Raw genomic sequence first — 56,815 nt, 5'->3', positions numbered from 1 at the left:
GCCGGCTACCTTCCCGAGGTCGATCAGGTCGAGAGCGTGGAAGTGTCGTACAACGGCTCGCCGAGCTACCTGACGCAGGGCTTCTCGGGCGTGGCCGGCGGCGCATCCTATTACTACACGTCGATGCGCACCTACGCGCAACCGTCGTCCATCGACATCGTGCGCTCGCTGCACGGCCAGCTCATCGCCTCGGCGCGCGACGCGCAGGAGACGGACTACACCGACTTCCAGAGCACGGTGGTGCCCTACGACGTGGTGCTGCGCTACCGCATGAAGGACGGTGCCGAGGTGGTGCGCTACTACAGCCAGGCGACCGTCGGCGAGCTGTCCGCCATGCTGGCGCTCGACAACGACGCGCATACCCACGAGCTGGAGAACGCCGTGATCACGGGCGACACGTCGGGGCTGTCCGACGACGAGCGGGCCGCGCTGACGGAATCCCCCTCGTACAACGCCTACCGCACCGGTTCGGTGTACGTGGCCGACGGGGCGCTCAACCGCATCGCGGCCGTGGAATGCACCGACGAGGAGCGCGCGAGCCTGCTGGAGGCGCTGGCCGCCGACCTGTCGAACATGAACGCGAACGAGCGCTACCTGCCGTCGAAGCCGGCGCGCGCGGCGCTCATGTTCACGCTGTCGCTCGAGCTGGACGTGTCGTCGTTCGGCTACTCGTTCAGCAACGCGGTGACCTACGTCACCGACGACTGGACGAACACCATGGCGTGGCTCGAGGGTAAGGGGCTGATCGAAGCGCTGGGCGGCACGCTCGACGCGCGCGTGATCGAGCAGCTGACGTTCCAGCTCGACGACCCGTACGCGTCCATCAACAAGGTGACGCAGCCCGTGAGCCGCTACTTCATGGCGTACCGCTCCCAGACGGCGGGCCAGTACTGGATCACCCAGGATTTCGGCGCGCTCAAGGTGATCGACGAGCAGGACCAGATCGCCGAGGTCGTCCCGAACCTGCGCATGGGCTGTTACATGACGGGCGGCTACCTCGTGCAGGCGAAGCTGCGCGGCATCGAGGCGTACGTGTACTTCTACCTTCCGGCCGAGCTCGCGCCGTCGTATCTGTAAAGGAGGCGTTCCCATGATCGAAGTATCAGGCGTGTCGAAGCGCTTCGGCGCCTTCACGGCGCTCGAGGACGTCACGCTCACCGTCGAGGACGGCATGGTGTACGGCCTCGTGGGCTACAACGGCGCGGGCAAGACGACGCTGCTGAAGATCATCGCGGGCGTGTACAAGCCCGACGCGGGCGCGGTGCGCATCGACGGCGTGCCCATGCACGACGACCGGGTGAGCCACGATTCGCTGTTCATCGTGGCCGACGAGCCGTACTTCCTGCCGCAGGCCACCCCGGAGACCATGCGGTCGTTCTACCGCGGGTACTACCCGCACTGGTCAGACGACGTGTACGAGCGGATGCTGGCGCTGTTCAACCTCGACCCCACGGCGAAGGTGGCCGGCTTCTCGAAGGGCATGCAGCGCCAGCTGGGCATCCTGCTGGGGTTCGCCACCGGGGTGAAGACCATGCTGCTGGACGAGAGCTTCGATGGGCTGGACCTGGGCAAGCGCAACCTGTTGAAGCGCCTGCTGGGCCAGTACGCCCATGAGTTGGGCGCGTCGGTCATCCTGAGCTCGCACAACCTGCGTGAGCTGGAGGACGCGGCCGACCATCTGGGCATGATCAAGGGCTGCCGCCTCACGTTCGACGACAGCGTGGCCGCCGTGCACGAGCAGTACCCGGGGTCGTCGCTCGAGGAGATATTCCTCTCCGAGGGCGGCAACGTGACGGAAGACATCCCCGGTGTGTTCGCGTAGCGATCGGGCGGCGCGCCCGGCGCGCGGGACGGCGGCCGCGCTGGCGCTTGCCGTCGCGCTGGCGCTGGCGGCTCTCGCGGGCGCATGCGCCGGCGCGGGCCCGGCCTGGGGCATCGCGTCGCTCGAGGACCGCGCGGTGGAGCCGGTGGCCATCGAGCGCGTGGCGGCGGCCGCGTTCGGCGTCGAGTCGGCGGCGGAGGTTGCGGACGGGGGCGGCTCCGGCGCGCTCGCGGTGCCCCGCTTCTGCCCGACGGCGCTGTCCGCCGCGTGCGACCCCGCCTCCATCGAGGCGGGCGTCGATTGCGGCATGGACTGGATGTGCGGCATCGAGCCGTGCTTGTGCGGCTCGGCCGACGCGTGGGGCGGCTGCTCGTGCAACGGCCTCGAGACGCGCACGCCCGAGCTGGCGTTCTCGTCCTCCGACGAGGGCGTGGTGCGCGTCGTGGAGGCGCTGGGGCGCACCTGGCTCGTGCCGACGGGCGCGGGCACGACGACGCTCACCTGCACGGCGTCGCTCGCGTACCACGACGATGCGGTAGCGGACGTGACCGTGACGGTGGACGGCCCGCAGCTGGCGGATGCGCTGCTCGCGGGGACGGCCGTGCTCGCCGTCGGGCTTGCGGCGGCGGCACTGTTCGGGGTTCGCGCGCTCGTGCGCGCGATGAGGAGGGGCGGCGCGGACGACGCCGCAAGAGAGGACGTGCGATGATCAAGCGGGGGAGCGGGCGCTGGGGCGCTCGGAAACGAGGCGCGCGGCGCGCGGCGCTGGCGCTGGCGGTCTGCGCGCTGGCGGCGTGCGCGCTCGCGTGCGTGGGATGCGCCCAGGCGACGGTCGACGACGATTCGCCGCGCGTCGTTGACGTGCAGTTGCTCAGCAGGAGCGACGGCACCGAAGCGTCGCAGAGCGCGGAGGTCAAGCTGGTGTTCGATCGGCCCATCTCCGCATCGGGCGACGTGGCGGGCGACTTCAAGGTGCTGCTGAACGGCGCGGAGCTGGACGGGGGCGCCGTGGCCCTCGACGTGCGCGCGAGCGCCGACGCTGTGACGTTCTCGCTGCATCCGTCGTCGGGGGCCACGGCGGGCGGGGCGTCGGGGTCGTTCTTCGCGCTCTACCAGTCCGGGTTCTCCATCGCCTCCGCGCGCGACGACGGCGCGCTGCCGTCCATCGTCGGGGCCTCCGGGTCGTGCGCGGTGCTCGACGCGCCCGTGACGGGCACGCTGCCGAGCGGGCTCGCGCTGGAGACGCTCGACGCGCGCGCGGGCTCGACGGCCGACAACGCGCCCGCGCAGGCGACGGTGCGGGTGACGTCGCCCGCCCTCGTGCGCGCCATCACGTGGTTCTCTCCCGACGGCGGCGATACGATCCTGCTCAAGCACAACCACACGTTCGCCGACGCCGACGCCGCCGCGTGCGCCGCCGACCTGGCGAAGGTGGTGAACGAGGCGGCGGGCCTCGGCCTCGCCGCGCGCGCCGTGGGCGACGAGCTGACGATCACGGCGACGACGGTGGAGGACGGCCAGGTCGTCGAGCCGATCGTCGTGGAGGGCGTGGGCGTGGAAGGCGGCGCGTACGATGCGTCGCAGAGCATGGGAGGCGAGGGCTGATGGACGGATCGATCGCCGCTGAGGACGAGCGTGCGGCTTCGGCCCCCGCGGCGCCTGCGGCATCCGCGGTCCTTTCGGCCTCGACCGGCGCCGGGGCGGCGCGGCGGCGCAAGGCCGTCGTGCTGACAGCGCTCACCGCGGCCGTGGTCGCCGTGCTCGCGTTCTCGTTGACGCTCGGGCGCTACGACATGGACTTCGGCCAGCTGCTGGCCCTGCTCGCCGCGCCGTTCGCGGGCGGGGATGCCCTGCAGACTGCCGATGCCAACGTATTCTTCACCATTCGGCTGCCCCGCGTGCTCGCGGCGCTCATCGTGGGCGCGGCGCTCTCGGGCGCGGGCTGCGCGTTCCAGGGCATCTTCAAGAACCCCATGGTGTCGCCCGACCTGCTGGGCGCGTCGGCGGGCGCGTGCTTCGGCGCGGCTGCGGGCATCCTGCTGTCGTTCGGCAGCCTCGGGATCGAGATCGCCGCGTTCGCCATGGGCATTACGGCCGTGTTCGTCAGCTACGCGCTGTCGAGCGTCATCGGGCGCCGCATGGGCGGCGTGCTGGTGCTCGTGCTCTCGGGCCTCGTGGTGGGCAACCTCTTCCAGGCGTTCACCTCGGCGGTCAAGTTCCTCGCCGACCCGAACTCCCAGCTGCCCGAGATCACGTTTTGGCTCATGGGCGGCTTGTCGAGCGTGCGCGAGGGCGACCTGCTGGGCCTCGCGGCGGCGTTCGCCGTGGGCACCGTGGGGCTCATGGTGCTGCGGTGGCGCATCAACGTGATGGCGCTCGGCGACGACGAGGCGCGCTCGCTGGGCGTGGACGTGAAGCGCACGCGGCTCGCCGTCATCGGCTTCGCGACGTTGCTCACCTCCGCGTCGGTGGCGGTGGCCGGTATGGTGGGCTGGGTGGGCCTCATCGTGCCGCATCTGGCGCGCTTCCTCGTAGGATCGGACCATCGCGCGCTCGTGCCGGCGTCCATGCTGCTGGGCGGCGCGTTCCTCATGCTTGTCGACGACGTGTGCCGCAGCGTCTACACCACCGAGATACCGCTGTCCATCCTCACGGCCATCCTGGGCGCGCCGCTGTTCGTGTACCTCATCTGCCGTCAGAGGAGGTCGTCGTGAACGCGCTCGAGGTGCGCAACCTCGCGTGCGGGTATCTCGGGCGCGCCGTGCTCGACGACGTGTCGTTCGCGCTGGAGCCGGGCAGCGCCGTCGTGCTGCTGGGCCCGAACGGCGTGGGGAAGACCACGCTGTTCAAGACGATGCTCGGTTTCCTGCCGAGCCTGTCCGGCACGGTGCTCGTGGAGGGCGAGGACGTGCGCGACTGGACGCGCAGGCGCTACGCGCAGTCGGTTGCCTACGTGCCCCAGAGCCACGATGCCGCGTTCGGCTTCACCGTGCGCGAGATGGTGCTGATGGGGCGCACGCCCGCGCTCGGCGGCTTCGCGGCGCCCACGCGCGAGGACGAGCGCATCGCGTGCGCGGTCATCGACGAGCTGGGGCTGGGCGCGTTGGCGGATCGGGATTGCACGACGCTGTCCGGCGGCGAGCGGCAGATGGTGCTCGTGGCCCGCGCGCTCGCGCAGCAGCCGCGCCTGCTGGTCATGGACGAGCCCTGCGCGAACCTCGACCTGGGCAACCAGGTGGTGGTGCTGCGCCGCGTGCGCGAGCTGGTGGCGAAGGGCTTGGCGGTGGTCATCACCTCGCACGATCCGAACCACGCGTTCCTCCTGGACGGCGGCGTGGTGTGCATCCGCCGCGGCGAAGGCGTGGAGAGCGGGCCGGCGCGCGAGGTGCTCACGGCCGATGCGCTCGCCGCGCTGTACGGCGTCGACGTGGGCGTGGGGGTCGTGGAGGGGCCGCAAGGGCAAGCGGGCTGGGCCTGCGTGCCGTTTCTCGAGAACGAAAGGACGGCGTGATATGCGCATCGAACGGAGCATGACCAGAAGGGGCTTCGCGCACCTCGCCGCGTGCGCCGCCGCCTCCGCGGCGCTCGGCGGCATCCTCTCCGGGTGCTCGGAGAACGGGTTCGCGCAGGGGAACCTTCGCACGGTCGAGGACATGGGCGGGCGCAGCGTGATGGTGCCGGAGCAGATCGACCGTGTGTTCTGCACGAATCCCATCGGCACGGTGGATCTGTTCGCCCTCGCGCCCGAGAAGCTTGCCGGATGGAACTTCCGGCCGGCCGGCGACAACAAGAAGTACATCCCCGACGAGTACTTCGCGCTGCCGTCGTTGGGCGTGTGGATGGGCGCGGGATCGGTGCCGAACGCCGAGGAGATCGCGGCGCAGGACCCCGACGTGCTGCTGTGCTACTGGACCGCCGACGAGGTGGGCGGCGCGATGGCCGACGACATCCGCGACCAGACGGGGCTGCCCGTCGTGCTGGTGGACTACGACGTGCGCAGCGCGCCGGCGATGTTCCGCTACGTGGGCGAGCTCGTCGGATGCTCGGAGCGCGGCGAGGAGCTGGCGGCGTTCTGCGAGGAGAAGCTCGCCGTCATCGAGCGCATCGCGAACAGCATCCCCGAGGCCGAGCGGAAATCCATCTTCCTGGCGCAGGGCAACGACGGCCTGACCACCGACCCGGTGGGGTCGATGCACGTCACCGATGCGCTCGACCTCATCAACACGGGCAACGTGGCCGACATGCCGGGCACGGAAGGGCAGGGCATGGGCATGCCCAGCGTCAACCTCGAGCAGGTCATCACGTGGAACCCCGACGCGGTGTTGGTCGCCGAGTTCAGCATGAGCGACTCCGAGAGCTCCGACATCTACGGCGCCATCAAGACGGACGCGCACTGGAACAACGTGCCGTGCGTCAAGGCGGGGGAGATCTACCGCATTCCGCAGTCGCCGTTCTCGTGGTTCGGCCGCCCGCCGTCGGCCGCCCGCATCCTCGGCTGCCTGTGGGTGCTCAAGGTGCTCTACCCCGCGTACGCCGCCGACGTCAACATGCGCGACGAGACGATCGGGTTCTATCGGACGTTCTATCGCTACGAGGGCTTCGACGACTACACCCTCGACCAGCTGCTGGGGGCCGCCGGCATCGACAGCGAGACCGGCGAGAAGCGCTAGACGTTTGCGAGGAAGATGCGGCGACGCTTTCTGCTTGCCATTGCGGTCCTTTCGGCTGCGAAGGCCTGCGGGCTCCTCAGCTCAGGACAGCGCTATCGGTCAATGGCGGTTTGGCAGCGGATCGAGTGCTTTTTGCACAAAAACCCTCGACGTGCGAAACCATCCTGGAGCACCTCTCCTTCAACCTTGAGTCGTCGGACCGAAAATGCCAGATCGCGGGAGCGGGTCCGCCCGAGACGCGGCTGTGTTCGTCCACTTAGGGGCCTCTGAGGGCCTCAAAGTCTCGCACGTCGCAAGTTTTTGTGCGCTGGAGCGCGAATTGCGTGCGGTGCGTCCTCCTGGATGTGGGGGCTTCCGGATGGTCGGGATTGCCGGCACGAATCGACGCTGTTGGCGAGCGCGCTCGGGGTCGGTTCGGATAGTGCTCCACGCCCGCCGTGCGCTGATCCACTGCGAGACAAGGTGCCGAACGCGAAAGAAATCAGAAACGGGTGTAACCTTTTCGCCGTCGGGTGCGTCTAATGAGCAACCGACCTTGAAGGGGGCGTGTGCGTGGACGATCTGATACAGCGAGCTCGAAAGGGCGACGGCGAAGCGTTCGCCACGTTGTTCGAGCACAGCAAGCAGCCGCTGTGGCGCGCTGCGATGGCGGTGCTCGGCAACGTGGACGATGCGTCCGACGCGCTGCAGGAGACGGCGATCAAAGCGTGGCGCGCCATGCCGCGCTTCGGCGGCCGCAGCGCCGTGGGCACGTGGTTCATGCGCATCCTGCTGCGGACGTGCTACGACTTCCGACGGACGCGCAAGCGCGAGACGCCGTGCGCGATGGGGGTCTTCGACATCGACGTGGAGGGCTCGGACGTGTCGTGGGAGCCGTCGGCCGGCCAGATGCTGGCGGGCGGCGTCGCGGCGCGCGATCCCGACCGGGAGGAAGCGCTCGACGTGCGCGACGCCTTGGGTCGCCTCACGGCCGACGACCGGCTCGTGCTCGTGCTGTTCTACGTGAACGATTTCCCCGTGCGCCAGATTTCCCAGATCATGAACGTGTCGGAGGGTGCGGTGCGCACCCGCCTGTCGCGGGCGCGCGATCGGTTCAAGGTTGCCTACACAGACGGATCGAGCGAGGAAGCCGAGGTGGCACGATGAGTTGGAAGAGCATCGACAACGAGGACGACCTGCGGCGGGCGGTGGCCGACGAGCTGGATGCGGGCCCGCTGCCGCGCGAGGCGCAGGCCAAGCTCGACGGCGTGTACGCGTCGTTGGGGTCCATCCCTCAGGATCGTCCGTCGTCGGCAAGCGCGACGGCCTCGCAGCGCCGCGAGCCGCCGCGCCGCCGCACGGGCGTCCGCGCGGCGCACGACAAGGCGGCGACGGGCGGCCGCGTCGTGCGTCGCGGCGCGCTGGTGGCCGCGGCGGCCGTGACCGTTGCGCTGCTGAGCGGGGCCGCGTTCGCGGCGACCGCGCTGCTGCAGATGCAACCGGGCGACGCGCCGTTCTTCGCCGGCGGCAAGAACCTGCCCATCTACGGGAGCCTGGAGGAAGGCGTGTCCAGCTTGAACGCCGAGGTGGGGGAAACCGTCGAGGTCGAGGGGGTGCAGGTGACGCTCGACTCCGTGTCGTGCGACCGCAACATCGTCAACCTGTTCTTCACGCTGGAGAAGGAGGGCGGCTTCGACCTGGCCGACCAGGCAAGCTACGAGAGCTCGCAGGAGAGCGAGTGGACGCGCCTGGAGAACCTCTCCCCGCGCTTCACCTACAAGCTCGAGAGTAACGGCGAGCCCCTTGGGGGCGACTCCGTCTTCCGGCTGGACGCGTACCAGGAGGACGGCAAGGTGAAGGTCATGCAGCGCATCGTGCCGGAGACGACGCTGCCCGACCAGGTGGACATCGCGCTGGAAGGATGGGCGACCTGGGGAACCTCCGAAGGGGGCGCCGAGCCCTTCACGTTCGACGTGGGCCTCGACCTGAGCACGGTGGCGCAACCGCGCGAGCTGGGCGCGCAGGATCTCACGTTCGCCACCACCGACGGCGACAAGACCATGGGCATCCAGCGTTTCACGGCTTCCGAGCTGGGCACCGTGATGGTGGTGCGCAACGACGAGGAGGAAACCGTCGAGGAGAGCGGTCGCCCCGTCTACAACGTGGCCGAGGGTTCCATCACGCCGTCCATGCTGAAGATCACCGACGACCGGGGCAACGTGCTGACCCCGGTGGGTGCGGGCGACGGAACGGGGGTCGATCCGGCCGGCGCATACGTGGTGGAGTTGGCGGGCTTGTCGCCCGACGCGTCCAGCGTCACGTTCACGCCGATGCTGTACGCGGCCGATTGGGAGTCGATGACGGAGGACGAGCGCGCGGCGCTCTACGAGCAGGACGACCGGACGGTAGACGTCTCGCAGATCGGAGCCAAGCTGGAGACGAGCGAGTACGGCGGCTACGAGCTGACGGGGTGGGACGTGGCCGACGGCACGGTGAGCATCTCGCTCAAGCCTTACGGGTGGCAGACGCCGTTCGGCGGCACGGGAGGCATGCGGCCCACGCAGCAGCCGACGCCGCTGTACGAAGAGTGGTACGACGAAGAGACCGGGGAGAAGTACTGGGGCTACCACACCTCGGTCGTGCACGAGAAGTACGATTACCAGACCGGCGAGCTGCTGGTGATCCACTCCTACTACGCCGCCGGCGACGACGAGTTGCGCGGGTTGACGGAGTACGAGTACCGCGCGTCGTTCGGCGAGTACCGCGAAGAGGCGGACGCGGCGCAGACGCTTTCCTTCTAGCGGCAACGCATGAAAAACGGGCCCCTCGACGAGGGGCCCGTTTCGGTTGCACGCGTTCGGCTCGGCTATTTGCCGAGCACCTTCTTGATGCCGTTTGCGGCCACGACGGCGCCGCCGCCGATGGCCAGCAAGCCGGGGCCGGGCAGGATGAGCATTGGCACGCCCACGAGCATGATGGCGCCGCCGACGGCCGTCTGCACGGCGCCGCCGATGCGGCTGGGCTTCTTCTTCGCGGAAGAGGGGCCGCCGTCGATGATGGTGGCGTTGACGGCGGCGGCCTGCGCGGCGTCCTTCCCGTACGACGGCGCGCGGAACGTGTCGCCGCCTGACGGGCGTCCGCTTCGCGCGGCGTCGCTCGCGCTGGCGACGGGGTTGACGTCGATGATGGGGCTCTGGTCGCTCATGGTCTCCTCGCTTATGGTGGGTGGCGGCTCCAGCCGCTTGGTGCCTCCGATTATACGGGCCTCGGGCGGCGCGCGCCGTGGGGCGAGGCTCCGGCTACGGGTTCGTCACCGTTCGGTAACGTGTTGTTCGCGGGTTCTTCAAAGGTGGGCGGGGGCGGCGTCGAAGGCGATGTCGAAGGCGATGTCGAAGGCGATGTCGGAGCGGCGTCGAAGCGAGGTCGAATTCCGGCGTTGTGGACGCCGAAAGCGGCCATTTGCGATACACTATGGGTCAAGGTTTCAGGTACGCGTTTGAAGTTCGTTTCTGGTAAGGCCCGGTTGGTTCGCGCCTTGACGACAACACGACAACGGCGTGGACCACGCAACAGGAAAGTTGGTGGTCAACATGGCAGCTCCTGCTACCGAACACGTGCGAAACATTGTGCTGGTGGGCCAAGACGGCGCCGGCAAGACATCGCTCGCCGAAGCGATGCTGCACGTCTCCGGCCGTACGCCCCGCATGGGCACGACGCACGACGGGAAATCCTACCTCGACTACGACGATGAGGAGATCCGGCGCAAATTCACCATCGGCACCTCCATTGCCCCCGTTCCGTACAAGGACTACAAGATCAACCTGCTGGACACGTCCGGCCACCCCGACTTCATCGGCGACACGCTGGCCACCATGCAGGCGGCCGAGATGGCGCTGTTCGTGGTCGACGCCGTGGCGGGCCCGCAGGTCATGACCACCAAGCTGTGGCGCGAGGCCGAGGACATGCGCCTGTCGCGCGCCGTGTTCATCAACCACATCGACCGCGAGAACGCCGATTTCGACACCGCCATGGCGCTGCTGCACGCGCGCTTCGGCTCGCGTCTGGGCTCCGTGACCATCCCCATCGGCGTCGACAAGGACTTCAAGGGCGTCATCGACATCATCCGCATGAAGGCGCGCTACTTCGATCCCGGCAGCGAGCAGGAGCGCATCGAGGAGATTCCGGCCGAGTACGCCGACGCCGCCCAGGCCGCGCGCGACAAGCTGTGCGACCTCGTGGCCGAGGCCGACGACGACCTCATGATGAAGTACCTCGACGGCGAAGAGCAGCTCACGCAGGACGAGCTCGAGCAGCTGCTGGACAAGGCCATCGCCCAGGAGCTGTTCATCCCCGTGTTCGTGGGCTCCACGATCATCGAGCAGGGCATCCAAGGCGTCATGGAAGACATCGCCACCTACTTCCCGCACCCGCGCCATCACGGCCGCTTCCGCCTGGCCAACGGCGAGGAGACCGTCGTCGACGAAACGGGCGAGCCCGCAGCGTTCATCTTCAAGACGGTGTCCGACCCGTTCGTCGGCCGCCTGAGCTTCCTTAAGGTCATCTCGGGCGTGCTGGAGCCGGGCATGGAGCTGATCAACGCGCGCACGGGCAAGAAGGACCGACTCGGCCACCTCTACGTGATGATGGGCAAGGAGGCCAACGATGTGAAGAGCGCGAAGGCCGGCGACATCATCGTGGTGCCGAAGCTCACCGACACGCGCGCCGGCGACACGATGTCGAAGTCGGGCGACGTGGCCATCGACCCGCTGCCGCTGCCCGTTCCGCAGTACCCGGTGGCCATCGAGGCCGTCAACAAGAAGGACGAGGACAAGCTGGGCACGTTCCTGGCGCGCGCCGCCGAGAACGATCCCACGCTCGTCATCAGCCGCAGCGAGGAGACGCACCAGACCGTGATCACGGCCATGGGCGAGGCACAGATCGAGACGCTCATCGCGAAGCTCAAGGAGCAAACCGGCGTCGAGGCGAAGCTCATTCCCGTGCGCATCCCGTATCGCGAGACCATCCGCAAGATAGCCGAGGCGCAGGGCCGCCACAAGAAGCAGACGGGCGGCGCGGGCCAGTTCGGCGACTGCTGGCTGCGCATCGAGCCGAATCCGGGCGCGGGTTACGAGTTCGTCGACGAGATCGTGGGCGGCAAGATCCCGCGCGGCTACCTGCCGGCCATCGACAAGGGCGTGCAGGACGCCATGCGCGAGGGCTTCCTGGCGGGCTATCCCATGGAGGACATCAAGTGCGCCGTGTACGACGGCTCGTACCATGCCGTCGATTCCAACGAGATGGCGTTCAAGACGGCCGCGCGCATCGGCTTCCGCGCCGCATGCGAGAAGGCCGAGCCCATCCTGCTCGAGCCGATGGCGAACCTCGACGTGACGGTGGGCGAGGAGTACGCCGGCGCGGTGATGGGCGACATCTCCACGCGTCGCGGCCGCATCGTGGGCACCGACTCGAACGACGCGGGCGAGACCGTCATCATGGTACGCGTGCCGTACGCCGAGGTGGTCACGTACACGAAGGACCTGCGCGCCATCACGCGTGGCTCGGGGTCGTACTCGCTCGAGCTGGAAGGCTACGAGCAGGCGCCGGCCGACGTGACGAAGAAGCTGGTGGAAGCCTACCAAGCGGCGCGCGCCGCGGGGAACTAGCGCAGGCGCGACCGTCGGAGGACGGCGAGAGATGGTGAAGGGGGCCGCGTTTGCGCGGCCCCCTCGCACGTCTAGGCTTCGAGGGCTGGGGGCTCTTCCTCGGCGACGGTCTTGCGCTTCGGGCGGCCGGCGGAGGGCCGCTCCCTCAAGCGAGCCTCCACGCTGTAACGGGTCACCCAGGTGTTGTGCCCGTACTTGAACGCCTCGAGGAGCCCGTCGCGGATCATGTGGCTCACGCGCGACGGAGACACCCCCAGCGCCCGCGCTGCCTCGGCGGCCGTCATGCGCGGAATGGTATGCAGGCCGGCATCGATGGCGACCCACATGATTCTGCCTCCGTGTCGGGGCTCGTTGTCGAACGTGGGCTCGGGGAGAGGTGTACCCTCCATGGCGCTGAATTCGATTTCCAGCTTGAGCCAGTCGGCTGCGTATTCGGCAACCTCTCGCATGTCGTGACCTTCTGTGCCGCCTTCGAAATCGAAGGGAGATGCGAGAAGGCGCTGCTCGCTTTCGTACACTTCGAATTCGTATACGTGAACCATGGCGATCCCTTTCCCCGGGGCTATTTGAGCTTCGATTGCTTCAGTATGGCTTCGAACGTGTCGTCAAGTATTTCCTGATGGCGCGGGACGGTTGCTCTTCTGCCGTCGGGATGCTTGAACGTGTCGTGCTTTGCCCCTCCCTTGTTGACGAAGCCGTTCCGTTTGAGAATCCGCACGACCTCTCTTCGTTTGACCATCCTATCCCCGATCCCTCAAAACGTCAATACTGTTTATAGTTTCGCTTGCGTGCGAAGCGCGATGGTCCTTCTTCGACGGGCGGAGCCGAGTTGGGGGTCTTCCGCCCGTCGAAGGCGGCGCGGCGGGCGATGCCGGGCCATGGCCGTTCCCTGTTCGCCGATGGCGGCATCGCCGTTGTGCCGTACCTCTATGATAACGAGCTGGTCTTACGTTTCGATGGCGTGCGTCCAGCGCGCTTTGCCGTCGAATCTTACGCGGTTCCAACGCGCCTCCAGCGCGGTTTCCACGTTTCGTGCCGCCGTTTCCAACGCGGATCGGATGCGCCTTGCACGCGCTTCTCGCGCCCGTCCAGCGCGCGATGGTTCAACCGGAGGTTGATTCTCTCGACCGATCGCAAAATCACGGTCCGCGCGCGTTGCGCACGTACCCTCGATGGGCTATCGTTTTCCCTTACGTACTGGTGATAAGGGGATCGGCCGTCTCAGCGGCCCGACAAGGACGAGAGCTCCGCATGAAGACGGTTTTTCAGATACTGCTGCGCGACCTGAAGCGGCTCGCGCGCAATCCCGTGGCGATCATCGTGACGCTGGGCGTGTGCGTCATCCCGTCGCTGTACGCGTGGTACAGCATCGAGGCGAACTGGGACCCGTACGCGAACACGTCCGGCATCCGCGTCGCCGTCAGCAACGAGGACGCGGGCACGCGCGACGACGTGGTGGGCGATCTCGACGTGGGCGCCGAGGTGGTGGACGGCTTGCGCGACAACACCCAGCTGGGGTGGGAGTTCGTGTCGCAGGACGAGGCGATGGAGGGCGTGCGGTCGGGCGCGTACTACGCCGCCATCGTCATCCCGAAGTCGTTCAGCGAGGATCTGGTAAGCGCGGCGTACGGCGGTTCGGAGAAGCCGCAGCTCGAATACTACGTGAACGAGAAGAAGAACTCGGTGGCCCCGAAGGTGACCGATGCGGGCGCCGCAGCCATCGAGGAGCAGATCAACTCGATGTTCATCCAGACGGTGAGCAAGGCCGTCGTCAGCGGCGCGCAGCAGGTGGGGCATGAGGCCGAGGACGGGGTGGCCGCCGCCGAGGGCAGCTTGACGAGCGGCGTGAGCGAGGCGGCGTCGGCGCTCGGCGACGCACGCGGCCTGCTCGACGGCATGGGCGGCACCGTGGCCGCGTCGCGCGACTCGGCGGCACGCGCCCGCGCCACGCTGTCCGACCTGCTCAACCAGCTGCCCACCCTGTCGGCGGCGCTCGACGAGGGCGGCGGCCTCCTCACCGAGGCGCGCGACGCGGCGAACGGGTACTTCTCGTCCGCGGCATCGTCCGTGGGGCGGGCGAGCTCGCTCGTGAGCAGCGCCGCCGTGCAGACGAACGCGGCCATCGGCCAGACGGCGGGCGACGTGACCGCGCTCCAGGAGCGCGTGGACGGCCTGCTGGCCGACGCGGAGAAGCTGGCGAAGGACAACGAAACCATGCTCGAGGCGCTCAAGGACCTGGAGCGGGACCACCCTGAGCTGGCCGGCATCATCGAGCAACTCGAGCAGCAGAACGCCCAGCAGCAGGAAACCATCGAGGCGCTCAAGCGGGCGAGCGCCACCGTCACCGAGACGGCCGGCAAGGCCGTCGACGCCTCGCAGGCGGTGACCGGCGTCGTGCAGGGCGAGGCGCAGGGCCTGACCCAGTCGCAGCAATCGCTGTCCACCGACGTGCTGCCGCAGCTGTCGTACGGGCTCGACGGCCTGTCGCAGGCCACCGGCACGCTGTCGGGCGCGGTGGCCGCGCTCGACGGGCTCGTGCGGCAGGCCGACGCCGCGGTGGCGCAGCTCGACGCGACGCTCGGCCAGGCCGAGCAGGCGCTCTCGTCGTCCAGCTGGGCGCTCGGCTCGGTGCAGGGCCACCTGAGCACGATGGCTACCGACCTGGCCGCCCTCAGCGACTCGGCCTCCCTCGACCAGCTGTCCACCCTGCTCGGCGTCAATCCCGACGCGGCCGCCAGCTTCATGGCCGCACCCGTGACGCTGCGCACCGAGACCGTCTTCCCCGTGGACACGTACGGCGCCGGCGTGGCCCCGTTCTACACGAACCTCGCGCTGTGGGTGGGCGGCTTCGTCCTCATCGCCATCTTCAAGCTGGAGGTGGACCGCACCGGCGTGGGGCGCATGAGCCCGACGCAGAGCTACTTCGGCCGCTGGCTGCTGCTCGTGGCGCTCGCCGCGGTGCAGGCGGTCATCGTGTGCGTGGGCGACCTCGTGCTCGGCGTGCAATGCGTCGAGCCCGTGGCCTTCGTGGCGGCCGGCGTGTTCGCCTCGTTCGTCTACCTCAACATCATCTACGCGCTGGCCGTGGCGTTCAAGCATATCGGCAAGGCGCTGGCCGTCGTGCTGCTCATCATGCAGATACCCGGGTCGTCGGGCATGTACCCCGTGGAGATGATGTCCGGGTTCTTCCAGGTCATCCATCCGTTCCTGCCGTTCACCTACGGCATCGGGGCGCTGCGCGAGGCCATCGGCGGCATGTACGGCCAGGCGTTCTGGATCGACCTCGCGCACCTCGCGCTGTTCCTGCCCGTCGCGTTCCTCATCGGGCTCGTGGCCCGTCCGTACCTGCTGAACATCAACCTGCTGTTCGACCGCAAGCTGGCCGAGACCGACGTGATGGTCAGCGAGCGCGGCGAGCTCGAGCACAAGCGCTACCGTCTGCGCACGGTGATCCGCGCGCTGTTGGACACCGACGCGTACCGCGAGACGCTCGTCAGACGCTTCGAGCGTTTCGGCAGGAACTACCGCCGCTTCATCCGCGCGGGCTTCGCGGCGTTGGCGGCGCTGTCGGTGCTCATGCTCGTGCTGCTGTCCACCGTGCAGGTGGACGCCGACGGCAAGCTGCTCATGCTCGTGGTGTGGATCGCCGTGCTCGTGGCGGTGGACGGCTACCTGATCGCCATCGAGTACGTGCACGAGAACCTGGGCTACCAGATGGACCTCGCCTCGATGGACGAGGAGGGCCTGCGCGACAAGGTGCGCTCGCATCTCACGTTCGGCCCAGGCAAGCAGGCGGATGCCGCCGAGGACGAAGGGGGCGAGCAGGCATGAGGGTCGTGTGGGAAATCTTCAAGGGCGACCTCAAGAACGCGACGAAGAGTGTCGTGGGCCTCGTGGTGCTCGTGGGCCTCGTCGTGGTGCCGGCGCTGTACGCCTGGTTCAACATCCTGGGCGGATGGGACCCCTACGAGAACACCGACGGCCTCAAGGTGGCCGTGGCCAACGAGGACGAGGGCTACTCGAGCGACCTCGTTCCCGTCGACCTGAACATCGGGAACAGCGTGGTCTCGGCGCTGCGCGCGAACGACCAGTTCGACTGGGAGTTCATGAGCGAGGACGAGGCGGTGGAAGGCGTGCGCTCGGGCGCGTACTACGCCGCCATCGTGATCCCGCAGAGCTTCAGCGCCGACATGATGACGCTGTTCTCCACCGACATCAAGCATTCCGACATCGTGTACTACTCGAACCAGAAGGAGAACGCCATCGCGCCGCGCGTCACCGACAAGGGCGCGAGCGCCGTGCAGTCGAGCATCGACGAGACGTTCACCAGCACGGTGGACGAGGTGGGGCTCAAAACCATCTCCCAGCTCATCGACTTCATGGACGGCGACTCGATGAATTCCTACGCCTCGACGCTCAAGCGCAACCTCGAGTTCGCGATGGCCGACCTCGACAGCGCCGCCTCGCAGACCACGGCGTTCTCCGCGCTGATCTCGTCCACGTCGTCGCTCGTGCAGACCACGGGTGGCATCATGGGCGACGCGGGGAGCTCGTCGTCGGCGGCGCGCGACGCGCTCGGCGAGGCGCAGGCGGGCCTTGCGGGCGTGGGCGACTCGCTGTCGGGCGCGACGTCGCTCGTCGACGCGGCGCTCGCGCAGAGCGAGGCCGGCTTCGACGCCATCGCGAAACGCATCGACCAGGGCCTCGACGCGGCCGAGAGCCAGGTGTCGGACGTGGAGGACGACATGGGGCTGGCCGCGGACGACGTGAGGAGCATGGCCGACGCGTTCGCCACCGCGCGCGACGCCGTGGCGAAGATCGATCCCGACAACCCCGTGCTCGACCAGTTCGACCGCACGATCGCGCTGCTCACCGCGCTTGCGGACGGCATCGGCGACGTGGCCGGCGACGTAGACGGCACGGCGAAGACCGCCGCCGAGCAGCGCAAGGCCGTGGAGGGCCTGCTGGACGACGCGCGCGCGAGCCTGGGCGGCGTGCGCACCGGCTACGAGGGCGATCTGGCGTATCGGGCCGAGACGCTGCGCTCGACCCTCGCGTCGGTGAGCGATTCGTCCGTACGCGTGTCGAACGACGTGGACTACGTGCTGTCGTCGCTGGCCTCGACGTCCGGCTCGCTGTCGAGCGACCTGACGGGCGCGCAGGGAGCGCTCGACGAGGCGACGGGCGTGCTGACGCGGGCGAGCGCGAAGCTCCAGGACGCGCTGACCCAGCTGGAGGGCGCGCTGTCGTCGGGCGACCTCGAGCAGGTGAAGGGCATCATCGGCTCGAACCCCCAGAGCATGGCGTCGTTCCTGTCCTCGCCGGTGAGCATCGACCGCCACAGCGTGTACGGCATCGCGAACTACGGCTCGTCCATGGCGGCGTTCTACACCATCCTGTCGATGTGGGTGGGCTCGATCATCCTCGTGGCGCTCATGAAGGTGGAGGTGTCCGAGCAGCGCATCGCGTCGCTGTCGCGCGCGCCGCGCCGCTGGGAGCTGTACCTCGGACGCTTCGGCATCTTCGCGCTGCTGGCGTTTCTGCAAAGCACGTTCGTGTGCGCGGGCGACCTGCTGTTCCTCGGCATCCAATGCCCGCATCCGTTCCTGTTCATGCTGGCCGGATGGGCGGCGGGGCTCGTGTTCAGCTTCTTCGTGTACACGCTCGTGGTGTCGTTCGGCGACATCGGCAAGGCGGTGGCCGTGGTGTTGCTCGTCATGCAGGTGGCCGGCTCGGGCGGCACGTTCCCCATCGAGATGACCAGCAGTTTCTTCCAGGCCGTCTACCCGTACCTGCCCTTCACGCACGGCATCGCGGCCATGCACGCGTGCATCGGCGGCATTTACGGCATGGAGTATTGGGTGGAGCTCGGCACCCTGCTGCTGTTCCTGATCCCGGCGCTGCTGCTGGGCCTCGTGCTGCGCAAGCCCGTCATCAAGCTGAACACCTTCGTCATCGAGAAGCTGGAGGAGACGAAGATCATGTAGGTTCCGCCGACCTGCCGACCGGCGGAACGTCGAGCAGCCGCAGGGCGCTCCTGCGCCCCGCGGCTGCTCGCTGCGCCCACCTGCGCGCGTCCTCCTCCTAGTTGTCGCGGGAGAGGCGCTTGTAGATGATCGCGAAGGCGACGGCGGCCACGACGATCCAGACGAGCATGCCCACGGCGGGCAGCACGGCCTCGGGGGTGAACAGCGCGCCGTCGGCCAGCAGGGTGCCCAGCTTGTCCATGCCGCCGGTGGGCAGGTAGGGGGCGATGTTCGAGAACCCGTCGATGAACTGGGAGTACATGGGAGCGATGCCCACCAGCAGGATGGGTACGCTCAACAGGCCGGCCGACATCTGGTCGCGGGCGGCCAACCCCAGCAACAGCGAGATCAGCACGAAGGGAATCGACCCCACCACGCCGATGGCGAGGAAGGCGGGCAGCCCGGCGAGGGGCTGGCCGAGCACGAGGTAGCAGGCCGCGTCCACCACCGCGATGGCGATGAGCGCCACGAGCCCGCGCGACAGCAGGATCTGCTCGGGACCCACGTTCGCCAGCATGAGCGTGCGCAGTGTGTGCTTCTCCTTCTCCTCCGCGATGGCGGTGATCGTGGCCATCGACGACACCATGGTGCACGTGAACAGCAGGGCGTACGACAGCATCGTGGCGTCGAAGGCGTGCTGCGCCTCGGCGCCCTCGACGTTGCCGCCCATGACCTTGCTGAAGAAGGCGATGAACCCGAGGGGCAGCAGGCAGCACACGAGCATGGTGGGGTTCTTCACCACGTCCTTGAGGTCCTTCTCGAACAGCGTGGCGGTTTTGCGCATGACGGCTTCCATTTAGAACTCCCTTCCCGTGAGCTCGAGAAACACTTCTTCCAGATCGGGCTCCACCGAGTGGATGGACAGGCATTCGCCCGTCTGCAGCGCCTCGGCGACCAGCGCGGCGCCGGCGGCGTCCTTCGTGGTGCGCACGACGCGGCCGTCGGCCACGCGGACGAGCACCTCGTTCTTCGCGAACCGCAGGCGCAGCGCGTCGGGCGTGTCGCAGGCGACGAGCGCGCCCTCGTTGAGGATGCCCACGCGGTGGCAGAGGCCCTCGGCTTCGGCCATGTCGTGCGTGGTGAGGAACACGGTGGTGCCGTGGTCGTTCAGCTCGTGCAGCATAGTGTGCACCTCGGCGCGCGCGGCGGGGTCGAGGCCGCTCGTGGGCTCGTCGAGGAACAGCAGCTCGGGCCCGTGCACGATCGCCGCCAGCAGCGCCGCGCGCTGGCGCATGCCCTTCGAGCGGTTCTTGATGAGCGTCTTCTTGTCCGCGGCCAGGTTCATGCGCTCGAGCAGCGCGGGGATGTTGTTACCCGTCACGCCGCGCACCTTCGCGTAGAAGCGCAGGTTCTCCTCGATGGTCATGCGCTCGTAGAGGGCGCTCGTGTCCGAGAGGATGCCGATGCGCTCGTAGTCGTTGTTCGTGGCGTGCTCGATGGCGCGCCCGAACAGCATGATGCGGCCGGAATCCTTGACGAGCTGGCGCGTGAGCAGCTTGATGGTGGTGGTCTTGCCGGCGCCCGAGGGCCCCAGGAAGCCGAAGCACTCGCCGCGCTCCACCTCGAAGGAGAGGTGGCTCAGCACGCGCTTCGCCTTGAAGCTGAGGGACACGTCGTCCATGGACAGCAGGGGGTTCATGTGGTTGCTCCTTTCGTTTTCGACGGGGAGCAGTTTCCCTCGGCGCACGCCTCCGATCAAGGGAAACGCGACGTCGGGAGCGCGCCGCGCGACGAGAGGAGCAGGGGAGGCGACGACAGGAGCGCGCGGCTCGGGCAGGGGCGCGGGCGCGGCGGCCGGGTTGGGGAGGGGCGCGTCCGCGCTACTCGTCGCGGGGGATGCGCGGCGCGACGACGACGAACGCGACGAGGCTCACGACGATCCACGCGAGCTGCGCGAGCGCGGGCGCGATGGACGCGGAGGTGAACAGCGTGCCTTCCGCCAGCGCGTAGACGAGGGCGAACCCGCCGCCGGTGGGCAGGAGGGGCAGCGCCTGGAACGTGGCTTCGGCGTACATGAAGAGCATGGGCGCGATGCCGATGAGGATGATGGGCAGGCTGGAGAAGCTGGCCGCCATCTGGTTGCGCGAGGCGAGGCCCAGCGCCAGCGACAGTGCGATCAGCGGGATGCCGGCCAGCACGGTGATCAGCATGAAGGGGAGCATGCAATCGAACGAGGCGCCCGACACCAGGAAGCAGGCCGCTCCCACGAGCGCGGTGTACAGCGTGCCGACGATGCCGTGCGCGGCGATCATCGGGGCGCGGCCGACGCCGGCCAGCGTGAGCATGCGCAGCGCGTGCTTCTCGCGCGCCTCGGCCATGGGGTAGACGATCGTCGTGCCGGGCACCATGCCGGTGGTGAACAGCATGCTGAAGACGAGCAGGAACAGGCGCGCGTCGTCTTGCTCGAGCGGGCCGACGATGACGAAGCGGCAGATGAGCAGGAAAAACGCGGGGAACAGGCAGCACGCGAGCAACCCGGGGCTTTTCACCACGTTCATGAAGTATTTCCGCACGAGCACGCGCAGGATGCCCGGGCGGGCGGCGGCCTGCTTCTCGTTCACCATCGGTAGCGCTCCCGCATCTCCTCGGCACGCCCCTTCGCCAGCGGGATGGACGTGTGCGCGGCGTCGCCCAGCGTGAGGTTGAAGCTGTTGCGCGTGTAGCGCTCCACCTTCGCCACCTTCTGCACGTTCACGAGGAACGACCGATGGCAGCGGAAGAACCCGGCGCGCGACAGCTCGTGCTCCAGCTCGTCCATCGTGCGCGGCGTCTGGTAGCGCTCGCCGCGCACCGAGAGGTACGTGGCCTTGTTCATGCTTTCGGCGAAGTCGATGTCGCGCGGATCGAACAGCAGCGTGGCCGTCTCGGTGTGCGCGGGGATCTTGAGCACGTGCACCTCGTCGCCCTCGTACGCGGCGCCCCCGTCCTCGTCGCCGTCACCGTCGTCGTCCTGGTCCACCGCGATGAAGCGGCCCTCTTCGTGCCAGCAGGCCACGCCGGGCATGAGCAGCGCCTCGCGCAGCGGCTCGACCGTGGTGACGAAGCGGCAGCCCTGCTCCATGCGCTCGGCGATCCAGGTGAGCGCGACGGCGCGCCCCTCGGCGTCGAGGTCGGACAGCGGGCGTTCGAGGAAGCACGCCTCCGGCTCGAAGAGGCTCGCGCGCGCCAGGTTCACGAGCGCCATCGTCGAGGGAGGGAGGCCGCCGATCTTGCGCTTCGCGACGCCGCGCAGGTTGAAGTGCGAGATGGCGTCCTCGTAATGCACCGAGCTGCGCGCGATGTTGCCGTAGAAGCGCAGGTGCGAGGCCACGGAATCGCGCTCGAAGCCGCGGTCGGTCTCCAGGACGAACGCGCAGCGCTGCGTGCGGTAGCGTGCGCGCACGGCTGCCAGCAGGGCGGCCGACGTCTCGCGGCTGCATTCGATGTGCACGCTGCGGTCGTCGGCCACCAGCTCGTCGATGGATGCGAACTCGGTCACGGGAGGCTACTCCGCGCGCATCGCCGGGAGGATCTCCAGCCAGCAGCCGTCGGGGTCCTCGATGAAGTAGAGTCCCATGCGCTCGTTCACGAAGCACACGCAGCCCATCTCCTCGTGCAGGGCGCGCGCGGCGTCGAGGTCGTCCACCTCGAAGGCCAGGTGCGTGTCGCGCCCGCCGTTGTCGTAGGGCTCGGTGCGCCCGCGGTTCCACGTGAGCTCTACCTGGAAGTCGGTCTCGTCGTTGCCGACGAACACGTTTTCCCACGATCCGTCCTCGGGTCCCATGCGCCGCTGCACGACGAGTCCCAGCGCGCGTTCGTAGAACGCGAGCGACGCGTCCAGGTCGAGGACGTGGATGCAGCGGTGGATCATCTTCGCTTTCATGGCGGTTCCTTTTCTGCGCAGGTTCGCGCGCGATTGCGCGCGGTTCGTTCGCTGGAAGTATACCCGAGATCACGGTCGCGTGACGCCAACGCAACGGAACTCCCGAAGAGGAGGGAAGGCGGGCCCCGTCGATGCGAGAATGTTTCACGTGAAACACTTGTTCGCGCGATCGCGCTTCCGTGGTCGCCGGGTTTGTTCGCGAAATCCGACCTGCGAGTCACAAAAATCACCGCGGTGAAGCTCGGCGAGAGATCCGCGTACCCTTGATATTTTGTGACCTGGGGAAACGCGTTCAGGTTTCAGGGCAATGGCGACTGGCGGGCGGTCGTGCACGCTTCGATGCCCCGGAATCGCTTCACAGCGGTGATTTTCGTGACCGCGAGGAGCATTTTCGGCTCGATGCGATGGAGAAGATGCGGTTTCAGCGAGTTCGCGCGAAACGCTTGCGCCTTTTCGCCAGGGTGCTATACTTCCGTCTGAAAAACTGACTAGTCAGTCAAAAATGAGGGCTGACGAACGACACGAAGGACGTGATGGACATGCAGGAGACGCTGGCGCGCCCGGAATCGGGCACGTTCGTGCGCGAGGGCGCCACGTTCGCGGGCGCGCCGTACCTCAGCGCGCGCGGGTTGGGGTTGAAGACGTACGCGGGGTTCGCGTATCGCAACGTGGACGTCGACGTGCATCGCGGCGAGCTGGTGGCCGTGCGCGGACGCAACGGAAGCGGCAAGACGGCGCTCTTGCTCACGCTGGCCGGGCGCATGAAGCAGACGGAGGGCACGCTGACCGCAGGCGGGCTCGAGCTGCCGCGCCAGCGGGCGAAGGCGGAGCGTCGCGTGGGCTTGGGCCTGTTCAGCGGGTTGAACGACCTGCAGGACAGCCTGACGACGGCGTACGCGCTGGGCGCCGAGTTCGAGCTGTACGGCCGCAAGCCGCGCCGCGAGGCGGTGACGGGCTATTTGCAGCAGTGGCAGCTCGCCGACGTGGCGAACGTGCGCGTGAAGGACCTCACGTCGCAGAAGCTCACGCAGCTGGGCATCGCGCTCGCGTTCGTGGGCGAGCCCGACGCCGTGGTGGTGGACGACGTGGAGAGCCAGCTGACGATGTCGCAGTCGGAGGCCCTCGTCGAGCTGCTGCTCGATGCCGCGCGCACGCGCAACGTCGCCATCGTCGTGGGCGTGGTGGAGCGCGATCTGGCCGCCATGGCCGACGCGACGGTGTACCTGTCGAAGGACGGTGAGTAGCGTATGAGCTTCAAAGGATTGCGGTTCGCGGGCCTCGAGTGGAAGAACATCACGGCCTCGAAGGTGATGTGGGTGGTCATCGCGGCCATCGCCATCATGCCGCTGCTGTACGGCGCGCTGTACCTGGCGGCGTTCCAGGATCCGTACGCGCGCCTGAACACGGTGCCCGTCGCCGTGGTGAACGAGGACGCGGGCGCGATCATCTCCGCCGAGCAGCGCAACCTCGGCGACGACGTGGTGCAGGAGCTCAAGGACACCGACGACGGCCTGCAATGGCACTTCGTGTCGGCCGACGAGGCGCAGAAGGGCCTCGAGGACGGCACCTACTTCATGACGTGCACGATCCCCTCCGACTTCTCGGCGAGCGTGGCGTCGGTCGACGGCGACAGCCCCGAGAAGGCGCAGCTGAAGATCGACTACAACCAGAGCGAGAACATGCTGGCGTCCCAGATCGGCGAGACGGTGTGGAAGGAGGTGCGCACGCGCGTGAGCGACACGGTGGCCACCGAGTACTGGACGACGGTGCTCGGCCGCGTGGCCGACTCGGGCAAGGACATCCAGACGGCCGCCGACGGCGCGGGCGATTTGGAGGACGGCCTCGTGACGGCGAAGGACGGGAGCGCCGCCATCACGTCGAACCTCGGCACGCTCAAGGACGGTGCGCTCACGCTCGACACCGGCCTGGGCAGCCTCGTCGCCGGCGCGTCGTCCCTCGATGCCGGCCTGGGCACGCTGAGCGGCGGCACCTCCACGCTGAAAGCCGGCACGCAATCGCTGGTGGCGGGCGCGAACCAGCTGCACGACGGCGCGAGCCAAGTGGCGGGCGGTGCCAGCAGCGTGTCGAGCGGGGCGTCGAAGCTGCAGTCCGACGGCACCAGCAAGGTGGCCGCCGGAGCCAGCCAGCTGGCGGAAGCAACGAGCGCGCTGCCCGACGAAGCGCAGGCGGACGAAGCCGAAGCGGGATCGAACCAGATCTCCGGCGGCATCGCGCACCTGCAGGGTGCAGCTGGCGAGCTTGCCGGCGGCGTGAGCCAGCTCAAGAGCGGATTGGATACGGTTTCCGGCGGTGCGGGCGCCCTTGAGACGGGAGCGCGTGACGCCCAGGCGGGCGCGACCTCCCTGAAAGCCGGGATCGGCACGTCGGGGCAGACGGTAGCCGATCAAACGCTGTACGGCTTGCTGAACAGCGCGCAAGCGGCTCTCGAGGGCGGCGACACGGCGACGGCCAGGGGACTCATCGGCGCCGCCCAGGAAGCTGCGGGAAGCCTGTCGGCCGGTGCGGCGCAACTCGAGACGGGCACCGGGAGCCTGGTTTCCGGTGCGCAGCAGCTGCAGGCGGGTATCGGTTCCTCAAGCGATACGTCGGCCACCACGCTCTACGGCGGCGCGAACCTCCTTGCCGACGGCATCGGCGCTTCGGGCGACGCTTCGGCCACCACGCTCTACGGCGGTCTCAACAGCCTTTCAGCCGGCTACGAAAGCTTGTCCTCGCAGCTGCTTCCGCTTGTTCGGCAATCGCCTGCGCTTCGTGCTGCCGTGCTGCAGCTCGACGCCGGCGCGAACGAGGTGAACGCCAACATGTCCTCGCTCGTGGCGGGCTCCTCGCAGGTGGCGTCCGGCGCCTCCCAGGTGAACGACGGCGCGGCTTCGGCGGTGTCGGGGGCGGGCCAGCTCGACGCCGGCGCGTCCCAGCTCGTCGACGGCGCCCAGTCGGCCAAGAGCGGCGCGGGCCAGCTGAGCGCCGGCGCGCAGAGCGCCAAGGACGGCTCCGCGCAGATCGCCGACGGCGCCACGCAGCTCCAGGAGGGCAGCGGCACGCTCACCACGGGCCTCGCCGACGCGGTGGACGGCTCCGGCGAGCTGGCCGGAGCGCTCGCCGACGGCGCGAAGACGGCCGCCGACCAGACCTCGAACATCGACGGCAAGTCCGAAGTGATGAGCGACCCCGTCGAGCTCGTGAACGAGTACTACACCACGGTGAAGAACTACGGCACCGGCTTCGCCCCGTACTTCATGGCGCTGGGCCTGTGGGTGGGCGGCCTCGTGGCGGGCTTCGTGTTCAAGCCGCTCAACAGCCGCCTCATCATGTCGGGCGCGAATCCCGTGACGGTGGCGTTCGCGAACTACCTGCCGGTGGCGTTCTTCTCGCTCATCCAGGCGACGCTGCTCATGGTGGTGCTCCAGTTCGGCTTGCAGCTGCAAATCGACAACGTGCCCGCGTTCTACGCGATGGGCTACCTCACGGCGCTCGTGTTCGCAGCCATCATGCAGGTGCTCATGGCGGCGTTCGGATTCCCCGGCAAGTTCGTGGCCATCATCCTGCTCATGCTGCAGCTGACGGCCTGCGCCGGCACGTTCCCCATCCAGACGACGCCGGACTTCTTCCAGGCCATCAACCCGTACATGCCCATGACGTACGTGGTGCAGGGCATGCGCCAGATCATGACGGGCCTGGATTACGGCATCGTGGGCTTCGACTGCCTCGTGCTGTTCGCCATCGGCGCGGTGTGCTTCGCGCTCACGTGCCTCGTGGCGTACCGCAAGCGCACGGTGCGCATGGAGGACTTGCACCCGGTGCTGCAGCTGGGATAGCCTCCGACCTGGTACACTGAGGAATAACAGACGAACGGCCCGGCGGGACACGCCGGGCCGCGGGGGTGATGCAATGACGGGAACGAAGCGCACCGAGAAAGCGTGCGCGACGCGCAAGCAGCTGCTGGACGCGGCGCTGGCCGTGATCGGCGAGAAGGGGTACTCGGCGGCCACGGTCGACGAGATCGTCGAGGCGGCCGGCGTGTCGAAGGGCGTGGCGTACTACCACTTCAAGAGCAAGGCCGCCATGGCCGAGAGCATCCTGGAGGAGGGCATCGGCGACCTCATCGAGGGTTTCGAGCGCATCGCCGCGGAGGCCCCCACCGCGCCTGTGGCCCTCACCGGCATGGTGGAGCTGTTCGCCACGCGCATCTTCGAGAACAAGGCGTTCGGGCGTTTCTTCGTGTCCGAGCTGTGGCGCGAGGGGCGCGTGTGGTCGGAGTCCATGCGCAGCTACGAGGGGCGCCTGCTCGACGTGCTGGAAAGCCAGCTGGCGCGCGGTCAGCGGGAGGGTGTCATCCGGCCCGAGATCGACCCCGCGTTCGAGGCCGTGGCCCTCATCGGCATGGTGCTGACCACCACGCTGTACTATCTCGGCGACGAGGGGCCGCTGTCGGGGGCGCCGTCGCGCCAGCGCGAAGGCGCGCAGGCGATCGGCGGCAAGGACGGCTTCATCGGGCGCATCGCCGATTTCGTCCGCCACGCCAACGCCTGCCCGGGGGTTCTCGACTAGGCAGGGCGCGCGGGGCGAGCATGACGCGCAGCGCGCAGGGCGCGGGTGCGGGACGGGGAGCGCTCGCGGGCGCGCGGGCGCGCGATGCGCGGCGCGGCCGTCAGGCGCGCTCGGGGCGCTCCCCGTCGTCCACGCCGATGATGTCGCGCAGCTGCTTGCGGCTGTTGATGCCCATCTTCTCGTAGATGTGCCGCGTGTGGGCCTTGAACGTCCCCTCGGCGATGAACAGCTCGCGCTCGATGGCGGGCCCGGTCTTCCCGCGGGCGATGAGCCGCAGGATCTCGTCCTCGCGCGGGCTGAGCCGATAGCGTTTCGCGATCTCGCCGCAGCGCGCTTCCAGCCGCTCCTCCTCGGCGCTGCGCTCGATGAGGCCGCCCGATTCCAGCAGCGACACGCCCCATTTCGAGGTGAGCTCGCGCTCCGAGTACAGGATGAAGGTGGCAACCAGCACGAGCACCGCCACGAGGCCGGTGACGGCGGTTTCGTGGACGCCGGTCGGAAGCAGCTGCGCAAGCGCGTTCGCCGCATCGTTTCCCCAGATGATGAACACCTGCTCGACGCTCTTGACGCTGGCGAGCGCGACGACGGCGATGCCGAGCCGCTTCGAGATGTCGTACAGCAGAAGCGACACGAGCACGGTCATCAGCGAGTAGCTCATGGAGATGAAGTAGCTGGACACGTTCGCGCCGAACAGCGATTCGGCGGGGATCAGCAGGAACCCGCACACCATGAGCAGCAGCGGCGAGCGGTACAGCACGCCGATGCCCACGCGTTGGGACAGCAGCAGCACGAACGCGAACAGGGCCGCCATGGTGAGGGCGGTGGACAGCGACGAGTGCATGCCCGCGCCCGCAGCCAGCTGCTGCTGGCGCAGGCCGTACGCGAACGAGTAGACCGCGAACAGGGCGAACAGCTTCCACGGATACGAGAAGCGCGGGTACGTGGGCTTCTGCCGCTCGGATGCGGGCAGCGCCCGGTTCGCGTACGCCACGCTGGCGACGGCCGCGACGGGCAGCACGACCAGCGCGATGCTGCCGCGCAGCTCGTCGAACCCCTCGCAGAAGAACACGATGACCACGGCCATGAACGTGGACGCCGCGGTGTACAGCACGATGCGGATGAGGCTGAGCGCGCCGATGGTCTCGGCCCAGAGGAGCAGGAACACGCTGAACCCGACGCCGCCGGCCACGCCGCCCGCGACGAGCAGCCCGGTCGCGTCGAAGGGGGCGCCCTGCGCGACGACGAGGCAGATCGACGCGCCCAGCATGCCCAGCAGCGCCGCGGGCTTCGTCCATCTTCGGCTGCAGAACGGCACCACCCGGCGGGCCGTGAGCGCGATGGCAAGCGCGAGCAGGCAGTACGCGTAGTCGAACACCACGTGCGGGTCGAAGGGCGCCGCGACGGCCTGGGCGGGCGCGGCGAACGCCAGCGTCATCCACGCCCGCGCGCATCCGAGCGCGAAGAGGTAGGGGACGATGGTGTCGAGGTAGGCCAGCTTCGAAGGCCCGTCGGATCGCTTGAGGGTTTCCATGCCGCCATTATAGCAAGCGGATTCTCCGGGCGCGTGCGCGGCTGCAGCGGCATCCGGGGGCAGGGGGAAGCCGCCGCCTTGGAGGGAGGGGGTCAAGGCGGCGGCGCGGGTGAGCGTGGGTGTCGGCTTACTGCTGGGCGACGTGCGCTCCCGCGACGTAGCCCGACGTGATGGCGCGCCCGATGGAGAGGCCCTCGATGTCCATGGGGTAGTCGACGCCGCCGAAGAACTGGCCGGACGCGTTGCCCACGGCGAACAGGCCGTCGATGGGCTGGAACTGCTCGTTCAGGCACTGGTGGTCGGCGTTCACCACGAGGCCGCCCAGGATGGCGGGCAGCTTGTTGGAGCCGCGGGGAACGGCGTAGTAGGGGCCGCCCTCGATGGGGACGAGGTACTTCGCCGCTTTGCCGAAGTCCTCGTCGCGGCCGGCGGCGCACAGCTCGTTGTACCGGGCGACGGATTCCACGATGCGCTGCTTGTCCAGCTGCATCGCGGTCCAGTCGTTCTCCTGCGCATAGGCGATCATGGCGTCGGCCAGCTCCTCCACCGTGTCGGCCTTGATCCACTTCTCGGGATTCACCTTGTTGTCGCCGTTGTACTGCGAGATGTCGAAGGGCGCTTCCGCCTTCCACTCCTCGAAGTAGTCCTCCCACGTGCTGGGCACGATGCTGAAGAACTTGGCGGCGGTGGAATCCTGGAACCCGGCCTCGGCCAGGTAGGGCCGCGCGAAGTTGTTCATGTAGCCCATGCGGCAGCAGCTTTCGTCCATGAAGCGGTCGCCGTGGACGTCGAGGAACAGAAACGGCATCTCGAGGCGCACGGCGGCGGGCTCGCCGTGGATCATCTTCGTGTGCGTCGTCGGCGTCATGAGCGCGCCCGCCCACATGCCGGCGCACAGCGCGCGGCCGTCGCGGAACGTGGTGAACAGCGAGAAGCCCTTCGTGTCCGGCGCGTAGTAATCGAGCATGTCCTGGTTGCTGGAGTAGTCGCCGCAGGCGAGGATGACGCCCTTGCCCGCCTTGAACAGCAGGTGCTCGTCCTTGTCGTTTTTGCAGATGACGCCCGTGATGCGGCCGTCTTCCTGCTGCAGCTGCACGCAGGGCGTGTTGTAGAAGAACTCGGCGCCGGCCGCGGCGAGGCGCTCGGCGATGACGAGCGCGGCGGCGTTGTGGTTGCCCTCCACGTGGAAGTACGTGTTCGCGTGGAGGTGGATGTCGTAGCCGTTGTACGACAGCGTCGCCTCGTGCGGCTTCGACTCCACGCCGCCCTGAGCGGCCTCGTCGGCCCACCACGCGAGGGCTTCTTGAGAGTTGTGCGCCCACACGTTCACGAGGTCGCGGTTCGAGCGGTAGTCGCTCTTCCAGTTGATGAAGCTCACGCAGGCCTGCACGGCGGCTTCGTCGGTTTGCGCGAGGTCGATGGACGCCGCCATGTTGCCGGTGGTCTGCGCCGTGCCGATGTTCTGGACGCACGCGACGCGCGCGCCGGCCTCGAGCGCGGAGTGCACGGCCGACAGCCCGGATTCGCCCGCGCCCACCACGACGACGTCGAACTCGTGGGTGGCGGCGAAGTCGGTGATGGGCTCGGGCGCTTGCAGGAAGCTCGGGCCTGCCTGCGTCTGGGTGGCAGCGGCCTGCGCGGAGGATGCGTGCTGCGGCGCGCATCCGGCCAGCGCGCTCGCGCCGAGCGCGCCTAATGCGGCGACGCCGCCGAGCCTGAGCGCATCGCGGCGCGTGACGTTCGTGAAATCTCCCATGGTTTCCCCTTCCGGTTGGACGGCGCCCCTGTCGGCGCTCCTTTCGACGCCCAGCACTATGCCCGTCTGGGGCAGCCGCCCGCATCGACCGAAAGAGAAGAAGAGGTTTAAACCTATAAACCTTGGTATAAACCTTGTCGATTTATGATAAAAATTGTAATAGTATTGATACGCTCAACATTCGAGAGGAGATAGATATGCTGTTCTACAGTGAAGGTGCGACGTACGGTTCATGCCTGAATGTAGGTTTAGGTGTCTGCTTCAATTTCGGAATGGGGTCTTTGCCTAAAAAGAAGCCTGCGATGTAGGAAGTTGGTGCGGTTGCGTGGCGAACCCTATGCGGAGAATAGAAGATTCACTTGCTAAGATGAAAGCGTTTAGCTCAAAGCTCAGCACGTTGTTCTTGGTTATGTTCATAGCCGTCTGCGTAACCTCGATAGCGGTTTTCTTACTGGAAATTATTCGCTGTGTAACCATGTCGACGGTGCCTGACCTTGCAAGGATCCTGCAACTCGCATCGGCTTTGATAAACTACGTGATATACGGCGTGATGCTCTTGGTAATGAGGAGCATAGCTAAAGACATCGCCCACGGTAAACCGCCGTTTACCATTGCCCATGCAATTCAAATCAAGGTGATCGCCTGGATGTTCGTTGCTGGATTCATTCTGGGTATTCTCGTTTCGCCTGATTTTGCGGAAATCGCGCAAATCGGTTCGCTAGATTTCGGGCTGACCTCTGATCAGGTGGGTCGATATCCGTCCATACATCTTGACATTAAGTCCCTCGTCGGGGCTATTGTTTGTTTCTCGCTTTCTTCTGTTTGGAAGTACGGGGCGTTGTTGCAAGCCGATTCAGACGATTACCTGTAGGGGCTTGAATATGGCAAAGCACCTGATAGTTGAATTGGAAGCCATGTTGCTCGAGCGGGGCAAGAACAGCAACGACCTCGCGCGCGCCACCGGGCACACGAAGGTCAACGTGTCCAGGATACGGCAGGCGAAGATGCGCGGCATCAGGATGGACACCCTCATGGAGATCTGCCTCGAGCTCGATTGCCAGCCGGGCGACATCCTCAAGATCGTCTCCGACGAGGAGTTCAACCGTCTCGTCGAGGAGCGTCGCAAAGTCGGGGAGGCCCGCGTCAAGGCGGGGATGAGGCGGACCGCCCCCGAACGCGTCTACGAGATCGACCTCGACCTCGGGAGCGAATGATCGGCGCCGTTCACCGGAAGTGCATACTTTTTATCATTAAACGATAATAATGCTGGTAATATGCCAGGTTACTATTCTTGATCAAAGGGGGAAGCACGGCCCGTCTCGCATTGCTTTTTCGCATGGTCGACGAAGGCATCGTGTCCTTCTCCGTGGCGGCGGGCTTCTTGGTCGCCGTGCCTTTGTGCGCCGTCCAGGGCAGCTGGATCGTCGAGTGGTCCTTCGGCATGTTCGTCGCCACCTGGGTGCTGGCCTTCCTGACGGCCTATCCGTTCGTCTGCGTGCTGCTCAACACCTGCTATCTGGCGGCTCCGCCCGACGATGCTGTGCGCGCGGCGGCCGGCAAGCGCATGGAGGCGGCCACGATTTTCGCGGGGGCGTTCGGCGTGTTGTGCGCGGCGCTGCTGACGGCGCCGTCTCGCGTCGATTCGGCGGTTGCGACGGGGCCGGTGGACGGGCTCGCCATCGCCGGGGTCGGCATGCTGGCCTGCCTGGTTTGGTATGCGGCGGCCCGCTTCCTGCCGAGGGGCGGCGAGCCCTCGGCCTCGACGATGCCGGCGCTTGCGGCCCTGCTCGTGGCGTCGACGGCGTTCGGGCTGCTCTGCACCGTCTGCTCGGGCCTCGTCTGGAAAGCCCTCGTCATGCTCTACCCCTTCAATCTCCTCCTCATCCTCGCCAAGCACCTCAGAACGCGCTTGCACGAACGGCGCGGCGGGCGCGCGCGTCGCCTGCTGCGTCGTTGACGGGAAAGATGCGTTTATTGAGCGGATGTGCGACTTCGCCCGACGCGCGTTCGCGCGTGCGGAACCGGTGCGCTAAACTATCGGCGAACCCGAGCACCAAGGAGCCAACCATGTGCGGAATCGTCGGATACACCGGAACCCGTCCCGTCAAGGACATCCTCATCGAAGGCCTGTCGCGGCTTGAGTATCGCGGCTACGACTCGGCCGGCATCGCCGTCGAACAGGACGGCGCGCTGGAAGTCGTGCACTGCAAGGGGAAGGTGAGCGGCCTCGCGCGGCTCGTCGAGCCCCTCAACCTCACCGGCACCTGCGGCATCGGCCACACGCGCTGGGCCACGCACGGCCGCCCGAGCGAGGCGAACGCGCATCCTCACACCTCCTGCGACGGCCGCGTCGCCGTCGTGCACAACGGCATCATCGAGAACTTCGCCGAGCTGCGCGAAGAGCTGGAGGGCCGCGGCCACACGTTCACGAGCCAGACCGACACCGAGGTCATCGCGCACCTCGTGGAGGAGAACCTGCGCGAGAGCCACGATCTGCTGCAGGCCGTGCGCGATGCCACCGAGCGCCTGATCGGCGCGTACGCCATCGCGGCCATCAGCGACCAGGAGCCCGGCACCCTCGTGGCGGCGCGCAAGGACTCGCCGCTCGTGGTGGGGCTCGCCGACGACGGGGCGTTCGTCGCCTCCGACATCATCGCCATGATCGACGACACGCGCAACGTGGTGGTGCTGGCCGACGGCGACGTGGCGAAGCTCACGCCTGCGGCCACCACGTTCTTCAACGTGCGCGGCGAGGCGTACGAGCCCGAGGTGACGCACGTCGATTGGGATCTCGACGTGGCGGAGAAGGGCGGCTACCCCGACTTCATGCTCAAGGAGATCCACGAGCAGCCGCGCGTCATCCGCGACACGCTGGCGGGCCGCCTCGTGAACGGCGCGCTGTCCATCGACGAGCTGGACCTCACGCTGGAGGAGCTCAACCTCATCGACCGCGTGTACGTCATCGCGTGCGGCACGAGCTACCACGCCGGCCTCATCGCGAAGAACCTCATCGAAGGCTGGGCGCGCATCCCCACCGAGGTGGAGGTGGCCAGCGAATTCCGCTACCGCAACCCCATCATCACGCCGTCCACCCTCGTGGTGGCCGTGTCGCAGTCGGGCGAGACCGCCGACACGCTGGCGGCCATCCGCGACGCGCGCGTGAAGGGCGCGAAGGTGTTCGGCATCACGAACGTCGTGGGCTCGCCCGTGGCGCGCGAGAGCGACGGCGTGATCTACACGAAGGCCAACAAGGAGATCGCGGTGGCCTCCACGAAGTCGTTCCTGGGCCAGGTGGTGTCGCTGACGCTGCTCGGCATGCTGCTTGCCCAGGTCAAAGGCAAGCTCAAGACGAACCAGGTGCGCTTGCTGTTCCACGAGCTGGCCGACACGGCCGAGCAGGTGGAGCGCATCCTGGCCGATGCGACCGCCATCGACGAGGCGGCCCGCGCGTGCAAGGACGCTTCGAGCGCGCTGTTCGTGGGCCGCGGCATGGGCGCCGCCATCGCTTGCGAAGGCGCGCTCAAGCTCAAGGAGATCAGCTACCTGCACGCCGAGGCCTATCCGGCCGGCGAGATGAAGCACGGCCCCATCGCGCTCATCGACGAGGGCTTCCCGGTCATCGCGGTGGCCACGAAGAGCCCCGTCTACGACAAGCTCGTGTCGAACCTGCAGGAGGCGAAGGCCCGCGGCGCGATGGTGGTGGCCATCGCCACCGAGGGCGACGAGGACATCAAGCACCACGCCGACCACGTCATCTACATCCCGAAGGTGCGCGACGCGTTCTCGGCCATCACGGCCAGCGTGCCGTTGCAGCTGTTCGCGCGCGCCATCGCCGTCGAGCGCGGCTGCGACGTGGACCAGCCCCGCAACCTGGCCAAGTCGGTGACCGTTGAGTAGGGAGGCGGCGGCCGAGCGGGCCGCAACCGCCAGCGCCGCCGAAGCGGCGTCGTCGGCGTTCGAAGGCGTCGAGGGTGCGGTGGGCCTCGGCGTGGACATCGTGGAGATCGCCCGCATGCGGCGCATCCTCGAGCGCACGCCGAGCTTCCGCGAGAAGGTGTTCTCCGAGGAGGAGCGCGCCTACTGCGAATCCACGGCCAACCCCGAGGTGCATTACGCCACGCGCTTCGCCGCGAAGGAGGCCGTGCTCAAGGCGCTCGGCACCGGGTTCTCGCGCGGCGTCGCGAACCACGACGTGGAGGTGCGCCGCAACGCGAAGGGCCGCCCCTCCGTGGTGCTGCACGGCCGCGCGAAGGAGATCGCCGCCGAGCAGGGCGTGCGCGAGCTGCCGCTGTCGCTGTCGTACACGCATACCGACGCCGTGGCCTGCGCGCTCGCCATCACCGAGGAGTCGGTGCGTGCGCAGGAGGAACGCGTGAACCCCATGGAGGAGCTGGCGAAGCAGTTCAAGGAAGCCCGCAGCCTCCTCGACGAGATGGACAAGCCGGCGGCGGGAGCGGGGGCCCCGGAGGCTGAGGCCCGCTGACGGTGATCCCGCGCGCCCGGGCCGCGTCTTCGACGCGCGAATCGGGCGGAACCAAGCAATTTTGACGTTTTGCGAACTTCGCTGCTCGAATCCCAAACGTTGTTCTTTTCGCGTACGCCCACGACCTGCTGTTTTGCGCGCAGCGCAAAATCTGGTTAGTTTCGAGCGCGGAATAAAGTTCGCAAAACGTCAAAATTGCTTCGATCTGCCCGATTCGCGTGTTCTGCGGATCTCGCTCGATCTAAAGTCCCTGCCGCATGAGCCGCGTGTGGAGCTCGCGTTGTCGGGCGGCGTAGTCTTTGCAGCGCGGTTGAATCTGCTTGCCGAGGCGACCTGCCACTACGTGTGCGAGCTTATTGAATTCCCAGAGGTTTTTGACCTGCTTGTTCGTGATGGTAAGCATGGTGATGCCAACGGATTCCAAGTCGTTTCGCCGTCGGGCGTCGCGCGCGATGCGGTCTGCTCCAGTATGCGCGAGGTCGCTGTCGTACTCGAGGCCCAGTTTCGCTGCGGGCCAGTACAGGTCGATGCGGTACGTTTTCCTCGTTTTCGTTGCGCCTATCCGCTGCAAAACGGCGACCTCGTGGTTCAAGCGTGGTTGACCGAAACCGCACCCGCCGAGCGCGCACGGCAGCTCGAAGAGCATGGACACGTCGGTCTCCCTTGGAGAAGCCGACCGGGGGAGAACGTGCTGGAGGGCCCATCGTGCCGCTTTCGTTCCGTGAACGCCGGGGATGCGCTTGAGGTACGACTGCATGCGTGGGACGGTGGTGAGCGGATTGCGTGCATAGAAGCCGTCGGGATGGGTGCGCGAAAGGGCGTACGAGCCGCAGAGCTCGTAGCCTATGCGGATAAGGTCGACACGGTGCGCCAAGGTTCCGATCTGAGGGAACAGCAGTTCGGGGGAAGCGGCGAACAGTTCGTTTTCGCTGCGAACGAACAGGATGGATCCATGGGGAAGCGAGGCGGTGCCGACGCTGTGGCCCGCGACGAGGCTCGTCCTACGGCGTCTCGTCTCGCGTGACGCCATCACATGGCGCGGCGCGCTCAGCGCGTTGGCGAAGGGGACGGCCTCTGCGATCTCGGCGGAGCTCGGTAGGCGTTCGGGCAATGCGAAGCCGCGCGACGCGGGCTGGCGGCGGAGGAAAGCGGCGTTGGACGCCCGCGTGCACTCAAGCGCTGATATGTGGCTGAATACGATGTGCATGTCGCCCAGTATAGCTGCTTTGATCAGGTAAAACAACGATTTCACGCGCTGGAAACGCGTTGGGTTTCCGCTGGAAACGCGCTAGGTTTCTGCTAGAAACGCGCTAGGTTTCCGTTGGGTTCACGCTCGAACCGCGTGGCATTAGCGCTAGATCCGCGTGAGAAACACGCTGGATTCGCGTCGTGCTCACGCTAGAAAATGCGGGGTTTTCCGCCGCCCCCTTCCGCTACCCCTTGTCGCCGAAGCGGCGGCGGGCCTCGTCGTCTTCCATGTATTCCAGCAGGTCGCCCGGCTGGCAGTCGAAAATGCGGCAGAGCTCGTCGAGCGTCTCGATGCGAAACGCCCGGATCTTGCCGTTCTTGATGCGCGACACGGTTTGCACGGTGCAATCGAGCTCGGCGGCGAGTTCTACCGACTGCATCTTCTTCGCGGCCAGCAGCTTGTCGAGGTTGAAGATAATCGCCATGGCAATCGCCTACGGGGCGTCAACGGACGACGGGTCGAATACGACCAGGGGGGGGGTATGCGTAATCCGGCTCCTCATCGCGTTGTGCATGCGCGTCCTCCTGACGGCGAACATGAAACTATGTTTGCGGAGATTATAATTCCTTCGAGTGCCGTTTGCCCCGTAAAGTTAAGCGTTTCATTTAATTTGTTAAGCAAAAGCATTGAAATGTGCGGCCAAGCTCGGTAAGTTGATGGAATACGTGCACGAGGAGAGACGAGGAGGCGCCCTCATGACGCCGGAACACGACACGCAAGGCCAAGACGACGGTCATCAGGCGACGCCCTCCCACGACGTCGACGGTTTCGACGCGCCTCCCGACCGGTTCACCTCGTTCGTGCCCGCGTCGCGGGGCGCCCGCCCGGGCCCCGCCCACGGAATTCCCGCCAATCCCGGCAATCGCGGCAACCAGCGCGGCCCCTCGCGGCAGAGGCCCGCGTTCACCAAGAAGGCCGCCTTCATCGCGGTCGGCGCGCTCGTGGGCGTGGTCGCGATCGTGTACCTGGCGGGGGCGTTCGCCTTCATGGACCGCTTCATGCCGAACACCACCATCATGGGCAAGGACGTGTCGCTCAAAACCACCGCCGAAGTGCAGGACCTGCTCACCGACGTGGCGAAAAGCTATCAGCTCGACGTCTCGGGGCAGGGCTTCTCGCTGACCCTCACCTCCTCCGACCTGGGCACCGCCATCAACAGCCAGAGCGTGACGGACGCCATGCACGCCGATGCCAGCCCGTGGGCGTGGCCGGTCGAGATCTTCGCCGCGCACGACGAAACCGACAAGCTGGCCACCTCGAACGGCAAGCTGGACGAGGCCGTGCGCAAGGCGGTCGAGACGTTCAACGAGCAGGCCGAAGCGCCGCGCAACGCCGGGCTCGACTACGACGGCGGCAGCTCGCGGTTCGTCGTGCGCGCCGAGACCGTCGGCACCGCGCTCGACGCCGACAAGGTGGTCGAGGCGGTGAACGCGGCCGTCGCCGAGCTCGAATCGTCCGTCGTCCTCACCGAGGATGCGCTGCAGCAGCCCACGCTGTTCTCGGACGACGAGCGCCTGGCGAAGTCGGCCGACGACGCGAACGCGCTGCTGCAAGCCGACTTCTCGCTCAACTTGGGCGACACGCCCGTGGCCCGGGTGGACGCCGACCAGATCGCCGACTGGATGCGCCTGCGCGACGACGCCTCGGTGGGCATCGACGAGCAGCTCGTGGCCGCCTGGGTGCAGGACACGGCGTCCGCGTGCAACACCTACCAGGCACGCCGCACGTTCACGCGCGCCGACGGCAAGGAGGTCACCGTGTCGGGCGGCGTGTACGGCTGGATCATCGACAAGGACAAGCTGCAAGAGACGATCATGAACGGCGTGAACTCCGCGCAGACCGGCGACGTGGCCATTCCCTGCGAGCAGGAGGCGGGCGCCTACGACGGCCTGCACGGCCGCGACTGGGGCAAGCGCTACGTCGACGTCGACCTCGGCGAGCAGCACGCGCGCCTCTACGACGACCAGGGCTCCCTCGTGTGGGAGTCGGACGTGGTCACGGGCACGCCGGACGGCGAGCACGACACCCCCGAGGGCATCTACGTGATCAACGGCAAGGAGAGCCCGTCGAAGCTGATCGGCCAGATGGAGCCCGAGACGGGCGAGCCGGAGTACAAGACGGAAGTGAAGACGTGGATGCCGTTCGTGGAGAACTACATCGGCTTCCACGACGCCGAGTGGCAGTCCGCGTTCGGCGGCTCGCGCTACTCCTCGGGCTACGGCAGCCACGGCTGCGTCAACTTGCCGCCCGACAAGTCGGTGGAGCTGTACGACCTCATCGAGGTGGGCGACGTCGTGGTGAGCCACTGGTAGGATCGCCGCCGCGCCCCGCAGCCTCCGCGCCCCGGCTCGCGCCCTACGCGCCCACGAGCTCCGCGAGCGCGTCGGGCACGCATACGATGACGTCCTCCGCCGTCGCGGCGATGACCGACCAGCGCGCCGCCGCGGCCAACCCGGCGCGGCCGTGCAGCTCGGTGCCCAGCACGCACGCCTCGAACGGGTCGAGGCCCTGCGCCAGCAGCGCCGCCGTCATGCCGGCCAGCACGTCGCCCGTCCCGGCCTTGGCCAGCGCGGGGGTGCCGTGCGTCATGCGCACGGTCCGCTCGCCGTCCGAGACGTACGTGACCGGCCCCTTCACCACGGCGATCACGCCGTATGCCAGCGACAGCGCCTGCGCGAGCGCGCCCGGGTCGTCGGTGGGCAGGTCGAAGGGGCGCGCGAGGCGGGCGGCCTCGCCGGCGTGCGGCGTGACCACGGTGGGGTTCCCGTTGAGGAAGCGCCGCTTCAGCAGGCGCCGCCCCTTTTCCGAGACGAGCGCGTTGAGCCCGGTGCCGTCCACCAGCACGGGCGCGTCGGCGTGCTTGAGCACGAAGTGCGCGAGCTTCTCCGTGCCGCCGTCGTCCGCGTCGAACCCGCAGCCCACGAGGTAGGCGCGCGGCTTGTCGGGCGTCGAGGCCGGCAGGTTCGCCGCGAGGGCCGCGCGCGGGCGCACGACGAGGGAGGGTCGGTAGCCCTGCACGAGCGGGACGGCCGACGGGCTGGTGAACACCTCGGTGTAGCCGGCGCCCATGCGCTGGCTCGCGTAGGCCGCCAGGCACGCCGCGCCCGGATAGCGCTCGCTGCCCACCACGGCGCTCAGCGTGCCGCGCGCGTACTTGTTCGCGTCGTCGGCCGGCAGCGGCACGAGGGCCACCAGCTCGTCGTTGCTGTATTCCCGGACATCCTGCATGGGCACACCGCCTTGTCTTTCGAGGAAGCACGTTGAGGAAGCACGTGCTCGCATTCTACCGCGTATCGCGGGCGAGCGCGACCGCGGCGCGAAACGGTAACGCCGCGCCGAATCGGCCCGTAACCGTGCGTAAACGGATGTCGGAGCCGCGCGTTCCGCTTCTCCCGTGCGATAAAATGGCGGAAACAACCACCGCGTTGCGCGCGCCCTCCGCCCGGCGCCGGCGCGCCGCGCGACGCGATCACGGCGACCAAGGAGCACATCTCATGGATACGACCAACAAGCACGACTGGGGCCTCATCATCGCGGGCGTCCTGCTCGTCATCTGCAGCATGTTCTTTCTCTTCGCACCGGGCCTGGCGCTCGTCACCATCACGGTGATCGCCGGCGCGGCGTTCCTCGTGTCGGGCATCTTCGACATCATCAACTACTTCCGCTTCCGCAAGGCCATGAACCTGTCGGGCTGGGCCCTGGCCTACGCGGCCCTCGACATCGTGCTGGGCATCCTGTTCCTCGTGAACCCGCTCGTGTCGGCCGGCGCGCTGGCATGGTTCATCGGCGCGTTCTTCATCGTGTTCGGCGTGTTCGAGGCCGTCGGCGCGTTCAAGGTGCGCAACATGGGCGTGTCCATGTGGGGCTGGATGCTGTTCTCGGGCATCGTCGGCGCGCTGTGCGGCCTGACGTTCTTCATCGCTCCCGCCATGCTGGGCGTCTTCCTGTCCGTGTTCATCCTCATGCGCGGCGCGTCGCTCATCTTCTACGGCTGGAACACCGGCAAGGCGATGCTCGCCTAGCGCGAACGTACGGAGCATGGAACGTTTGCTGAAACCCTGAGCCGAGCGCACAGCGGCGTCCCGGCTCGTGGTAGAATTCCGAGGAAAACAGGCGAAGGCCCCGAATCGTTCGGGGCCTTCTTCCCGATAGTGCGAAACGGTGAAGAACATGGCAGACGAACAGCAATCCTTGCTCGACGAGCAGGCGCTCGCGAAAGCGACCAGCGATCCGGCCGCGCGCATCGACGCGCTCAGGCGCGAGATCGAGCACCACAGCTACCTGTACTATGCCAACGACGCGCCGTCCATCTCCGACGCCGCGTTCGACTCGCTCATGCGCGAGCTGCGCGAGCTGGAGGCGGCCCATCCCCAGCTCATCGACCCGTCCAGCCCTACGCAACGCGTCGGCGGCTACGTGGGCGAGCAGTTCGCCCCCGTGCGCCACGAGCGGCGGATGTACTCGCTCGACAACGCCATGGACCTCGAGGAGCTGGACGCGTGGATCGAGCGCGTGGCAGAGGCGTTCGGCCGCATGGTGCCCGTGGTGTGCGAGCTCAAGATCGACGGCTCGTCCATCGCGTTGACGTACGAGGGCGGGCGCCTCGTGCGCGCGGCGACGCGCGGCGACGGCACCACCGGCGAGGACGTCACCGCCAACATGCGCACGGTGAAGGACGTGCCGCTGCGCCTGCGCGAGACGGCCCTCGGCGGGCTGCGGGACGCGGAGGCGCCGGTTGAGCTGCGCGGCGAGGTGTATATGCCGAAGTCCAGCTTCGACGCGCTCAACGTTGCCGCCGAGGCCAATGGCAAGCAGGCGTTCGCGAACCCGCGCAATGCCGCGGCCGGCAGCCTGCGCCAGAAGGACCCCGCCATCACGGCGAACCGCGACCTGTCCACGTTCATCTACGCGGTTGCCGACGAGCGCGCCCTGGCGGTCGAGGGCCAGTGGGAGCTGCTGGCGTGGCTGCGCGAAGCGGGCTTCCACGTGAACCCCGACGTCGAGCTGTGCGAGACGCGCGAGGCGGTGCACGCGTTCTGCGAACGCGCCATCGAGCGCCGCGAGGACCTGCCCTACGAGATCGACGGTGTGGTGGTGAAGGTGAACGCCTTCGTGCAGCAGGAGTCGATGGGCTACACGGCCCGCGCGCCGCGCTGGGCCATCGCGTTCAAGTTCCCGCCCGAGGAGAAGACGACGCTCCTGCGCGACATCACCGTGCAGGTGGGGCGCACCGGCAAGCTGACGCCCGTGGCCGAGCTCGAGCCCGTGGTGGTGGCCGGCTCCACCGTGGCCCGCGCGACGCTGCACAACGAGGACGAGGTGCAGCGCAAGGACGTGCGCGTGGGCGACACCGTCATCGTGCGCAAGGCCGGCGACGTCATCCCCGAGGTGCTGGGGCCCGTGCTGGCGCTGCGACCCGACGGTGCCGTGCCGTGGCAGATGCCGAGCACGTGCCCGTCGTGCGGCTCGCCCGTCATCCGCGAGGAGGGCGAGGTGGACTTCCGCTGCATCTCCATCGACTGCCCGGCGCAAGCGCTGGAGCGGCTGCTCCATTGGGCCAGCCGTGGCGCCATGGACATCGACGGCATGGGCGAGGAGATCGTGTCGCGCCTCGTGGAAAGCGGCCGTTTGACCGACGTGGCCGACTACTACACGCTGGACGAAGTGGAGCTGTCGCTGCTCGACATGGGCCGCGTGAACAAGGAGGGCGAGCCCATCCGCCTCGGGTCCACCGTGGCGAAGAAGCTCGTGGCCGCCATCGACGAGAGCCGCGCGCGCCCGTTCGCCCGCGCGCTGTTCGGCCTCGGCATCCGCCACGTGGGCAAGACCATCGCCGAGCTGCTGGCGGCAGCCTACCCGTCCATCGAGGCGCTCATGGAGGCTTCGGAGGAGGACCTGGCCGCCATCGACGGCGTGGGCCCGAAGATCGCGCGCAGCGCGTACCTGTTCCTGCGCACGCCCGACAACGCGGCCGTCATCGAGCGGCTGCGCAAGCGCGGCGTGGCGCTCGAGGACGCGGCCGCCGACGCGGCCGAGCAGCTGCCGCAGACGCTCGAGGGCCTCACGTTCGTGCTGACCGGGTCGCTCGTGGAAAGCGGGATGACCCGCGACGAGGCGGGCGCGGCGCTCAAGGCGCGCGGTGCGAAGGTGTCGGGCAGCGTGTCGAAGAAGACGAGCTTCGTCGTGGCCGGCGAGGCCGCCGGCTCCAAGTACGACAAGGCCGTGACGCTCGGCGTCCCCGTGCTGGACGAAGCCGCCCTGCTGCGCATCTTGGCGACGGGCGAGGCTCCCGAGCCCGAAGCCGCGAGCTGACCTCCATCGTCCCCGAGCGAACGGAGGCCGGGACACGCGAATCGCCGAGTTCTAAGCAATTTTTGCGTTTTGCGGCTACTCAGGGCGCGATCCGGCCGGTTTCCTCCGAATGGGAAAAAGCTGACCTGGGACGATGCAGGGAATCTCGTGCCCGACGACAGCCGAGAGCCTCTCAAAGCGGGCGAATCGTTCGCAAAACGAAAGAATCGCTTACTTCGAGCCGATTTGCGTGTCCGGTGGTCGGGCCCGATCGCGTGGGTGCAGGTCGTCCGACGCCGTGCCGCCGGTGGCGTTCGCCAGGCGCTGCCCGCCGCTCACCCAAGGGAGTTACGGAAATGGAATTCGTAACATCACTAAGGGGAAGCCTCTGCTATAGTGTGTTACGCAATCAGATTACGTAACACCACCGACGAGGCAACGACGTCGGGGGCACGAGGGAAGGAACCGAACACATGGCTACATTGACGCGGCGCGATTTCGCGAAGCTGACGGGCGCGACGGCGGCGACGCTGTCGCTGGGCGGACTGCTGGCAAGCTGCACGAGCGGCGAGGCCGCCAAGCCGGCCGAGGACACGACGACCACGGCGGGCGAGGAAACCCCCTCGCAGGTCATCGTCTCGATGACCACCGGTTCCGAGCCGGCGGCGGGCTTCGATCCTTTGGTGTCGTGGGGCTGCGGCGAGCACGTGCACGAGCCGCTCATCCAGTCCACGCTGATCACCACCACCACCGAGCTCGACTTCAAGAACGACCTCGCCACGTCTTACGAGGCGTCCGAGGACGGCATGACGTGGACGTTCACCATCCGCGACGACGCGAAGTTCACCGACGGCACGCCGCTTACGGCCAAGGACGTGGCCTTCACCATCAACGGCATCCTGAACGCCGAGGCGTCCGAGTGCGATATGTCCATGGTGAAGGAGGCCGTGGCGAAGGACGACACCACGGTCGTCATCTCCATGGAGAAGCCGTTCAACGCGCTGCTGTACACGCTGGCCGTCGTGGGCATCGTGCCCGAGCACGCCTACGGCGACACGTACGGCGACAACCCCATCGGCTCGGGACGCTACATGCTCGAGCAGTGGGACAAGGGCCAGCAGGTCATCCTCAAGGCCAATCCCGACTACTACGGCGAGGCGCCGAAGATCGAGCGCGTCGTGGTCGTGTTCATGGAAGAGGACGCCTCGCTCGCCGCGGCGCAGTCCGGCCAGGTTGACGTGGCGTACACCTCCGCGACGTTCGCGGACAAGCAGCCGAGCGGCTACGACCTGCTGAACTGCGCGTCCGTCGACTCGCGCGGCATCTCGCTGCCGACCATCCCGGCGGGCGGGTCCAAGACCGACGAGAAGGGCGAAGCGGCAGCCGGCAACGACGTCACCTGCGATCTCGCCATCCGCCAGGCCATCAACTACGGCGTCGACCGCGACAAGATGATCGAGAACGTGCTGAACGGCTACGGCACCGTCGCCTACAGCGTGGGCGACGGCATGCCCTGGTCCTCGCCCGACATGAAGTGCGCCACCGACGTGGAGAAAGCCAAGAAGCTGCTCGACGACGGCGGCTGGGCCGCGGGCTCGGACGGCATCCGCGAGAAGAACGGCACGCGCGCCGCGTTCAACCTGTACTACTCGGCCGGCGACACCGTGCGCCAGGGCATCGCGGAGGAGTTCTCCAACCAGATGAAGGATCTCGGCATCGAGGTTTCCATCAAGGGCGCGAGCTGGGACGATCTGTATCCGCACCAGTTCACCGACCCGGTGGTGTGGGGCTGGGGCACCAACGCGCCCACCGAGACGTACAACCTGTTCTACTCCAAGGGCACGGGCAACTACGCCTGCTACGAGAACGCCGCGACCGACGCCTACCTCGACGAGGCGCTGGCGAAACCCAAGGTGGAGGACTCGTTCGACCTGTGGCAGAAGGCCCAGTGGGACGGCACGACCGGCATCGCGCCGCAGGGCGACGCGCCGTGGGTGTGGTTCGCGAACATCGACCACCTGTACTTCGCCAAGGAGAACCTCAAGGTTGCCGAGCAGAAGCCCCACCCGCACGGTCACGGCTGGTCGCTCGTCAACAACGTCGACCAGTGGAGCTGGGCGTAGGTTATAGTATTCCCCATGCCCCAATTCATCGTTCGTAACATAGCGAAGTTCATCCTGCTCATGCTAGCCGTGAGCATGGTGACGTTCGTGCTGGTGAGCATCTCGCCCATCGATCCCGTCCAGGCGAACGTGGGGCAGACGGCCTACATCAACATGAGCGAGGCCAAGCGCGCGCAGCTCGCCGAGTACTGGGGCGTGAACACGCCCCTCTGGGAGCGCTACGTCAACTGGTTCACCGACCTCCTGCACGGCGACCTGGGAACGTCGTTGCGCTTCAACGCGCCGGTGATCGACGTCATCGCCACGCGGGCGGTGAACTCGCTGGCGCTCATGGCCACGGCCTGGGTGGTCAGCGGCGTGCTGGGCTTCGCGCTGGGCATCCTCGCGGGCGCGAACCGCGGGCGCTTCGTCGACCGCATCGTGAAGGGGTACTGCTTCCTGCTGGCGTCGGTGCCCACGTTCTGGCTGGGGCTGCTGTTCCTCATCGTGTTCTCGGTATGGCTCGGCTGGTTCCCGTTCGGCTTCTCGGTGCCCATCGGGGTGTCGGCCGCCGACGTGACGTTCGCCGATGCGCTGCACCACCTCGCGCTGCCGGCGCTCACGCTGTCGGTGGTGGGCGTGGCGAACATCGCGCTGCATACGCGCGAGAAGACTATCGACGTGCTGGAAAGCGACTACGTGCGCTTCGCCCGCGCCCGCGGCCTGTCCACGTGGGGCGCCCTGCGCCACCACGGCCTACGCAACCTCGCGCTGCCGGCGCTCACGCTGCAGTTCGCGTCGATCTCCGAGATATTCGGCGGATCGGTGCTGGTGGAGCAGGTGTTCTCGTACCCGGGCCTCGGCCAGGCGGCCGTCACGGCGGGGCTCGGGGGCGACGTGGCGCTGCTCGTGGGCATCGCGCTGTTCTCGGCGGCCTTCGTGTTCACCGGCAACCTAATCGCCAGCACGCTGTACGGCGTGGTGGATCCCCGCATCCGAAAGGGGGAGGCTCGTGCCTAGCGTCGCCGACGAGGCTTTGACGGCTCCGGCTCCCGTGCTGTACCGTCCGCGCCGCGCCCGCGTGGGCAACCGCAAGCTGACGCTGGCGGCGTTCGTCTTCGCCATCGCGGCGCTGGCCGCCGTGGTGGTGGCGGGCGTCCTCGTCACCGATGCGGCCACCGTCACCGATTTCTCGCAGAAGAACCTCGCGCCCAGCTTAGGCCATCCGTTCGGCACCGACTGGATGGGGCGCGACATGCTGCTGCGCACGCTGGCGGGCCTGTCGACCAGCGTGCTGGTGGGCCTGCTGGCGGCGGGCGTGTCGTCGGTCATCGCGCTCATCATGGGCGCGGTGGCGGCGCTGGGCGGCAAGCGCGCCGACGCCGCGGTCACCTGGCTCATCGACCTCATGATGGGCATCCCGCACATCGTGCTGCTCATCCTCATCTCGTTCGCGCTGGGCAAGGGGTTCTGGGGCGTCACCATCGGCGTTGCCGTGACGCACTGGCCCAGCTTGGCCCGCGTCGTGCGCGCCGAGATCCTCCAATGCAAGCAGTCGACGTTCGTGGCGGCGGCCCGCAAGCTGGGGCAGAGCCCGGTGAGCATCGCGGCGAAGCACATGGTGCCCTACGTGCTGCCGCAGTTCATCGTGGGGCTCATCCTGCTGTTCCCGCACGCCATCCTGCACGAGGCGTCCGTGACGTTCCTCGGGTTCGGCCTGCCGCCCGAGCAGCCGGCCATCGGCGTCATCCTCAGCGAGTCGATGGCGTACCTGTCGGCCGGCATGTGGTGGCTCGCGGTGTTCCCGGGCATCGCCCTCATCGCCACCGTGCTGCTGTTCGACCTGGCCGGTTCGAACTTGCGCAAGCTCGTCGACCCCCACAGCTCGCAGGAATAGGAGGAGGGGCATGGGCGAACCGAGCAAGAACAACCCCCTTCCCGAGGCGTTGGCGGCGCGCGAGCGCGCGCTGTACGAGGCCGCGGCCGAGTTGGAACGCCTCACCGACGAGCTGCTCGGCGATCCCTCCTCGCAGGAGGAGCTGCGGGGAGAGGCGGTCGCTGCGGAAGGAGCCGCTTCCCACGAGGCTCTTTCGCACGAGGATGCGCAGGTTCACCACCACCATACGCATGCGCCTGTCTCGCACCACGAGCACGGCCATCACCTGCTGCAGGTGGAGGACCTCAGCGTGGGCTTCCGCATGTACGAGGAGGACGCGCCGTTCTTCCGCGCCAAGCAGCGCGAGGTGGAGGTCATCCATGCCTTGAGCATCTCGGTGCATGCGGGCGAGATCGTGGCCGTGGTGGGCGCGTCGGGCTCCGGCAAGACGCTGCTGGCCGATGCCATCCTGGGGCTGTTCGAGCCGAACGCCACCGTGTGCGGGCGCATCTGGTTCGACGGGCAGGCGCAGGACGCCGCGACGCTTTCCGAGCTGCGCGGCCACGGCATCTCGCTCGTGCCGCAGAGCGTGAACAACCTCGACCCGCTCATGAAGGTGGGCCGCCAGGTGGAGGGGTTCGCCCGCACGCACGTGCCGCGCGAGGAGCGCCGCCGGCGCCGCGCCGAGCTGTTCGAGCGCTACGGTCTGCCCGAGGACACCGCGAAGAAGTACCCGCACGAGCTGTCCGGCGGCATGGCCCGCCGCGTGCTTCTGTGCTGCGCGCTCATGGACGACCCGCGCGTCATCATCGCCGACGAACCCACGCCGGGCCTCGATCTCGAGCTGGCCGTACGCGCGCTCGACGACTTCCGCGCCTTCGCCGATGGGGGCGGCGGCGTCATGCTCATCACGCACGACATCGAGCTGGCGCTGCACGTGGCCGACCGCGTGGCGGTGTTCCGCGACGGCACCGTGGTGGAGGAGACCGCCGTCGCGAACTTCGCGTCGCCCGACCTGTTGCAGCATCCGTTCAGCCGCGAGTTGTGGCACGCGCTGCCCGAGCACGGCTTCGAGGTGCCGGCGAAGGGAGGCGCACCATGTTAGAGGCGCGCGGCATCTCCTACGCGTACCCTGGCGCTCGCGCGCCGCTCTACCGCGACTTCGACCTGGCCGTCGACGCGCACGAGCGCGTGGCGATCAGCGCGCCGTCCGGCTTCGGCAAAACCACGCTCTGCCGTCTGCTGGCCGGCTACGAGCGCCCGCAGGCGGGCGCGATCCTCGTGGACGGAACGCCCTTGCCGAAGCGCGGCGCGTGTCCCGTGCAGATGATCCTCCAGCACCCCGAAACCGCCGTGGACCCGCGCATGCGGATGGAGCAGACGCTGGCCGAAGCGGGGGAGGTGCCGCAGCGTTTGCTCGACGACCTGGGCATCCAGCAGCGGTGGCTCACGCGCTTCCCGCACGAGCTGTCGGGCGGCGAGCTGCAGCGCTTCTGCATCGCGCGAGCGCTGGCGGCGAACCCGCGCTACCTCGTGGCCGACGAGATATCCACCATGCTCGACGCCGTCACCCAGGCGCAGATCTGGCGCTTCCTCGTCGCCGAGACGCAGGCCCGCGGCATCGGGATGCTGTTCGTGTCGCATTCGCCCGCGCTCACCGAGCGCATCGCCACGCGCGTGGTGGATTTGGCGCGCGGCTAGGGGGTCATCTGCTCCGATCTGGGGTATTCTGCAACGAAAACATGCTTTTACGGCAATATTCAAGTTTGACTATAATCAGCGAAAAGAATAGTATGAACGCAGCTTGAATCAAACTGGGGCTCCACGCTGCGCGTTCGATTCCCCTGGTTCGAGCACCGTCGGGATTGAGAGAATCAGGGAAGGGAATCTATGAAGAAGCACATTCGCATCATGCTTGCGGCCGTGTGCGCGTTCGCTTTGGTGGGCGCGTTTGCGCTGGTCGGTTGCTCAACGGGCACCGAGCAGAAGACCGAGGAGCCGCAGCAGACCGAGGATCAGGCCGCCAAGACCGAGAGCCACGAGGCCGTGGAGCTGCAGCTGTTCGCCGCGAACTCGCTGTCGAAGGCCATGGACGCCGTGCAGCAGCTGTACACGCAGGACCATGACTGGGTGACGTTCAAGGACACGCAGTACCTGTCCTCGGGCGAGCTCAACGAGCAGCTTGCCGGCGGCGCGTACGCCGACGTGCTGATCTCCGCCTCCAAGGGCAAGATGGACGACGCCGTGGAGAAGGGCTACGTCGACGAGTCCACGCGCTTCGACATGTTCAAGAACGACCTCGTGATGGTCGCCGGCGAGGACTCCGAGCTGGCCAAGACGTACGGCGCCGACCAGAGCTTCACGCTGGACGACATCGCGTCGGGCGACTACTCCGTGGCCGTGGGCGACGCGTCCGTGCCGGCCGGCAACTACGCCAACCAGGCGCTTTCCACCATCGGCTGCTTCACCGACGCCGACGGCAAGACGGGCAAGGACAGCGCCGGCACCGACGGCTCCTACGACGGCACGCCGCTCGAGGGCAAGGTCAACCTGCAGAGCTCCGTGGGCAACGTGTGCAAGCAGGCCCAGTCCGGCGCCGTGGACGTGGCGTTCGTGTACACCTCCGACGTATACCGCTTCGGCGGCGTGAAGGTCATCGGCGTCGTGCCGGCCGACACGCACAAGAACATCGTCTACCCGGCCGCCATCTGCAAGGACTCCACGCAGGCCGAGGCCGCGAGCGAGTTCATCGAGTGGGCGACCACCGATGCCGAGGCCAAGAAGCTGTGGCAGGAGTGGGGCTTCGAGCTCGTTTCCTAAAGCACGCGCACATACGGTATAGTGATGAGGAAAGGATGGGTTCGCGTTTGCCCATCCTTTCCGTGCGACAAGGACGCCCTTATGAACAACACGCTCTTCACCCGCATCGCCCCCGCCTTCTCGCGTTTCGCGCTGCTGCTCGCCGCGTGCGCGCTGGCGATGGCGATCGCTTTCGTCCCCGGCACCGCCCGTGCAGGCGCCGACGACGAAGGCGATCTCGATGCGCCCAACGCCGCAGCCGGAGCTCCCGCGGCTTCGACGGCGCAGGACGACTCGGTTTCCGACGACGCCGTGAGCATCGCCGCCGACGGCATGTCGGCCTCGATCGACGGCAGCCCCTTCGCGCTCGAGAGCTTCTCGCGTTCCCAGGTGGGCAGCAACGGCGACGTCGACGGCGTCTACGAGGGCTACCGCTACTTCGTCTCCGACGAGCCGGGCAGCCTGGGCGTCATCGCCACCGACGGGCTCACCGTGGTGTACGTGCCCGCGGAGGTGGCGGAGGCCGTGGGCTTCGATGCCGGTTCGTCGGAGAGCCGGGGTTACCTCAAGCGCTTGCTCGTGGCGCTCGACGCCCAGAACTCGAAGGGCGGCGCGACGCTGTCCGTCGAGGGGGAGTGGGTGTTCTCCGGTCAACCCGAGATCGAGCAGGACGGCGTGGTGTACCGCTTCGACCAGGAGCTCAAGCCCGGCGAGTACTACGCCTGCGTCGTCGGCGCGGACGGCTCCGACGTCACCGACGCGTCCAACCCCTCCTACGTGCGTCTCACGCACGCCGACTTCGCCACGCTCTCGCCCGCCGATCAGGTGAGCGTCGTCGGCGCCCCCGAGGGTTTCGCCGCGCTCGCGTCGTTCTTGCAGAACATCGACTACAGCCCGCTGTGGGTGACGCTCAAGACCACGCTCACGGCCATCGTGTTCATCTTCATCTTGGGCCTGCTGGCCGCGTACTTCAGCCTGCGCATCCCCGCGCGGGCGCAGGACATCGCCGATTCCATCTTCACCATCCCCATGGTGCTGCCGCCCACGGTGTGCGGCTTCTTGCTGCTGCTGGCGTTCGGCAAGAACACGGCGCTGGGGCAGTGGTTCATCGACATCGGCTTCCCGCTCATCTTCAGCTGGCAGGCCACCGTCATCGCGGCCGTGGTGGTGGCGTTCCCGCTCATGTACCGCAGCGCGCGCGGCGCGTTCGAGAACCTCGATCCGAACATGCTGGACGCCGCCCGTACGCTGGGCTGGAGCAACGCTAAGTTATTCTTCAAGCTCATGCTGCCGCTGTCGTGGTCGTCCATCGCGGCGGGCACCGTGCTGTCGTTCGCGCGCGCCCTCGGCGAGTTCGGCGCGACGCTGTTCTTGGCCGGCAACTACCTGGGAATCACGCGCACCATCCCCATCGCCATCTACTTCGAGTGGATGAACGGCAACACCGACGTGGCCATCTTCTGGACGGTCATCATCATGATATTCAGCTTCATCGTCATCCTGTTCATCAACCTGTGGAGCAGGCGCACGACGAAGTACCGGAGAGGGGCGGACGCATGAGCCTTGAGGTGAGCATACGCAAATCGTTCTCGTCGTTCACGTTGGACGTGGCGTTCGAGGCGGGGGACGAGACGCTCGGGTTCCTGGGCGCGTCGGGCTGCGGAAAGAGCCTGACCATGCGCTGCATCGCCGGCATCGAGACGCCCGACGAGGGCCGCATCGTGGTGAACGACCGGGTGTTCTTCGACTCCGCGCTGAAGATCAACCTCACGCCGCAGGAGCGCAAGACGGCGCTGCTGTTCCAAAGCTACATGCTGTTCCCGAACCTCACGGTGGCCGAGAACGTGGCGGCGGGCATCGGGCGCGAGGTGTCGAAGGCCGACCGCGGCGCGCTCGTGGCCGCCGAGCTCAAGCGCTTCGGGCTGGAAGGGTTCGACAAGCGCTACCCGGCGCAGCTGTCGGGCGGCCAGCAGCAGCGCGTGGCGCTCGCCCGCATGCTGGCGGCGCGCCCGGGCATCCTCATGCTGGACGAGCCGTTCTCGGCGCTCGACGCGCACCTGAAAAGCGTGCTGGAGCAGAACCTCGTCAGCCTGTTCGACGCGTTCCACGGCACCGTGCTGTACGTGAGCCACGACATCGACGAGGCGCTGCGCTTCTGCGACCGCATCGCCGTGGTGGAGGCCGGCGCCATCACCGAGACTGGTACGGGCGACGACCTGGTGAATCGGCCGCAGTCGCTGGCGGGCGTGAAGCTGTCGGGCTGCAAGAACGCCACGGCGGCCGTGCGCGTGGACGAGCACCGCGTCCGCCTGCCGAAGTGGGGCATCGAGGCGGCGACGAGCGCGGCGGTTCCCGAGGACGTGAAGGCGCTCGGCGTGCGCGCGTTCTACCTCGAACGTGCCGACGGCCCGGGCGAGAACCGCTACCGCGTGCGCGTCGACCGCGTCAGCGACTCGCGCTTCGAGCGCACGGTGCTGCTGGGCTTCCTCGATCGCGACGAGAGCGAGGCGCCCACGGTGGCCCGCACGGAGGACGAGATGAAGTACCTGCATCAGCACCTGTTCTGGCGCGTCGACAAGCTGGCCGTGCCCGCCGACGAGCTGCCGCACGAGGGCGAAGAGCTCTGGATCCGCATCCCCCCGGACAAAGTGTACCTGGTGTCGCGGTAGGGGCGCGGTGAGCGGCGCGGCGTGAGCGCGCTAGCCCCGCGCGAGCGCGTCGTTCACGAGCGAGCGCAGGAACTGCGAGCGCGTCTCTCCTGCGCGCTTCGCGGTTTCGTCGAGGGCGGCGACCTGGGATTTCGGCAGCTTGAAGGTGATCGTGGCAAGGTCTTCGGCCGAGATCCGAGGCCGCCCGACCACGATCTTTCCCGGGGTTCCGGGGATTTCGCCGCGTTCCCACGGCTCGGCCCATCGCTCAACGAGTTCGTCGGTTATCTCGATGCCGTCTTCGGTGAAGAGCTTTTCCATGGGCTTCTCCTTGCTATGCCAATCCGAGTTCGTTCATCATGCTCCAGGTTGCCTTCATCGCATGGAAGGCGAATACGACGTCGTTGAGCGGGTCGTAGACAACGACGATTTGGAGCAGCCGCCCTTTTGCGTCGAAGCCTACTGCGGCGTACTGGGGAGGGTGCAGCCCTTCGCGTTTGCGGCGCTTGATCTGGTTTCGCCATGCCGTGCGTACGTCGTCTTCCGTCACGTCGGGATGCCGCTCGCAGATGCGGTGATGGACGACGATGCGTTGCTCGGGCAGATCCATGGCGATCATCCTTTTGTGATACGAAATTATAATACAAAATAGGGACTACGACAAGGTGGGCGAGGGGGCGAGTGGAAAAAAGGGTGACTCGGCGCGACGCCCTTCGCTCTCTATTCCCCTCTTCCAGTATAGGGAGCTCGTCTCACGCGCCGATGGCGTGCGTCTCGCGTCGCTTGCTCGCGGATGCTGCGCGCATCCGATGCCGATCTCGCGCCGATTCCACGCGCCGTGCTCTCGTTTCCCATGCGTTTTACCGGCGCTTCCCACGCGCTTCGCACGCGCACCCGACGTCCCCTCCTCGCGCATCCGACGCGCCGCGCGCGTGCCTTCCGCGCGTCGCCCCCGCGCACCCGAAGTGCGCTGCTCCTTTCGCGATATTGCGCTGCGCGAAGGTCGGGCGATGCCCTATACTGTATCCTCGGACGAGAAGGGAGCTGGTCCCGTGAAAGACAGCCATGGTCGAACTATCGACTATTTACGCATATCGCTCACCGACCGCTGCAATTTCCGCTGCATCTACTGCATGCCCGAAGAGGGCGTGACATCGCTTGCGCACGAGGACATCCTGCGCATCGAGGAGATAGAGGAAGCGGTGCGCGTTGCGGCGGGCATGGGCATCCGAAGCATCCGCCTGACGGGCGGCGAGCCGCTCGTGCGCCTCGGTGTGGTGGACCTCGTGCGCGCCATCGCGCACACGCCCGGCATCGAGAACGTGTCGATGACCACGAACGGCGTGCTGCTGCCGAAGATGGCGGCCGACCTCAAGGAGGCGGGCCTGTCGCGTGTGAACATCTCGCTCGACACGCTCGATCCGGAGCAGTTCAAGCAGATCACGCGTCGCGGCGAGCTGCAGCAGACGCTCGACGGCATCGACGCCGCGCTCGCAGCCGGGTTCGATCCCGTGAAGATCAACGCCGTCGCCGTGCGCAGCCTCGACCAGGATTACCTCGCGTTCGCGAAGCTGTCCATCGATCGCCCGCTGCACGTGCGGTTCATCGAGTACATGCCCGTGGGCGAGAGCTCGGGCAGCCACGGCTGCGGCTGGGGCAAGGACGACGTCGTGCCCAGCGAGGAGCTGTTCGACATCATCAACGAGCGCGCCCGCGCCGCGGGGCTCGACGAGCTCGTGCCCGCCGGCGACGACCGCCCGCTGGGGTGGGGGCCGGCGCGCTACTTCGAGTTCCCGAACGCGCAGGGCACGGTGGGGTTCATCTCGCCGCTGTCGCGCCATTTCTGCAGCGAGTGCAACCGCCTGCGCCTGACGGCCGACGGCAAGCTGCGCCCGTGCTTGTTCTCGGACGACGAATACGACCTGCGCACCGCGCTGCGCTCGGGCGATGCGCAGGCCGCGCGTTCCGTGTTCGCCGAAGCGCTCGGCGCGAAGCCCGACGAGCACCACGACAAAGTAGGAACCGAACGCGGTATGAGCCAAATTGGAGGCTGACGCGTTCCGACGGTCTGCCGACCGTCGGAACCTGCCGACGCTGCGCCGCGGAGCAAGTCCCCGAAGGGGGCGAAGGGACGAGGCGCGCCGCCTTCGCGCCAACCTGTGACCTTCCAACCTGCAAGACCACGAAACAAGGAGGCACCCATGACCGAGCAGCAGCTGACCCATATCGACGAGCAGGGCGACGTGCGCATGGTGGACGTGTCGCAGAAGGCCGACACCGAGCGCATCGCCGTGGCCGAGGGATTCATCGCCATGCATCCCGAGACGCTCGCGCTCATCGTGGAGGGCAAGGCGTCGAAGGGCGACGTGCTGGCGTGCGCCCGCGTGGCCGGCGTCATGGCCGCCAAGCAGACGAGCGCGCTCATCCCCATGTGCCACCCGCTCAACATCACGAAGGCGAAGGTGGAGTGCGTGCCCGTGGCCGAAGGCGAGCGCCCCGACGGCCTCGTGGGCATCCACGTGACCACCACCTGCGGCGTCACGGGCAAGACCGGTATCGAGATGGAAGCGCTCACCGCCGCGAGCGTGGCGTGCCTCACCGTGTACGACATGTGCAAGGCCGTCGACCGCGGCATGGAGATCATGGACGTGCGCCTGCTCAAGAAAGAAGGCGGCAAGTCCGGCCTCTGGGAGCGCGCCTAACGGCGCAGCGCCTTGCGTATGGGCGTACCCGGGCTTCGGGACGCGCGAATCCGCTCGAAGTAACCAATTCTTTCGTTTTGCGCGCGTCGAAGGTGTTCTGAGAAGGTTTTCGATGAAGAGGAGCGGAGGGCGAAGATCGTTTCCCCAGGTCGTGCTTTTCGCCGAAGGGGAACACGGTTGAAAACAGTTGAAAACGACCGGCAGGCTCACGCAAAACGCAATACTTGATTAGAATCCGGCGATTCGCGCGCCCCGCGTCCCTCGCGATCATCTCGGGAGGGACGCATCTCCTTACGCGTCCACCACGATGGCGGCGGTTCGGTAGAGCTCGGCCATGAGCTGGTGGCGGTTCGACACGCCCATCTTCTGGTAGATGGCCTTCACGTGCTTCTTCACGGTGTTCTCCGAGATGTACAGGCGCAGGCCGATCTGCTGGTTGCTCAGCCCCTCGGCGATGAGCGCGGCGATCTCCTGCTCGCGCGCCGTGAGGCTCGTGGCCGCCACCACGGGCTTGCCCTCGTCTCGCTTGAGTCCGGCGGGGTAGGTCACGGCCAGGTACGTTGAGAGGTGCCGGTTCAGCACGGCGAGGCACTCCTCTTCCTCCTCGGTGAAATCGCCCGACGCGCGGTTGCGGAACAGGGTGATGGAGCCGTAGATCATGCCGTTGCCCACCTGCGTGCTGCCCATGCTGTAGTGGGCGTCCATGGGGATCATCCATTCGCGGTACAGCTCCGAGCGGTCGCGCATCTCGTCGGTGACGAAGGTGGAGTCGCGGTACACCACGGGATCGTTGACCGAGAACAGCCAGGTGGTGTAGTCGCCGGGTTCGTACTTCTGGTAGTACGACAGCAGCTCCTCGTCGGTCATGTCCACCGACACCGGGTCGAAGAACACGAAGCGCCCGCTCTCGCCGCAATCGCACAGGTCGAAGAACCCCTTATCGAAGGGGACCAGCTCCTTGAAGCCGCACATCGCGCGTCGGCGCAGGTCGGCAAGGTCCGTCGTCCCGTAGAACGTGAGCAGGAGATCGTCGATCGCCCGCCATCGCCTGTCGCTCAGCTCAACCATGGTCCCCCGTTCCCCTTCGCGTCGGACATCCGCTCCGATGGCAATCGTACCATATTCCGCCGTTCGCGAGGGTACCCGATCAGGTACCCTCGCGGGGAGGGGTACTGTTCAAACGCCCTCCTCGCGGGTACTGACGGTGCGCGACCCGCGTCGGTAGGATGGGGTCATCAGGTGGGAATGCCCACGACGACCAGCGAAGGAGCGCACCATGAAGATCATCACCGACAGCACGCCGAAGCAAGACGGATTCCGCATGCCCGGAGAGTTCGAGCCGCGCAAGCAGGACTTCCTCATCTGGCCCGAGCGCCAGGACACGTGGCGCAACGGCGGCAAGCCCGCCCAGGCCGTCCTCGTGGAAGTGGCGAAGGAGATCATCAAGCACGAGCCGCTCACGGTATTCTGCTCGGCCGACCAGTACGAGAACGCCCGCACCCGCCTGCCCGAGGGCGTGCGCGTGGTTGAGATGACCATCGACGACGCGTGGGCGCAGGACAAGGGCCCGTTCTACGTGGTGAATGACAAGGGCGACATGCGCGGCGTGACCTGGGGATGGAACGCGTACGGCGGGCTCGAGGGCGGCCTGTACTTCCCGTGGAAGCGCGACCAGGAATTCGCCACGAAGCTGCTCGACCTCGAGAACTACGACGCGTACGACGCCACGAAGATGGTGTTCGAGGGCGGTGCCATGCAGATCGACGGCGAGGGAACGCTGATCGTGACCGAGAACAGCGTGCTCAACCACAACCGCAACCCGCACCTCACCAAGGAAGAGGTGGAGTGGTACTTCAAGGAGTACATGGGCCTCGAGAAGGTCATCTGGCTGAAGGACGGTATGGCGTTCGACGAGACCGACGGCCACATCGACGACGTGTGCTTCTTCATCCGCCCCGGCGTGCTGGCGCTTTCGTGGACCGACGACGAGACGAACCCGCAGTACCCGAACCTCAAGGCCGCCTACGACGTGCTGTCCGAGGCGACCGACGCGAAGGGCCGCGCGTTCGAGATCCACAAGATCCCGATTCCCGGCATCATCCGCATCTCCGAGGAGGAGAGCGCCGGCGTGGACCTCTGCAAGGACGCCGCGTCCCGCGAGGCCGACCTGCCGCTGGCCATCACGTACATCAACAGCTACTTCGTGAACGGCGGCCTGCTGGTTCCCCAGTACGGCGACCCGATGGACCAGGTGGCGTGCGATATGTTCGCCGAGCTCATGCCCGACCGCGAGATCATCAAGATCTACACCCGCGAGTGGTCGCTGTGCGGCGGCAACATCCACTGCATGGCGCTGCAGCAGCCCGATCCGGCCGCCATCGCCGCGAAGCTGGGCTAGGCAGATCCGCGAACCGTTTGCATCCATGTGCGGGCCGCCCCGAGCGACCCGCACGCTCTCATGAAGGAGGAACCATGGCAGTGAAGGACTACATCGACACCAACGACTTCACCAAGGAAGAGCTGCTCGACATGATCGAGCTGGCGCGGTCCATGAAGACCATGATCAAGGAGGGCGGCCGCTACCCGCTGATCCTGAAGGACCGGACGCTCGGCATGATCTTCCAGCAGGTGTCCACCCGCACCCGCATCTCCTTCGAGACGGCCATGACCGACCTCGGCGGCCACGCGCAGTTCTTCGGCCCGGGCACCATCCAGCTCGGCGGCCACGAGACGCTCGAGGACACGGCGCGGGTCATGGGCTCGCTCGTGGACATCCTCATGGCCCGC

General features: G+C 67.4%; 50 protein-coding genes and 1 pseudogene (1 of these 51 cut by a window edge). 35 read left to right on the top strand and 16 right to left on the bottom strand.

The features are described from left to right. The 9 genes from H8S61_RS15040 to H8S61_RS15000 form a co-directional block, all read left to right on the top strand. A protein-coding gene (locus H8S61_RS15040; protein ID WP_186939558.1) for a hypothetical protein crosses the window boundary here: on the top strand, window positions 1–1,077 show its final stretch. Its footprint begins 1,977 nt before the window's first position; only the last 1,077 of its 3,054 coding nucleotides appear in the window; the start codon falls outside the window, past its left edge; it ends in the stop codon at window positions 1,075–1,077. Between the two features lie 13 nt (window positions 1,078–1,090). Further along, the gene (locus H8S61_RS15035) at window positions 1,091–1,822 is read left to right on the top strand and encodes an ABC transporter ATP-binding protein (protein WP_186939557.1); all 732 of its coding nucleotides are present in this window, start codon (window positions 1,091–1,093) and stop codon (window positions 1,820–1,822) included. After that, window positions 1,809–2,531 (top strand): hypothetical protein, encoded by a 723-nt coding sequence (locus H8S61_RS15030; RefSeq protein WP_186939556.1) that lies wholly within the window; start codon window positions 1,809–1,811, stop codon window positions 2,529–2,531. Before H8S61_RS15035 ends, H8S61_RS15030 begins: the two co-directional genes overlap by 14 nt. Beyond that, window positions 2,528–3,427 (top strand): hypothetical protein, encoded by a 900-nt coding sequence (locus H8S61_RS15025; protein ID WP_186939555.1) that lies wholly within the window; start codon window positions 2,528–2,530, stop codon window positions 3,425–3,427. Before H8S61_RS15030 ends, H8S61_RS15025 begins: the two co-directional genes overlap by 4 nt. Then, window positions 3,427–4,536 carry a FecCD family ABC transporter permease gene (locus H8S61_RS15020; protein WP_186939554.1) on the top strand — a complete coding sequence of 370 codons (1,110 nt, stop codon included), beginning with the start codon at window positions 3,427–3,429 and terminating at the stop codon, window positions 4,534–4,536. Before H8S61_RS15025 ends, H8S61_RS15020 begins: the two co-directional genes overlap by 1 nt. Next, window positions 4,533–5,333, top strand: coding sequence for an ABC transporter ATP-binding protein (locus H8S61_RS15015; protein WP_222617740.1), 801 nt, complete (start codon window positions 4,533–4,535; stop codon window positions 5,331–5,333). Before H8S61_RS15020 ends, H8S61_RS15015 begins: the two co-directional genes overlap by 4 nt. A gap of 1 nt (window position 5,334) precedes the next feature. Next, window positions 5,335–6,492: an ABC transporter substrate-binding protein gene (locus H8S61_RS15010; RefSeq protein ID WP_186939553.1), complete on the top strand. Its 1,158-nt coding sequence runs from the start codon at window positions 5,335–5,337 to the stop codon at window positions 6,490–6,492. 552 nt (window positions 6,493–7,044) lie between these two features. Next, window positions 7,045–7,638, top strand: a complete 594-nt coding sequence (locus H8S61_RS15005) for an RNA polymerase sigma factor (protein WP_186939552.1) — start codon at window positions 7,045–7,047, stop codon at window positions 7,636–7,638. Next, entirely contained in the window at window positions 7,635–9,272 is a 1,638-nt protein-coding gene (locus H8S61_RS15000) for a DUF4179 domain-containing protein (protein WP_186939551.1), read from the top strand. Before H8S61_RS15005 ends, H8S61_RS15000 begins: the two co-directional genes overlap by 4 nt. Window positions 9,273–9,337: 65 nt before the next feature. Here the strand turns inward: H8S61_RS15000 and H8S61_RS14995 are convergent, their stop codons facing one another. Further along, window positions 9,338–9,676 (bottom strand): hypothetical protein, encoded by a 339-nt coding sequence (locus tag H8S61_RS14995; protein WP_160942925.1) that lies wholly within the window; start codon window positions 9,674–9,676, stop codon window positions 9,338–9,340. A gap of 385 nt (window positions 9,677–10,061) precedes the next feature. On the opposite strand from H8S61_RS14995, the gene H8S61_RS14990 reads away from it, so the two are divergent. Then, window positions 10,062–12,134: an elongation factor G gene (locus tag H8S61_RS14990; RefSeq protein WP_186939550.1), complete on the top strand. Its 2,073-nt coding sequence runs from the start codon at window positions 10,062–10,064 to the stop codon at window positions 12,132–12,134. Window positions 12,135–12,205: 71 nt separating this feature from the next. On the opposite strand, the gene H8S61_RS14985 is transcribed toward H8S61_RS14990, so the two are convergent. Further along, complete coding sequence (locus tag H8S61_RS14985; RefSeq protein WP_186939549.1) at window positions 12,206–12,676, bottom strand: helix-turn-helix domain-containing protein; 471 nt, start codon at window positions 12,674–12,676, stop codon at window positions 12,206–12,208. A 20-nt stretch (window positions 12,677–12,696) separates the two neighbouring features. Beyond that, window positions 12,697–12,873 (bottom strand): type II toxin-antitoxin system HicA family toxin, encoded by a 177-nt coding sequence (locus H8S61_RS14980; RefSeq protein WP_186939548.1) that lies wholly within the window; start codon window positions 12,871–12,873, stop codon window positions 12,697–12,699. A 512-nt stretch (window positions 12,874–13,385) separates the two neighbouring features. On the opposite strand from H8S61_RS14980, the gene H8S61_RS14975 reads away from it, so the two are divergent. Both H8S61_RS14975 and H8S61_RS14970 read left to right on the top strand, forming a co-directional pair. Continuing rightward, window positions 13,386–15,965, top strand: a complete 2,580-nt coding sequence (locus tag H8S61_RS14975) for a YhgE/Pip domain-containing protein (protein ID WP_186939547.1) — start codon at window positions 13,386–13,388, stop codon at window positions 15,963–15,965. Further along, entirely contained in the window at window positions 15,962–18,121 is a 2,160-nt protein-coding gene (locus tag H8S61_RS14970; protein WP_186939546.1) for a YhgE/Pip domain-containing protein, read from the top strand. Before H8S61_RS14975 ends, H8S61_RS14970 begins: the two co-directional genes overlap by 4 nt. A gap of 97 nt (window positions 18,122–18,218) precedes the next feature. Here the strand turns inward: H8S61_RS14970 and H8S61_RS14965 are convergent, their stop codons facing one another. From H8S61_RS14965 to H8S61_RS14945, 5 genes are all read right to left on the bottom strand, one after another. After that, window positions 18,219–18,956: an ABC transporter permease gene (locus H8S61_RS14965; RefSeq protein WP_186939545.1), complete on the bottom strand. Its 738-nt coding sequence runs from the start codon at window positions 18,954–18,956 to the stop codon at window positions 18,219–18,221. Then, window positions 18,957–19,799 carry an ABC transporter ATP-binding protein gene (locus tag H8S61_RS14960; RefSeq protein WP_186939544.1) on the bottom strand — a complete coding sequence of 281 codons (843 nt, stop codon included), beginning with the start codon at window positions 19,797–19,799 and terminating at the stop codon, window positions 18,957–18,959. It abuts the gene before it with no gap. Between the two features lie 181 nt (window positions 19,800–19,980). Further along, complete coding sequence (locus H8S61_RS14955; protein WP_160942918.1) at window positions 19,981–20,724, bottom strand: ABC transporter permease; 744 nt, start codon at window positions 20,722–20,724, stop codon at window positions 19,981–19,983. Next, the gene (locus H8S61_RS14950) at window positions 20,718–21,638 is read right to left on the bottom strand and encodes a LytTR family transcriptional regulator DNA-binding domain-containing protein (protein WP_186939543.1); all 921 of its coding nucleotides are present in this window, start codon (window positions 21,636–21,638) and stop codon (window positions 20,718–20,720) included. The genes H8S61_RS14955 and H8S61_RS14950 overlap by 7 nt, the downstream gene beginning before the upstream one ends. Before the next feature lie 6 nt (window positions 21,639–21,644). Beyond that, a complete protein-coding gene (locus H8S61_RS14945) occupies window positions 21,645–22,022 on the bottom strand; it encodes a VOC family protein (protein ID WP_154334348.1) in 378 nt (125 codons plus the stop codon). Window positions 22,023–22,555: 533 nt separating this feature from the next. Here H8S61_RS14945 and H8S61_RS14940 point away from each other — a divergent pair. The 3 genes from H8S61_RS14940 to H8S61_RS14930 all read left to right on the top strand — a co-directional run bounded on the left by H8S61_RS14940 (window position 22,556) and on the right by H8S61_RS14930 (window position 26,591). Continuing rightward, the gene (locus H8S61_RS14940) at window positions 22,556–23,266 is read left to right on the top strand and encodes an ATP-binding cassette domain-containing protein (protein WP_244977676.1); all 711 of its coding nucleotides are present in this window, start codon (window positions 22,556–22,558) and stop codon (window positions 23,264–23,266) included. Window positions 23,267–23,269: 3 nt separating this feature from the next. Continuing rightward, window positions 23,270–25,858, top strand: a complete 2,589-nt coding sequence (locus H8S61_RS14935) for a YhgE/Pip domain-containing protein (protein WP_186939542.1) — start codon at window positions 23,270–23,272, stop codon at window positions 25,856–25,858. 73 nt (window positions 25,859–25,931) lie between these two features. Then, on the top strand, window positions 25,932–26,591 hold the full coding sequence (locus tag H8S61_RS14930; RefSeq protein ID WP_160942915.1) for a TetR/AcrR family transcriptional regulator: 660 nt from the start codon (window positions 25,932–25,934) through the stop codon (window positions 26,589–26,591). Between the two features lie 100 nt (window positions 26,592–26,691). On the opposite strand, the gene H8S61_RS14925 is transcribed toward H8S61_RS14930, so the two are convergent. Further along, window positions 26,692–28,122, bottom strand: a complete 1,431-nt coding sequence (locus H8S61_RS14925) for a helix-turn-helix transcriptional regulator (protein WP_186939541.1) — start codon at window positions 28,120–28,122, stop codon at window positions 26,692–26,694. A 127-nt stretch (window positions 28,123–28,249) separates the two neighbouring features. Further along, window positions 28,250–29,878: an FAD-dependent oxidoreductase gene (locus H8S61_RS14920; protein WP_186939540.1), complete on the bottom strand. Its 1,629-nt coding sequence runs from the start codon at window positions 29,876–29,878 to the stop codon at window positions 28,250–28,252. A gap of 325 nt (window positions 29,879–30,203) precedes the next feature. On the opposite strand from H8S61_RS14920, the gene H8S61_RS14915 reads away from it, so the two are divergent. The 5 genes from H8S61_RS14915 to acpS all read left to right on the top strand — a co-directional run bounded on the left by H8S61_RS14915 (window position 30,204) and on the right by acpS (window position 34,361). After that, the gene (locus tag H8S61_RS14915; protein WP_366458547.1) at window positions 30,204–30,749 is read left to right on the top strand and encodes a hypothetical protein; all 546 of its coding nucleotides are present in this window, start codon (window positions 30,204–30,206) and stop codon (window positions 30,747–30,749) included. 10 nt (window positions 30,750–30,759) lie between these two features. After that, window positions 30,760–31,092 carry a helix-turn-helix domain-containing protein gene (locus H8S61_RS14910; RefSeq protein ID WP_154334354.1) on the top strand — a complete coding sequence of 111 codons (333 nt, stop codon included), beginning with the start codon at window positions 30,760–30,762 and terminating at the stop codon, window positions 31,090–31,092. Window positions 31,093–31,232: 140 nt separating this feature from the next. After that, entirely contained in the window at window positions 31,233–31,835 is a 603-nt protein-coding gene (locus tag H8S61_RS14905) for a hypothetical protein (RefSeq protein WP_186939539.1), read from the top strand. 110 nt (window positions 31,836–31,945) lie between these two features. Next, entirely contained in the window at window positions 31,946–33,775 is a 1,830-nt protein-coding gene (gene glmS, locus H8S61_RS14900; RefSeq protein ID WP_186939538.1) for a glutamine--fructose-6-phosphate transaminase (isomerizing), read from the top strand. Next, window positions 33,768–34,361 carry a holo-ACP synthase gene (gene acpS / locus H8S61_RS14895; RefSeq protein WP_160942910.1) on the top strand — a complete coding sequence of 198 codons (594 nt, stop codon included), beginning with the start codon at window positions 33,768–33,770 and terminating at the stop codon, window positions 34,359–34,361. The genes glmS and acpS overlap by 8 nt, the downstream gene beginning before the upstream one ends. A gap of 241 nt (window positions 34,362–34,602) precedes the next feature. Here acpS and H8S61_RS14890 read toward each other — a convergent pair whose 3' ends face one another. Both H8S61_RS14890 and H8S61_RS14885 read right to left on the bottom strand, forming a co-directional pair. Continuing rightward, window positions 34,603–35,568: a putative endonuclease domain-containing protein gene (locus H8S61_RS14890; protein WP_186939537.1), complete on the bottom strand. Its 966-nt coding sequence runs from the start codon at window positions 35,566–35,568 to the stop codon at window positions 34,603–34,605. A 226-nt stretch (window positions 35,569–35,794) separates the two neighbouring features. Next, entirely contained in the window at window positions 35,795–36,034 is a 240-nt protein-coding gene (locus tag H8S61_RS14885; RefSeq protein WP_186939536.1) for a helix-turn-helix domain-containing protein, read from the bottom strand. A gap of 271 nt (window positions 36,035–36,305) precedes the next feature. Here H8S61_RS14885 and H8S61_RS14880 point away from each other — a divergent pair, with 271 nt between their 5' ends. Then, a complete protein-coding gene (locus H8S61_RS14880) occupies window positions 36,306–37,922 on the top strand; it encodes a L,D-transpeptidase family protein (protein WP_186939535.1) in 1,617 nt (538 codons plus the stop codon). 43 nt (window positions 37,923–37,965) lie between these two features. On the opposite strand, the gene H8S61_RS14875 is transcribed toward H8S61_RS14880, so the two are convergent. Beyond that, window positions 37,966–38,838, bottom strand: coding sequence for an NAD(P)H-hydrate dehydratase (locus tag H8S61_RS14875; protein ID WP_186939534.1), 873 nt, complete (start codon window positions 38,836–38,838; stop codon window positions 37,966–37,968). A gap of 266 nt (window positions 38,839–39,104) precedes the next feature. On the opposite strand from H8S61_RS14875, the gene H8S61_RS14870 reads away from it, so the two are divergent. The 10 genes from H8S61_RS14870 (at window position 39,105) to H8S61_RS14825 (ending at window position 51,347) form a co-directional block, all read left to right on the top strand. Beyond that, a complete protein-coding gene (locus H8S61_RS14870) occupies window positions 39,105–39,632 on the top strand; it encodes an HdeD family acid-resistance protein (RefSeq protein WP_160942905.1) in 528 nt (175 codons plus the stop codon). Window positions 39,633–39,780: 148 nt separating this feature from the next. Continuing rightward, a complete protein-coding gene (ligA, locus tag H8S61_RS14865; RefSeq protein ID WP_186939533.1) occupies window positions 39,781–41,922 on the top strand; it encodes an NAD-dependent DNA ligase LigA in 2,142 nt (713 codons plus the stop codon). 452 nt (window positions 41,923–42,374) lie between these two features. Further along, on the top strand, window positions 42,375–44,024 hold the full coding sequence (locus H8S61_RS14860) for an ABC transporter substrate-binding protein (RefSeq protein ID WP_186939532.1): 1,650 nt from the start codon (window positions 42,375–42,377) through the stop codon (window positions 44,022–44,024). Between the two features lie 15 nt (window positions 44,025–44,039). After that, the gene (locus H8S61_RS14855) at window positions 44,040–45,023 is read left to right on the top strand and encodes an ABC transporter permease (RefSeq protein WP_160942902.1); all 984 of its coding nucleotides are present in this window, start codon (window positions 44,040–44,042) and stop codon (window positions 45,021–45,023) included. Further along, entirely contained in the window at window positions 45,016–45,900 is an 885-nt protein-coding gene (locus H8S61_RS14850; RefSeq protein ID WP_186939531.1) for an ABC transporter permease, read from the top strand. Before H8S61_RS14855 ends, H8S61_RS14850 begins: the two co-directional genes overlap by 8 nt. A gap of 10 nt (window positions 45,901–45,910) precedes the next feature. Further along, window positions 45,911–46,984 (top strand): ATP-binding cassette domain-containing protein, encoded by a 1,074-nt coding sequence (locus H8S61_RS14845; RefSeq protein WP_186939530.1) that lies wholly within the window; start codon window positions 45,911–45,913, stop codon window positions 46,982–46,984. Next, window positions 46,978–47,580, top strand: a complete 603-nt coding sequence (locus tag H8S61_RS14840) for an ABC transporter ATP-binding protein (RefSeq protein WP_186939529.1) — start codon at window positions 46,978–46,980, stop codon at window positions 47,578–47,580. Before H8S61_RS14845 ends, H8S61_RS14840 begins: the two co-directional genes overlap by 7 nt. A gap of 189 nt (window positions 47,581–47,769) precedes the next feature. After that, window positions 47,770–48,699: a molybdate ABC transporter substrate-binding protein gene (gene modA, locus H8S61_RS14835; protein ID WP_154334369.1), complete on the top strand. Its 930-nt coding sequence runs from the start codon at window positions 47,770–47,772 to the stop codon at window positions 48,697–48,699. Between the two features lie 81 nt (window positions 48,700–48,780). Continuing rightward, window positions 48,781–50,238, top strand: a complete 1,458-nt coding sequence (gene modB, locus H8S61_RS14830; protein ID WP_186939528.1) for a molybdate ABC transporter permease subunit — start codon at window positions 48,781–48,783, stop codon at window positions 50,236–50,238. Further along, window positions 50,235–51,347 carry a sulfate/molybdate ABC transporter ATP-binding protein gene (locus H8S61_RS14825; protein WP_186939527.1) on the top strand — a complete coding sequence of 371 codons (1,113 nt, stop codon included), beginning with the start codon at window positions 50,235–50,237 and terminating at the stop codon, window positions 51,345–51,347. Before modB ends, H8S61_RS14825 begins: the two co-directional genes overlap by 4 nt. Before the next feature lie 30 nt (window positions 51,348–51,377). Here the strand turns inward: H8S61_RS14825 and H8S61_RS14820 are convergent, their stop codons facing one another. Both H8S61_RS14820 and H8S61_RS14815 read right to left on the bottom strand, forming a co-directional pair. Beyond that, window positions 51,378–51,647, bottom strand: a complete 270-nt coding sequence (locus tag H8S61_RS14820) for a ribbon-helix-helix domain-containing protein (protein WP_186939526.1) — start codon at window positions 51,645–51,647, stop codon at window positions 51,378–51,380. Between the two features lie 13 nt (window positions 51,648–51,660). After that, window positions 51,661–51,936 carry a hypothetical protein gene (locus tag H8S61_RS14815; RefSeq protein ID WP_186939525.1) on the bottom strand — a complete coding sequence of 92 codons (276 nt, stop codon included), beginning with the start codon at window positions 51,934–51,936 and terminating at the stop codon, window positions 51,661–51,663. Between the two features lie 442 nt (window positions 51,937–52,378). Between H8S61_RS14815 and moaA the strand changes: the two genes are divergently transcribed. Continuing rightward, window positions 52,379–53,380 carry a GTP 3',8-cyclase MoaA gene (gene moaA / locus H8S61_RS14810; protein ID WP_186939524.1) on the top strand — a complete coding sequence of 334 codons (1,002 nt, stop codon included), beginning with the start codon at window positions 52,379–52,381 and terminating at the stop codon, window positions 53,378–53,380. Window positions 53,381–53,527: 147 nt separating this feature from the next. Further along, a complete protein-coding gene (gene moaC, locus H8S61_RS14805; protein WP_186939523.1) occupies window positions 53,528–54,028 on the top strand; it encodes a cyclic pyranopterin monophosphate synthase MoaC in 501 nt (166 codons plus the stop codon). A 291-nt stretch (window positions 54,029–54,319) separates the two neighbouring features. Here moaC and H8S61_RS14800 read toward each other — a convergent pair whose 3' ends face one another. Then, on the bottom strand, window positions 54,320–55,096 hold the full coding sequence (locus H8S61_RS14800) for a helix-turn-helix domain-containing protein (protein ID WP_186939522.1): 777 nt from the start codon (window positions 55,094–55,096) through the stop codon (window positions 54,320–54,322). A gap of 208 nt (window positions 55,097–55,304) precedes the next feature. Here H8S61_RS14800 and aguA point away from each other — a divergent pair, with 208 nt between their 5' ends. After that, window positions 55,305–56,426 carry an agmatine deiminase gene (gene aguA, locus H8S61_RS14795; protein ID WP_160942891.1) on the top strand — a complete coding sequence of 374 codons (1,122 nt, stop codon included), beginning with the start codon at window positions 55,305–55,307 and terminating at the stop codon, window positions 56,424–56,426. Window positions 56,427–56,500: 74 nt separating this feature from the next. Further along, window positions 56,501–56,815 (top strand): annotated as a pseudogene (locus H8S61_RS14790) (putrescine carbamoyltransferase); the annotation flags it as partial.

The organism is Eggerthella hominis, from assembly GCF_014287365.1.
Classification (GTDB): domain Bacteria; phylum Actinomycetota; class Coriobacteriia; order Coriobacteriales; family Eggerthellaceae; genus Eggerthella; species Eggerthella guodeyinii.
The sequence above is the reverse complement of the archived record's forward strand: the minus strand, read 5'-3'. Positions and strand labels throughout refer to the sequence as shown.

What these genes read in the sequence shown, in the direction of transcription:
- H8S61_RS14875 (WP_186939534.1), bottom strand. Translation starts at nt 38,838, where the DNA reads ATGCAGGATGTCCGGGAATACAGCAACGACGAGCTGGTGGCCCTCGTG.
- H8S61_RS14910 (WP_154334354.1), top strand. Translation starts at nt 30,760, where the DNA reads ATGGCAAAGCACCTGATAGTTGAATTGGAAGCCATGTTGCTCGAGCGG.
- glmS (WP_186939538.1), top strand. Translation starts at nt 31,946, where the DNA reads ATGTGCGGAATCGTCGGATACACCGGAACCCGTCCCGTCAAGGACATC.
- H8S61_RS14970 (WP_186939546.1), top strand. Translation starts at nt 15,962, where the DNA reads ATGAGGGTCGTGTGGGAAATCTTCAAGGGCGACCTCAAGAACGCGACG.
- H8S61_RS14815 (WP_186939525.1), bottom strand. Translation starts at nt 51,936, where the DNA reads ATGGATCTGCCCGAGCAACGCATCGTCGTCCATCACCGCATCTGCGAG.
- H8S61_RS15035 (WP_186939557.1), top strand. Translation starts at nt 1,091, where the DNA reads ATGATCGAAGTATCAGGCGTGTCGAAGCGCTTCGGCGCCTTCACGGCG.
- H8S61_RS15010 (WP_186939553.1), top strand. Translation starts at nt 5,335, where the DNA reads ATGCGCATCGAACGGAGCATGACCAGAAGGGGCTTCGCGCACCTCGCC.
- H8S61_RS14960 (WP_186939544.1), bottom strand. Translation starts at nt 19,799, where the DNA reads ATGAACCCCCTGCTGTCCATGGACGACGTGTCCCTCAGCTTCAAGGCG.
- H8S61_RS14990 (WP_186939550.1), top strand. Translation starts at nt 10,062, where the DNA reads ATGGCAGCTCCTGCTACCGAACACGTGCGAAACATTGTGCTGGTGGGC.
- moaC (WP_186939523.1), top strand. Translation starts at nt 53,528, where the DNA reads ATGACCGAGCAGCAGCTGACCCATATCGACGAGCAGGGCGACGTGCGC.
- H8S61_RS14940 (WP_244977676.1), top strand. Translation starts at nt 22,556, where the DNA reads ATGGACATGCAGGAGACGCTGGCGCGCCCGGAATCGGGCACGTTCGTG.
- H8S61_RS15000 (WP_186939551.1), top strand. Translation starts at nt 7,635, where the DNA reads ATGAGTTGGAAGAGCATCGACAACGAGGACGACCTGCGGCGGGCGGTG.
- H8S61_RS14800 (WP_186939522.1), bottom strand. Translation starts at nt 55,096, where the DNA reads ATGGTTGAGCTGAGCGACAGGCGATGGCGGGCGATCGACGATCTCCTG.
- aguA (WP_160942891.1), top strand. Translation starts at nt 55,305, where the DNA reads ATGAAGATCATCACCGACAGCACGCCGAAGCAAGACGGATTCCGCATG.
- H8S61_RS14840 (WP_186939529.1), top strand. Translation starts at nt 46,978, where the DNA reads ATGTTAGAGGCGCGCGGCATCTCCTACGCGTACCCTGGCGCTCGCGCG.
- H8S61_RS14885 (WP_186939536.1), bottom strand. Translation starts at nt 36,034, where the DNA reads ATGGCGATTATCTTCAACCTCGACAAGCTGCTGGCCGCGAAGAAGATG.
- H8S61_RS14860 (WP_186939532.1), top strand. Translation starts at nt 42,375, where the DNA reads ATGGCTACATTGACGCGGCGCGATTTCGCGAAGCTGACGGGCGCGACG.
- H8S61_RS14945 (WP_154334348.1), bottom strand. Translation starts at nt 22,022, where the DNA reads ATGAAAGCGAAGATGATCCACCGCTGCATCCACGTCCTCGACCTGGAC.
- H8S61_RS14975 (WP_186939547.1), top strand. Translation starts at nt 13,386, where the DNA reads ATGAAGACGGTTTTTCAGATACTGCTGCGCGACCTGAAGCGGCTCGCG.
- H8S61_RS14995 (WP_160942925.1), bottom strand. Translation starts at nt 9,676, where the DNA reads ATGAGCGACCAGAGCCCCATCATCGACGTCAACCCCGTCGCCAGCGCG.
- H8S61_RS14955 (WP_160942918.1), bottom strand. Translation starts at nt 20,724, where the DNA reads ATGGTGAACGAGAAGCAGGCCGCCGCCCGCCCGGGCATCCTGCGCGTG.
- H8S61_RS14880 (WP_186939535.1), top strand. Translation starts at nt 36,306, where the DNA reads ATGACGCCGGAACACGACACGCAAGGCCAAGACGACGGTCATCAGGCG.
- modB (WP_186939528.1), top strand. Translation starts at nt 48,781, where the DNA reads ATGAACAACACGCTCTTCACCCGCATCGCCCCCGCCTTCTCGCGTTTC.
- H8S61_RS14980 (WP_186939548.1), bottom strand. Translation starts at nt 12,873, where the DNA reads ATGGTCAAACGAAGAGAGGTCGTGCGGATTCTCAAACGGAACGGCTTC.
- H8S61_RS14825 (WP_186939527.1), top strand. Translation starts at nt 50,235, where the DNA reads ATGAGCCTTGAGGTGAGCATACGCAAATCGTTCTCGTCGTTCACGTTG.
- H8S61_RS14820 (WP_186939526.1), bottom strand. Translation starts at nt 51,647, where the DNA reads ATGGAAAAGCTCTTCACCGAAGACGGCATCGAGATAACCGACGAACTC.
- ligA (WP_186939533.1), top strand. Translation starts at nt 39,781, where the DNA reads ATGGCAGACGAACAGCAATCCTTGCTCGACGAGCAGGCGCTCGCGAAA.
- H8S61_RS14935 (WP_186939542.1), top strand. Translation starts at nt 23,270, where the DNA reads ATGAGCTTCAAAGGATTGCGGTTCGCGGGCCTCGAGTGGAAGAACATC.
- H8S61_RS14920 (WP_186939540.1), bottom strand. Translation starts at nt 29,878, where the DNA reads ATGGGAGATTTCACGAACGTCACGCGCCGCGATGCGCTCAGGCTCGGC.
- H8S61_RS14890 (WP_186939537.1), bottom strand. Translation starts at nt 35,568, where the DNA reads ATGCACATCGTATTCAGCCACATATCAGCGCTTGAGTGCACGCGGGCG.
- modA (WP_154334369.1), top strand. Translation starts at nt 47,770, where the DNA reads ATGAAGAAGCACATTCGCATCATGCTTGCGGCCGTGTGCGCGTTCGCT.
- H8S61_RS15025 (WP_186939555.1), top strand. Translation starts at nt 2,528, where the DNA reads ATGATCAAGCGGGGGAGCGGGCGCTGGGGCGCTCGGAAACGAGGCGCG.
- H8S61_RS14985 (WP_186939549.1), bottom strand. Translation starts at nt 12,676, where the DNA reads ATGGTTCACGTATACGAATTCGAAGTGTACGAAAGCGAGCAGCGCCTT.
- H8S61_RS15020 (WP_186939554.1), top strand. Translation starts at nt 3,427, where the DNA reads ATGGACGGATCGATCGCCGCTGAGGACGAGCGTGCGGCTTCGGCCCCC.
- H8S61_RS14925 (WP_186939541.1), bottom strand. Translation starts at nt 28,122, where the DNA reads ATGGAAACCCTCAAGCGATCCGACGGGCCTTCGAAGCTGGCCTACCTC.
- H8S61_RS14845 (WP_186939530.1), top strand. Translation starts at nt 45,911, where the DNA reads ATGGGCGAACCGAGCAAGAACAACCCCCTTCCCGAGGCGTTGGCGGCG.
- H8S61_RS14855 (WP_160942902.1), top strand. Translation starts at nt 44,040, where the DNA reads ATGCCCCAATTCATCGTTCGTAACATAGCGAAGTTCATCCTGCTCATG.
- H8S61_RS14930 (WP_160942915.1), top strand. Translation starts at nt 25,932, where the DNA reads ATGACGGGAACGAAGCGCACCGAGAAAGCGTGCGCGACGCGCAAGCAG.
- H8S61_RS14870 (WP_160942905.1), top strand. Translation starts at nt 39,105, where the DNA reads ATGGATACGACCAACAAGCACGACTGGGGCCTCATCATCGCGGGCGTC.
- H8S61_RS14965 (WP_186939545.1), bottom strand. Translation starts at nt 18,956, where the DNA reads ATGGAAGCCGTCATGCGCAAAACCGCCACGCTGTTCGAGAAGGACCTC.